Source organism: Aquimarina celericrescens (genome assembly GCF_042682765.1).
Classification (GTDB): Bacteria; Bacteroidota; Bacteroidia; order Flavobacteriales; family Flavobacteriaceae; genus Aquimarina; species Aquimarina celericrescens.
This window is the reverse complement of the sequence record NZ_JBHUHY010000015.1, coordinates 173,015-230,685: the sequence shown is the minus strand read 5'-3', so window position 1 is coordinate 230,685 and position 57,671 is coordinate 173,015. Positions and strand designations below refer to the sequence as shown.

General features: G+C 35.6%; 47 protein-coding genes (2 of these 47 running past the window's edge). 5 read left to right on the top strand and 42 right to left on the bottom strand.

Features of this window, described 5'->3' with window-relative positions:
- The 24 genes from ACFSJT_RS13970 to ACFSJT_RS13855 form a co-directional block, all read right to left on the bottom strand.
- Positions 1-820, bottom strand: partial view of a tetratricopeptide repeat protein gene (locus ACFSJT_RS13970; RefSeq protein WP_378320910.1) — the 5' end (the start) only. 851 nt of this gene lie to the left of the window's left edge; 820 of the gene's 1,671 nt are visible here — the first part of the coding sequence; the start codon lies at positions 818-820; its stop codon lies off the left edge, out of view.
- 170 nt (positions 821-990) lie between these two features.
- On the bottom strand, positions 991-1,761 hold the full coding sequence (locus tag ACFSJT_RS13965) for an N-acetylmuramoyl-L-alanine amidase (protein WP_378320909.1): 771 nt from the start codon (positions 1,759-1,761) through the stop codon (positions 991-993).
- A 130-nt stretch (positions 1,762-1,891) separates the two neighbouring features.
- The gene (locus ACFSJT_RS13960; RefSeq protein ID WP_378320908.1) at positions 1,892-2,596 is read right to left on the bottom strand and encodes a hypothetical protein; all 705 of its coding nucleotides are present in this window, start codon (positions 2,594-2,596) and stop codon (positions 1,892-1,894) included.
- A gap of 261 nt (positions 2,597-2,857) precedes the next feature.
- Positions 2,858-4,915, bottom strand: a complete 2,058-nt coding sequence (locus tag ACFSJT_RS13955; RefSeq protein WP_378320907.1) for an eCIS core domain-containing protein — start codon at positions 4,913-4,915, stop codon at positions 2,858-2,860.
- Between the two features lie 244 nt (positions 4,916-5,159).
- A complete protein-coding gene (locus ACFSJT_RS13950) occupies positions 5,160-6,527 on the bottom strand; it encodes an eCIS core domain-containing protein (RefSeq protein WP_378320906.1) in 1,368 nt (455 codons plus the stop codon).
- A gap of 66 nt (positions 6,528-6,593) precedes the next feature.
- Positions 6,594-7,997, bottom strand: coding sequence for an ATP-binding protein (locus ACFSJT_RS13945; protein ID WP_378320905.1), 1,404 nt, complete (start codon positions 7,995-7,997; stop codon positions 6,594-6,596).
- A 10-nt stretch (positions 7,998-8,007) separates the two neighbouring features.
- Positions 8,008-9,600, bottom strand: a complete 1,593-nt coding sequence (locus ACFSJT_RS13940; protein WP_378320904.1) for a contractile injection system tape measure protein — start codon at positions 9,598-9,600, stop codon at positions 8,008-8,010.
- An 18-nt stretch (positions 9,601-9,618) separates the two neighbouring features.
- On the bottom strand, positions 9,619-12,111 hold the full coding sequence (locus ACFSJT_RS13935) for a hypothetical protein (RefSeq protein WP_378320903.1): 2,493 nt from the start codon (positions 12,109-12,111) through the stop codon (positions 9,619-9,621).
- 63 nt (positions 12,112-12,174) lie between these two features.
- A complete protein-coding gene (locus tag ACFSJT_RS13930; RefSeq protein ID WP_378320902.1) occupies positions 12,175-13,242 on the bottom strand; it encodes a phage baseplate protein in 1,068 nt (355 codons plus the stop codon).
- Between the two features lie 22 nt (positions 13,243-13,264).
- Positions 13,265-14,746, bottom strand: coding sequence for a C1q-like domain-containing protein (locus ACFSJT_RS13925; protein ID WP_378320901.1), 1,482 nt, complete (start codon positions 14,744-14,746; stop codon positions 13,265-13,267).
- A 46-nt stretch (positions 14,747-14,792) separates the two neighbouring features.
- On the bottom strand, positions 14,793-19,010 hold the full coding sequence (locus ACFSJT_RS13920) for a baseplate J/gp47 family protein (protein ID WP_378320900.1): 4,218 nt from the start codon (positions 19,008-19,010) through the stop codon (positions 14,793-14,795).
- A gap of 22 nt (positions 19,011-19,032) precedes the next feature.
- Positions 19,033-19,461 carry a hypothetical protein gene (locus ACFSJT_RS13915; protein ID WP_378320899.1) on the bottom strand — a complete coding sequence of 143 codons (429 nt, stop codon included), beginning with the start codon at positions 19,459-19,461 and terminating at the stop codon, positions 19,033-19,035.
- Between the two features lie 18 nt (positions 19,462-19,479).
- Positions 19,480-19,896, bottom strand: a complete 417-nt coding sequence (locus ACFSJT_RS13910; protein WP_378320898.1) for a GPW/gp25 family protein — start codon at positions 19,894-19,896, stop codon at positions 19,480-19,482.
- 1 nt (position 19,897) lies between these two features.
- Positions 19,898-20,092 (bottom strand): hypothetical protein, encoded by a 195-nt coding sequence (locus ACFSJT_RS13905; RefSeq protein ID WP_378320897.1) that lies wholly within the window; start codon positions 20,090-20,092, stop codon positions 19,898-19,900.
- Between the two features lie 12 nt (positions 20,093-20,104).
- Positions 20,105-21,778: a type VI secretion system tip protein VgrG gene (gene vgrG / locus ACFSJT_RS13900; protein ID WP_378320896.1), complete on the bottom strand. Its 1,674-nt coding sequence runs from the start codon at positions 21,776-21,778 to the stop codon at positions 20,105-20,107.
- Between the two features lie 3 nt (positions 21,779-21,781).
- Positions 21,782-22,486 carry a CIS tube protein gene (locus tag ACFSJT_RS13895; RefSeq protein WP_378320895.1) on the bottom strand — a complete coding sequence of 235 codons (705 nt, stop codon included), beginning with the start codon at positions 22,484-22,486 and terminating at the stop codon, positions 21,782-21,784.
- A 2-nt stretch (positions 22,487-22,488) separates the two neighbouring features.
- Positions 22,489-22,647, bottom strand: a complete 159-nt coding sequence (locus ACFSJT_RS13890) for a DUF5908 family protein (protein WP_378320894.1) — start codon at positions 22,645-22,647, stop codon at positions 22,489-22,491.
- A 2-nt stretch (positions 22,648-22,649) separates the two neighbouring features.
- A complete protein-coding gene (locus tag ACFSJT_RS13885; RefSeq protein ID WP_378320893.1) occupies positions 22,650-23,156 on the bottom strand; it encodes a phage tail protein in 507 nt (168 codons plus the stop codon).
- An 8-nt stretch (positions 23,157-23,164) separates the two neighbouring features.
- A complete protein-coding gene (locus ACFSJT_RS13880; RefSeq protein ID WP_378320892.1) occupies positions 23,165-23,614 on the bottom strand; it encodes a phage tail protein in 450 nt (149 codons plus the stop codon).
- 69 nt (positions 23,615-23,683) lie between these two features.
- On the bottom strand, positions 23,684-24,157 hold the full coding sequence (locus ACFSJT_RS13875) for a phage tail protein (protein WP_298310738.1): 474 nt from the start codon (positions 24,155-24,157) through the stop codon (positions 23,684-23,686).
- Positions 24,158-24,255: 98 nt separating this feature from the next.
- Complete coding sequence (locus ACFSJT_RS13870; RefSeq protein WP_378320891.1) at positions 24,256-25,902, bottom strand: phage tail sheath family protein; 1,647 nt, start codon at positions 25,900-25,902, stop codon at positions 24,256-24,258.
- A gap of 89 nt (positions 25,903-25,991) precedes the next feature.
- Complete coding sequence (locus ACFSJT_RS13865) at positions 25,992-26,768, bottom strand: hypothetical protein (protein ID WP_378320890.1); 777 nt, start codon at positions 26,766-26,768, stop codon at positions 25,992-25,994.
- 76 nt (positions 26,769-26,844) lie between these two features.
- A complete protein-coding gene (locus ACFSJT_RS13860; protein WP_378320889.1) occupies positions 26,845-27,456 on the bottom strand; it encodes a Pvc16 family protein in 612 nt (203 codons plus the stop codon).
- 1,129 nt (positions 27,457-28,585) lie between these two features.
- The gene (locus ACFSJT_RS13855; RefSeq protein ID WP_378320888.1) at positions 28,586-29,095 is read right to left on the bottom strand and encodes a hypothetical protein; all 510 of its coding nucleotides are present in this window, start codon (positions 29,093-29,095) and stop codon (positions 28,586-28,588) included.
- Positions 29,096-29,356: 261 nt separating this feature from the next.
- On the opposite strand from ACFSJT_RS13855, the gene ACFSJT_RS13850 reads away from it, so the two are divergent.
- Entirely contained in the window at positions 29,357-29,743 is a 387-nt protein-coding gene (locus ACFSJT_RS13850) for a Fur family transcriptional regulator (RefSeq protein WP_378320886.1), read from the top strand.
- A gap of 72 nt (positions 29,744-29,815) precedes the next feature.
- Here the strand turns inward: ACFSJT_RS13850 and ACFSJT_RS13845 are convergent, their stop codons facing one another.
- From ACFSJT_RS13845 to ACFSJT_RS13820, 6 genes are all read right to left on the bottom strand, one after another.
- Positions 29,816-31,084 (bottom strand): S8 family serine peptidase, encoded by a 1,269-nt coding sequence (locus tag ACFSJT_RS13845; RefSeq protein WP_378320885.1) that lies wholly within the window; start codon positions 31,082-31,084, stop codon positions 29,816-29,818.
- Between the two features lie 562 nt (positions 31,085-31,646).
- Positions 31,647-32,558, bottom strand: a complete 912-nt coding sequence (locus ACFSJT_RS13840) for a bifunctional metallophosphatase/5'-nucleotidase (RefSeq protein WP_378320884.1) — start codon at positions 32,556-32,558, stop codon at positions 31,647-31,649.
- Between the two features lie 12 nt (positions 32,559-32,570).
- Complete coding sequence (locus tag ACFSJT_RS13835; protein ID WP_378320883.1) at positions 32,571-33,335, bottom strand: 5'-nucleotidase C-terminal domain-containing protein; 765 nt, start codon at positions 33,333-33,335, stop codon at positions 32,571-32,573.
- Positions 33,336-33,411: 76 nt separating this feature from the next.
- Positions 33,412-33,855, bottom strand: coding sequence for a hypothetical protein (locus ACFSJT_RS13830; protein ID WP_378320882.1), 444 nt, complete (start codon positions 33,853-33,855; stop codon positions 33,412-33,414).
- On the bottom strand, positions 33,848-35,041 hold the full coding sequence (locus ACFSJT_RS13825) for an ABC transporter permease (protein WP_378320881.1): 1,194 nt from the start codon (positions 35,039-35,041) through the stop codon (positions 33,848-33,850). The genes ACFSJT_RS13830 and ACFSJT_RS13825 overlap by 8 nt, the downstream gene beginning before the upstream one ends.
- 51 nt (positions 35,042-35,092) lie before the next feature.
- Entirely contained in the window at positions 35,093-35,725 is a 633-nt protein-coding gene (locus tag ACFSJT_RS13820; RefSeq protein WP_378320880.1) for an ATP-binding cassette domain-containing protein, read from the bottom strand.
- Between the two features lie 100 nt (positions 35,726-35,825).
- Between ACFSJT_RS13820 and ACFSJT_RS13815 the strand changes: the two genes are divergently transcribed.
- Positions 35,826-36,227, top strand: a complete 402-nt coding sequence (locus ACFSJT_RS13815) for a MerC domain-containing protein (protein ID WP_378320879.1) — start codon at positions 35,826-35,828, stop codon at positions 36,225-36,227.
- A gap of 8 nt (positions 36,228-36,235) precedes the next feature.
- On the top strand, positions 36,236-36,904 hold the full coding sequence (folE, locus tag ACFSJT_RS13810) for a GTP cyclohydrolase I FolE (RefSeq protein ID WP_378320878.1): 669 nt from the start codon (positions 36,236-36,238) through the stop codon (positions 36,902-36,904).
- A 217-nt stretch (positions 36,905-37,121) separates the two neighbouring features.
- Here folE and ACFSJT_RS13805 read toward each other — a convergent pair whose 3' ends face one another.
- From ACFSJT_RS13805 to ACFSJT_RS13785, 5 genes are all read right to left on the bottom strand, one after another.
- Entirely contained in the window at positions 37,122-38,258 is a 1,137-nt protein-coding gene (locus ACFSJT_RS13805; protein ID WP_378320877.1) for an efflux RND transporter periplasmic adaptor subunit, read from the bottom strand.
- A 10-nt stretch (positions 38,259-38,268) separates the two neighbouring features.
- The gene (locus ACFSJT_RS13800; protein WP_378320876.1) at positions 38,269-42,606 is read right to left on the bottom strand and encodes a CusA/CzcA family heavy metal efflux RND transporter; all 4,338 of its coding nucleotides are present in this window, start codon (positions 42,604-42,606) and stop codon (positions 38,269-38,271) included.
- 73 nt (positions 42,607-42,679) lie between these two features.
- On the bottom strand, positions 42,680-43,084 hold the full coding sequence (locus ACFSJT_RS13795; RefSeq protein ID WP_378320875.1) for a hypothetical protein: 405 nt from the start codon (positions 43,082-43,084) through the stop codon (positions 42,680-42,682).
- A gap of 199 nt (positions 43,085-43,283) precedes the next feature.
- Positions 43,284-43,913: an NADPH-dependent F420 reductase gene (locus ACFSJT_RS13790; RefSeq protein ID WP_378320874.1), complete on the bottom strand. Its 630-nt coding sequence runs from the start codon at positions 43,911-43,913 to the stop codon at positions 43,284-43,286.
- Between the two features lie 42 nt (positions 43,914-43,955).
- The gene (locus tag ACFSJT_RS13785; protein ID WP_378320873.1) at positions 43,956-44,267 is read right to left on the bottom strand and encodes an antibiotic biosynthesis monooxygenase family protein; all 312 of its coding nucleotides are present in this window, start codon (positions 44,265-44,267) and stop codon (positions 43,956-43,958) included.
- 273 nt (positions 44,268-44,540) lie between these two features.
- On the opposite strand from ACFSJT_RS13785, the gene ACFSJT_RS13780 reads away from it, so the two are divergent.
- Positions 44,541-44,906: a winged helix-turn-helix transcriptional regulator gene (locus ACFSJT_RS13780; RefSeq protein ID WP_465252810.1), complete on the top strand. Its 366-nt coding sequence runs from the start codon at positions 44,541-44,543 to the stop codon at positions 44,904-44,906.
- Between the two features lie 33 nt (positions 44,907-44,939).
- Here the strand turns inward: ACFSJT_RS13780 and ACFSJT_RS13775 are convergent, their stop codons facing one another.
- The 3 genes from ACFSJT_RS13775 to ACFSJT_RS13765 form a co-directional block, all read right to left on the bottom strand.
- A complete protein-coding gene (locus tag ACFSJT_RS13775) occupies positions 44,940-45,137 on the bottom strand; it encodes a hypothetical protein (protein WP_378320872.1) in 198 nt (65 codons plus the stop codon).
- 112 nt (positions 45,138-45,249) lie between these two features.
- Positions 45,250-46,770, bottom strand: a complete 1,521-nt coding sequence (locus tag ACFSJT_RS13770) for a family 16 glycosylhydrolase (protein ID WP_378320871.1) — start codon at positions 46,768-46,770, stop codon at positions 45,250-45,252.
- Between the two features lie 3 nt (positions 46,771-46,773).
- Positions 46,774-48,207 (bottom strand): sulfatase, encoded by a 1,434-nt coding sequence (locus ACFSJT_RS13765; protein ID WP_378320870.1) that lies wholly within the window; start codon positions 48,205-48,207, stop codon positions 46,774-46,776.
- 179 nt (positions 48,208-48,386) lie between these two features.
- Between ACFSJT_RS13765 and ACFSJT_RS13760 the strand changes: the two genes are divergently transcribed.
- Positions 48,387-49,814 (top strand): family 43 glycosylhydrolase, encoded by a 1,428-nt coding sequence (locus ACFSJT_RS13760; RefSeq protein WP_378320869.1) that lies wholly within the window; start codon positions 48,387-48,389, stop codon positions 49,812-49,814.
- 20 nt (positions 49,815-49,834) lie between these two features.
- On the opposite strand, the gene ACFSJT_RS13755 is transcribed toward ACFSJT_RS13760, so the two are convergent.
- From ACFSJT_RS13755 to ACFSJT_RS13740, 4 genes are all read right to left on the bottom strand, one after another.
- Entirely contained in the window at positions 49,835-52,135 is a 2,301-nt protein-coding gene (locus tag ACFSJT_RS13755) for an alpha-L-rhamnosidase-related protein (protein WP_378320868.1), read from the bottom strand.
- A gap of 79 nt (positions 52,136-52,214) precedes the next feature.
- Entirely contained in the window at positions 52,215-55,391 is a 3,177-nt protein-coding gene (gene lacZ, locus ACFSJT_RS13750; RefSeq protein WP_378320867.1) for a beta-galactosidase, LacZ type, read from the bottom strand.
- Positions 55,392-55,396: 5 nt separating this feature from the next.
- Complete coding sequence (locus ACFSJT_RS13745; protein ID WP_378320866.1) at positions 55,397-56,812, bottom strand: sulfatase family protein; 1,416 nt, start codon at positions 56,810-56,812, stop codon at positions 55,397-55,399.
- Positions 56,813-57,002: 190 nt separating this feature from the next.
- Positions 57,003-57,671 carry the end of a RagB/SusD family nutrient uptake outer membrane protein gene (locus ACFSJT_RS13740; RefSeq protein WP_378320865.1) on the bottom strand. The gene runs 822 nt beyond the window's last position, so only the last 669 of its 1,491 coding nucleotides appear in the window; its start codon lies beyond the right edge, outside the window — the gene reads right to left on this strand; its stop codon occupies positions 57,003-57,005.

Sequence of the window (57,671 nt, the reverse complement as noted above, 5' to 3'; positions counted from 1 at the left end):
CTATATGTGCATGTGCTTTGCTATACTCTTTTTGTTTGTCGTATACTTTTGCTAGATTAGAATGATTATGCGCCCTGACGTTATAAGCAGTTGGATCTAACAATCTAAGGTTTTCTTTATAAATATTGGCAGCTAGGTCGTATCTATCATTATTTGCATAGATACTGGCTAAATTTCCCTTTATTTGTAGCCTTAGTGTCTTAGCGGTATCAACTTCTATAGCCTTTTTCAAATAATATGTTGCAGAATCAATCTTTTCCTGTTTACTAAAGACTAGTCCTATTCGATTTAACGTAAGTGCTTGTCCTCTACCCGACTTCGCCTTTTCATGAAATACTAATGAACGTTTATGAAATTGTTTTGCTTTCTCAAAATCCATTTGTCTCGAGTATGTATTCCCTAGATTACTTAGCGCCCGACCCACGATCATATCATATCCAATCTCTGTCGCAATATCTAAGGACTCATTGGCATATTGCAATGCTGCTGCAGTATCTTGTAAATTCAAGGATACGCTTGACAAACTATATAATAATTCTGCTTCCATTTTTTGATAATGATAGCTATTATATCCTTTGTCCTTAATTGTTTTATGAACATCGAGATAGATTTCTTTGGCAATATTACCATCAAAATAGGCCAATTGACCCGCTAGTTTCAATCTAAGTGATAACCGTAAAGAATCTGAATCTGCCTTTTCTATTTCTAGTTTGGTGGCTTCAATCTTTTGAGTTCGTGTATCTGTAAACTTATTTTCTGCTTGTGAATAAGAGAAAAGAGAGAGTAAACATAACAGGGGAAATAAAAATTTAGGTTTCAAGGTAGAGTATTTTAAATAAAATTAGTAGTAAAACTTTAATTTTAGTAAAAATACAACTTCACGCTAAATTTTCTAACACCTTTGTGTTTTCTAAATCAAAAATTATAGAAAATTACCCCTCATAGTAGCACAAAACGACAAATGAAGGTAGTTTCCTGAAGACGATCTGGTTACTGTAAGCCTTTCATAACCCGACCCCAATCAAAGGCAGGGCCGATATCCCATTTTCCAGAAGGTCTATAATTTACATGAGAAGTAATCCCTAGAAAATTAATCAACTCTTCTTCTGCAACGATTCCATATCGTTTATCTTCTGGCAAAAATGTAGCAGGAATATCATATTCGGCAGTTAAGTAACGAAGTAACAACTGCAAACTATGGTATTGTCGCCTTGTAAATTTGGCATAGTATACTTCTCCACGATAAGGCAACTCCAACTTTGTATAAAACTGTTTTTCCCTAATATCACAATACACATCGGTATCACTATACACCGTAACCAATTTGTTATCTATTCTCTTTAAAAAACCAATATTAGAAAGTTCTATTGCAATGGTTCGCTTGCCACCCCTGGTATTGCCACCTATGGCTCCTGAGCCCAGATGATATGACCAAAAGGCAGAAGACCATAAGTTAAGTATCTTACCATTTCTTGCGATGATAAACGGAGTTGATACATGATTATTAGGTCTAGATAATGCAGCTACATCCCCTTTTAAGTACCCAGCAGTATAATGTAGTACAATTTGTGTTTTTGCATTTTTCTCCTGATAATAAAAAGAAGCATCTCCATTTTTGGGCCTACAATTTATATAAGGCATCACCTCACTAGTTCCCTTAATTGGTACAGTCATTTCTGTTAACACAAATTCTTTTCCGTCTGAGTCTCTTCCTGTTTCAAAAAAGGTTTTTTCGTGATTGGGTATACTTGTGGCTTTCATGAAATACTTGAATTAGATAATCGTTTGTCCAAAAGTATCTCGAAACAGGTGTTTTGACTATCACAAAACCGCCAAATGCAAGAAATTTTAAGACAGGTTATTGACTTGAAATATTTTTTCAAAAAACAACCTAATGCTTCTTCAAACTTTTTTCTGTTTGAAAGGTTTTGATCATTTTTTCAAAATCTTTATGAATTTTCCCTTTTACTAACCAGGCTACTGCAAAGGCATATACCGCTACCCACTCTAACCAAAAGGTATAGGCAGGAAACACCTCATCCATGTTTATTTTTAGTATTTTCTCGATCGCAAAAATTATAATAAGAGCCCCCACAGAAGCCCAAACGATTATACCACTCCTGCGAAATAATCTATTCTTGGAGGCTGATGCATCGTGATTTAAAACAAATTTGTAAAAACTCATATATCCCAACAGAAAGAAAAATGAAGCTGCACTTAATAAGTGAATAGCTCCCAGGAATCCGTTAGATTCGTGACCAAATAAATACGGATAGTCTGTAAAAAATAAGGTTCCTAAAGGGTTTTCTGATTTGGTAGGAATCAGCACGGTAACCAAAATACATATTCCCGCTACCGTAGTGATCAAACGATCGCTAAACGACTCACCTTCTTGTTTTGGATATCCTCTATAGTTTAGTAAGATCAAGCCAAAAGCCGACAGTATTAAAATAAAAAATACGCCTCCTGCTGTATAATAATAATGGCTCATACTAGAGAGTAAATCCTGATGGGTTACTAAAAGTAGTATGGGTAGTGCTAATCCTAAAATTCCAATTGTTTTTCTTAGTGAATACAATGTTGTTTTATCCTGCATAGTGTACTGATTTATGTTACTTCAAATGTAGTACAGCAATACACTTAACAGTTATCAAAAAACCGGTAAATAGAGGGAAAATTGCGACATTTTTGGCATCAAGACCTGTAGGACTTCGGAAATCTGACAGGTCTGAGTTTTTACTTTTTTAAAATCTATAGTTTATAAAGCCCCGAAGTTGTAAACTTCGGAGAGAAAGGATTAATATTTTATTATTTATTCTGTTTCCAGGCTTATTCCTAATCTTTATGGCGTTAACGACTAAATGGGAGGAAAGTTCCAGAACCAATTGACGGGAGTATCTGTCAGCTTAGTGTCCGGCCTTGCTCTTTCGTAGTACGAAACACGCAATCCTGTATCTTCAACTGCATTTGTATAATTAGCCTTATAAGCCCAGTGTTTCAGAAACAATTTCCTAGTAGGCGTCTTTTCCTCACCAAGCCAATGAAAAACCAGTTCTCCAGCCCCATAACCTACTCGTGACTTACCCGGTTGGGCTGCAAACTCTGGGAGCAATGCCGATGCTTCCATATTGGTATCACGGCGATCACCAAATTTGGCAGCTACAAAGTGAGATTGATTGGTCACTTCACTGCCCTCAAAGACGATGGTACCGCCAAATTTCTGTACCCCTTCACGGATGATACGAGAAATCTCCATTGTGGCACTGATATCGGGATCCCATCCTTCGAGATAAAGATATTTGAAAAAATTCTCATCCGGATGGTCTTTTTTGCCGTCGAGTAGAAAGTTTCTCGGTCTAGAATTTGCCGACCAACCCTGATTTTCCCAGTTACCTCCACCGAGTGGGTAATTCTTGCGGAAGGTGGTATCCATGCTCTCTGTATGGTCATAGTCTCCTGCATAGCCCATCATCTTGTGTATATATTCGCCAATGATCGGGTTCGCCATCATATGCCAGGTTTCAAATTCTTGCCCTCCGTAATACATATCCATCATCTGAGCACTCTCACCATTATCTGCGGCGTTTGCCTGTGCTCTGAGGAATCCTGCGTTCCTCATACCCGCGGAATAAGAACCTACGTTAGGACCCAAACGCTTCGTCTTGGCAGCTTTAACTTGTGCAAAAAAGTTCCCGAATCTGTATACATTGTTTTGCATTTCGCCTGTTGTGCCATAGAAAAACGTTGTGTTTTTGAAAGTCTCTGCCAATAGCCTGACATCTGCGTTATCAGGCCTTACTGGGACATTACCTCGTGCATCCGTACCCGCAGATTTTGCAGCGTATTTTTCACGGTTTTTCTTCATTCTTCTCAATGCATCTATAGGCTCACCGACCGGCGTGACCACATCATTAGCACCTTTAATATCATTCGCAGATAATCTCGAAAGGCCTGGTACCTTTTGACCATCAAGGTAATCTTTCACATCTTTAATGGTGAAGAACATTGGATTGTCTGATTTTAGGGCCTCGCGCAGTGGATTATAGTATTCTTTTGGATATTCTTTGGCTCTCGCTTTCTTTAAAGTTTTTTCGAGTTCACGCAGTCGCTCATTGTTTGCTTTACGAACATTTATATCGATGCCTCTTCGTTTGTTTTCATTTTTAAGTTTTTGGATCGTTCTTTCCAATTTTGGGATGCTAAAACGGTTGACTCTGTGCGTAATCTCTTTGTCTTTGGCTCTAAGTAATTTATAGTAGCGCGATCCTTTTTCAAATTTATCATATAAATCTGTTATAGTTATTATTTTATAGCCATCATTTTCATCGACAAGTTTGGTTTGAATTACTGACGTGTTTTGTGTTTCAGCTCCAGATACCCGCTCACCAAAAGTCTTACCGCTTGGTGAACCACTAGCTTGAATCGATTTAGCACCCATCACATCTGCTTCTTTCTCTAACCCTGCATCATCGTTTATATTTACTTTACTTTTTAGCTGTTTAGTAGGCTTCACCCGTCCTTGTTTTTGCTGTACTACATGCCAGGCTTCGTGCGGCAAATGTTTTTCCTGTCCGGGCGCCAGATGGATATCGGTACCTTGTGCGTAGGCGTGTGCTTGTAGTTGAGCTGGTTTACTGGAGTTATAATGTACTTTTACGTCATCCATACTGTAACCAGATAAATTTTCGATACCGGATTTTAGGTTGTCAGGTAATCCTGTGTTGTTTTTCCGCTGGATCAGATTTGTACTATCTTCAGAACCAGAACCTCCCATGGCTGATCTTAACTTGCGTTGTACCGCTATAACAGAACGATTGTCTACAATTGTAGCTTCACCTCCCGAACTGGATTCTTGTTCTACACGTTGTATGGCTTCTTGTTGTGGTTCTTGGGTATTTTCTTGTGATGCTTTCATTATATTTACTATGTTTTTATTCAACCAAAAGTCAAGTATATCTAGCACGGATTGCAAATCCGCGCCATCGGGGGTGTAAACTGCAGAGATTGCAAATCCATGCCATTGGATTTAGAACTCGAACCCTTTTCTTCTCACTGTTGACGCCACTAGTTACAAACTAGCGGGAGCGAGGGATTCTACAGGTAAATAAATTTATAGCAAGGATTGCAAATCTGCCTCATCGGATAAGAGTATATAACTTTTAGTTATGTACTCCGTTTAGTATAGTAACAAACTCCATACAGTCTTTCTTATTTGGTTGAACCTTTTCTAAGATTTTCATTAGTACCTCTAACTTTTCAACTGATAAATAATCTCTCAAAGAACGCCTCAAATCATTCATACCTGTATTATTTATTATTGTATCTGAGTGAGCATCTCCTGTATTACCTAATAAAACATTGTACGCAGTTTTAATAAATGATTTATAGTCGTCTTCAGTGAATTCTGTCTCAAAAACATTATCTCGATGATCAACAACAGCGGCTCCAAAGTCTGTAATCTTTACGTCACCATTTTTACTTAAAACATTTTTCTGTGAAATATCATTATGAGTAATCTTATTAAAATGCAACTTCGAAAGTCCATTCCATAAACCTCTAACCAAAGATATCCTTTCAACTAACTCATCTGGTAACTCCTTATTTAATGAGTGGTCTGCTTTCTCTAAAACTATAATCTCTTTTTCTTCATTATAGCCGATCCCAGATATCCAGTTTTTACTCTTTATGACAGACTCTTCCATCTTCTCTAGTGCGTCCTTCTCAGCATCAAAACTATTATCTCTGATCACTTTCACTATTACGTCTCTACCGTTAAAAGAACCAATGTAGATGTCTCCATTAGCCCCTGCACTTATCTTTTCGAAATAAAAAAAAGACACATCCCCTATATTAGTATTATTATGGAAAGATTTTATTGACACTTTATTTGGGGTATTGTCTTTTACAAATTTCTTTGCGTCTGCCCAAGTGTGATTCCCTTCCCCCATAGTATCCATTATTCCTCCTATACCAATACATTGGGCAACTGATGAATTCTTTTTTATTTTTGTCTTAGTCGTTCTTTTTTTTTGACAATTCTTATTTTGTAACGCCTTAACACCCATTACATCTGCTTCCCTTTCTAACCCAACATCATCATTGATATTCACTTTACTTTTTAGCTGTCTGGTTGGTTTTACCCGTCCCTGCTTTTGTTGTACCACATGCCAGGCTTCGTGGGGTAAATGTTTTTCTTGGCCGGGTGCCAGATGAATATCGGTGCCTTGTGCATAGGCATGCGCTTGTAGTTGTGCCGGTTTGCTAGAGTTGTAATGTACTTTTACATCGTCCATACTGTAACCGGATAGGTTTTCTATTCCCGATTTTAGATTATCAGGTAAGCCAGTATTATTCTTTTTTTGTATGGGTTTTTCATTACTACCCATAGATTGTTGTAGTTGTCGTTGATCGATAGTAGAGGTACGGTTATCCTTTAATTGAGCCGTACCTCCGTTGCCAGGTTCCTGAGAAACCCTTGGGGTAATCGAGCTCTGAGACTCTAGAGTTTTATCTACTTGTGTTTTCATAGTTTTTTGTTTGTGTCCTAAATTTTACTATGCTCATATCGTCACATTGAGCTTATCGAAATGCAATCAACTTAAAATCACACCTTCTTTTTGTAATTCCTGCTGTATAGCAGTTTCCAAACATGGTTTAGATATCGAAGGCTGTGCATTCGCAACAGCTTGTAACGTACATTTACGCACTACATTCATCATCAATCCTCCTGATAATTCATATTTTTCTGCTATTTGCCAGAGATCTATACCAGGATCTAACGGTAATTTATCAGAAAAAGATTGGTCCCAGAGTGTATACCGCTGTTCTACTCCTGGCATCGTAAACTCTACCATAGATTGAAAACGCCTGGTAAAAGCTTCGTCTATATTGTCTTTTAGATTCGATGCTAAAATGACTATGCCCGGGAAATCTTCAATCCGCTGTAATAAATATCCAATTTCCTGATTTCCGTAACGATCATTGGCACTACTTACCTGCGTACGTTGCCCAAAAAGAGAATCGGCCTCATCAAAAAATAAGATCCAATCATGGTGCTCTGCCTGATCAAACACCTTAGCCAGATTTTTTTCGGTTTCACCAATATACTTAGAGACGGTCATACTTAGATCTATACGATACACTGGTTTCCCTGTACTTTTTCCCAACAAAGCTGCAGCCATACTTTTACCGGTTCCCGGAGGCCCATAAAACAGACTTTTATACCCTGGCTTTAATCGTTTGCCTAGATCTAAGTCTTGCAATACTACTTGTCCATGCATAACCCAATCCCTGATTTCCTGCAAACTATGGGCTGTGGATCTAGAGACAATGAGATCCTCCCACGATAGCTTAGTCTGAATTTGTTGCGCAGGAAAATCAGGGCTATAGGCTGCTTGATATGATTTTCCGTTTAATAGTAACTCTACATATTCTGGAGCAACCATCCAGATACTACTTAATAAAGGTGTATTATTTTTAATGGTGTTTATGGTTATAATTCCTCTGCGAATGATCATAAAATCATTGGTAAAGAGATAATGATATTGCAATCGTTTTCTTAAATGATCTCCAGCCAATAGAAACATAGCGGTTGCTGCCGTGGGAATCAATCCCGTATGTCCTTCTAAAAACAATCCTCCAAACTCACTAAATCGACGATCATAGTCCTTGTTTTTGCTAGATAAAATATCTAACAACTCAGGTTTTATATGAGGTGCTAGTGCTAAAATCAACACTAATCTTTCTTCAAAATTGAGCGCATTGTTTTTTACAAAAGAAGCATACGGTGTATTGTACGCTGAAATATCCGGCAAAGGAATATCGCGTATAGATGTATACGAGGTTTCGTGTTCAAAATATAACGCAATACGCGTTGTTATCACTTCATAAAGCCATAGTAGTTCTGCTTCTAATATCGCAGCATTTTGTTGCAATTCAGGTCGTAAAACTTGTTTTAGCATCGTTGTTTGCGCTATCGTTTCTGTTTGTATCATCATCTGTTATTTTTTATAACCATTCTACCATCATCGGTCGTGTCATCCAGGGGAGTTTAATCGTACTACAACCCCAAGGAAGTTTTTGTAAGGTGATATCATGGGTTTCTTTTTGTACTTGTAACAGCCAATGGCTGTCTTGTATTCTTAGGGATCCTTGTCTACGCAGATAGGAGGCTCTTAATCCTTCTAAAGATAAATTCTTCCAATGAGGGCCTTGTTTGATGACGGCATGTAGTAAACCATTGGCAATTTCTTTTTCCTCTTCGGAAAGCATTACAAAGGTTATGGGTTCTTCTAACGGAATGTCACATAACACTTTGTTAAGTGGTAATACTCCTTCGAAAAGCTCAGACTCATCAGCATCGCAGAGATACTGTAGTGCACATACCGCTTTATGTTCTGCATTTTCGTCTATAAAAGTCTTCTCCTCCATCAATCCAAGGTTCTCAAAAAAGCGTGGTAAAAAAGGCCATAATAATAGCAATCCAGCATTTTCTATCGATATAAAGTCAGTGTCCTCAAATTGTGATTGTAGCTTTTCGATTACTGTTGGCCGTCCAGTTGATTGCATTTGTTTCAACATCACTTCTAAACGATTCAGGTATGCTTGATTTTTCGTTTTATCAAGCCCCTTTAATGTTTCTAATAGTTGCCTTAGCTCTTTATGAATAGCATTGCTTGCTTGATAAAAAGTAACGTGATTAACCACTCCTGATAACTTTTCAAAAACGTATTGCCAATTCCTATCTGCTGAGTATTGTTCTTTATATCCTCTGGTTAACTTTCGAATAACAGATACATCATTATCTGTACTCTTGGTATTCTTTGTATGAATATTTAGTGTTGCTAAAGTTTTCTGAATACAATGATCCTTCAAGCTTTTATAATTCTCTGCCATAGACACTTGATCAAAGGCAATTGCCCAAAAAGTGTTTGTAATCTTAGCTTTATTGTGTTTTACTATATTTCGCCGTGGGTTTCGATTGATTTCAGCTATCAGTTCTTCTTTAATTTTTAATACATCCTTTACGGAATAGTTCGCCAATACCTGTAATGACTGTGCTAGTTGAGTCGAAGTACATATGCTTGTATATCGATCAATGTAGCTACTCTTTGCGGTAAGTTCGGACAGCAATTTTTTGAAAGTAGGATCCGGATGTGCCAGCAATTGATCTAGTTGCTCGAGCACATAAGATTTTGTCTGTTGATCCGCCCACCAAGGTAATCTACCGGTTTGCAAATAATAGGATACTGCTTTTAACGGTGTTTTTTTAGGTAGCCTTTCTTCTTTTAATTTTACTCCTCTATTACTATCTGAATCATTTCCTGCATCCATCTCGGATAAAACCTCCTTTAATTTTTCATGAAATAGCTTCGACATATCTTTTAGGTTGACTTTGCCCAGATCGATTGTTAGACGATCGATCTGGTAGTGTTTTTCCTGATCGTAACCACAATACGCATTCAATTGAGCATCGAGAACAGGCACCAACTGATCTTGATAGAGCTTACTCAGTTTTTGCTGCATGGCAAAAGTGTCTCCTTCTTTAGGTAGCTGTACCTCTATAATTTGCGTATTGACAATATGCCGTTGCGGTCTCATTTCTTTGATGTCTTACGATTAATTGATTTGTGATAGAAATGTGTGAAATGCCTGATCAAAATGCTGCATCTCTTCCTTCTGAAGCCACTTAATACTCGGTCTAAGATGTACTGGAGTTTCTTCTTGTATCGTATGTTCTACAAACTTTTTAAAAGATGCATCCTGGTAACGTTGTAACCACGCAGGAAGTACAAAAGTGAGTTGAAAAGAATATGGATCGGTGGGCGCCGTAACCTGCATCCATCGACCTGTACCTATTGTCTCTGGTTCCTGCGTTACAAAGGGAACAGGTATTTCAAAACCATCTTCATGCACTGCTACCACTTCATGAATCCCATCATACGGCTGTGCTCCTGTAATTTCTACCTGATCTCCTACTTGAAGCTTTTTAACATCCGCCTTACAAAAAGTATGTCCTGCTTCGTTAGCTACTTCTGTAAAATCATAAACACTCGACGTTCTAACATAATATCGAATATCAAATACACGTTGCCAGGTAGCGCCAGCTACTGACTCGTCAAAAGGGATTGCTATCTCAAAACCATCCTCGCTTACAGAAAGTATGGCATGCTCACCGTCATACTTTTCGGTTCCTTGAATCCGAATCTGCTCTCCTTTTTTCAGGTCATGTCCATTGGAAATGCATTGGGTGTTTTCTGTATTCTCTATGGCTTCAAAGCTACTGATTGCATTTTTGCTGTAATTTCCTTCTAACGGAAACGGATATGCGGTACGTGGACGCAATAAGATATGTTCTATCATATGAAACCCTTCTTTATCAGCTTCTCCAAGATTTCTTCGGGTATAATCTTTTATTCCTAATTTAAGAGCGATGCGCTTTTCTAAGCCTGAAATATTAGCAGTATCCCAAAACGATTGTGTGTAATTATATGCATTGCCACGTGCTGCACTTATCGATGGATATTCTTGTAAAAACTTAGCTTTGTCTAGTATTAATTTTTTTGATATCGCATATGCATCATCATTTTCAGTATCGGTAACATCATTCTGAAGTAGCATTCCATACCCTGTAAACTGTTCACTAAATCTGGCCAATAAATGATTCAGAAATTTATTTTTTCGTTGTAAACTTGCGGTCGTATCCACATTAATTTCTTGTAAATACTTCTCATAATTTTCTTTGCTCACTAATACGTCTTCTAATCCAGGTATCGTATCCAATAATGACTGATTGAAATACGTTTTAGTGTCCTGTCCATCAAAACTCATTAGCTTTTTAAAATTAGCTGTCTGCGAAAAATAGTTGGCCAGAAGCTGTTCAAAAAACACCAGATAAGAGGTGAGCTGTTTTCCTTGTGCTTTTCTTGTTTCGGATACAGAATCCGGCAATCCCATATTTCCTATACCATAGTTAGCAGGAAACTGATTTTGAATAGAATAATAGTTTTCTATATTTCTGTCTGAAGTTTCCGGGATACTAATGTCACGTTTCTCTAATGGTACTATACTTCGTAATCCTTCTGTTCGCTTCTGGTTGTATAAAGCTTTCACTAGTGCTTTATCAATGTTTACTGTAAGACCTTGCGAAATAAAAGTAAGTTGCTGTAATGTTCCATCGATATCCAGCGAAGGGGTTTTGCTAAGATCTAATGGCAATAACCAGCTTTTTATGGTATTCGCACCTGTAGCAACTGAAAGCTCATCAATGGCCAAAATTCCGGTTTCATCCATAATCTCCCGAATAATATCAGACGTCTGGATTTCTTTTTTTCGGCTATGTTGTAATAACTCTTCATCATCAATAAAACCGTGTCTAAGCCTTGGCCCATCAAAAATTTCATCCGTTCTTTTGCCTTGTGCTAGGAATTGCTGTAGGGTGTAAAAGTAAATACGAGGAGAAAAATGTGTATTCACCCTATGTAATATATTAGCGACCATTTGATTCATATTATCTACGGTATGCGTAATCTCGATGGTTCCCTGAAGACGGATAGGCTGCGCATCTAACATTCGTATTTCTTCAAAATCTTCGCAAACTCCGCGACACGATTGCAACCTGGACTTTACTTCTGCCAGAATATTGGATCCAGTAATATGAACCAATTCATCTCTTTCTATAAATACACGATATAATCCTTTGGGCGATACGGTATCTTGCCCGTTATTTCCTGTATTGATCGAATTGTTTTGTGATACTTTCTCTACCCAGGCATTTTTCACTCCTTCTACATCTATTACGATTTTGCGTAGATCTAATAAGGTAACTGGATTTACCGTTAAGATAGTAGCGGCACTATATAGATCCTTATAGGAGCTGCTATCATCACTACCTACTACATCTTTGATATCGTAATCCATACGATATGCCAAATCCGTAATAGCGTAACACAGTTGTTCCAGGATAGTAATACCAGGATCGTGGATGTTATGATCTGTCCAGGTATTTCCTGCCATTTTTTGTATCAGTTCGATTCCTTCCTTACGGAGAAAGTCATAACTTAATGCGGTATCTTGAGGTATTTCTTTCGGTATGGTGATAGGATCTGTCATCGTAAACGTGTATTTTAAAATTTGTATTAATCGTAGTGTTAATGCAGGTATGAATTTTGATTTTTAAAGTTTCATGATATATGCCAATACGTAGTAGGGCGGTCGGTTTTCGTGTGGTTGATCACCACCTATTTTGTTCGTTGTAAAAGTATGTCTGTGTTTACCTGCAGGTTTGGTATTAATATTAAATGTGCCGTGGGTCTCTCCGTCCATGGTAAGTGTCGAAAGAGCATTACCACTATCATTTCCTGATGCCGGATGTTTTATATTATGTGAATGATCACCATCTTGTGAGGTATTTCCAGTATGATTGTGAGATGGTATTTGTGTGGTTGTTAATTTTACCTGTTCTAACCCACCTGATTTTCCTATCTCATTATAGTCGGTAGTATCTTTATCAAATCCCACAATAAATTTTCCTGATAGATCTGGTGTATTATCTTTACCATTACATAATGCCCATCCTGAAGGGATATCTTTTCCTGACCACATAGAGATCAATCCTTTGGGCAAACGCGTGTCGATATAGGTTTTTATTGCTTTTTGTGTAGCAATTTTAGTATTACTAGCACCTTCACTGCCAAGATCAGCACTATCAGAAATGTTATTGGCTGTAAGATCTCCATCCACTTGCAATCCTCCTTTTATAGCCACTCCTTCTTTTTTAGTAACTTCTAGAATTTTGGTACGTTCTTGACTCGTATCAATAACCGATAATAACGAAGGGTTATTTTTACCCTCGATCGTTAGTTTAGACACCGGATCCAGTGTACCGATTCCTACATTACCTTGTCCTGATTTGATAAACAACCGACTTTGTCCGGTAGCGTCTTTAATGTTTAATCCGGATTGACTACTACTGGGTTCTTGTATATCCACTCTAGGGTTCAGATTCAACGACCATTGGGGATTGTCGTCATTAAAGCTGGTAAATAGATCTAATACTTCTTGCGTCCCGATACTCTCTCCTTCTGCTTGTATTGCTAACGGATTTCCTTGTACTTTGGCGATCCCATCATCTGCCTGATTAATTCCTGCATCAATTAATTCTCCAAATTGCTCCTCGGTAGGTTGATCTCCTTGCTCAAAAAACTGTTTTAGTTCTGTTCGATTTCTTTTATTTATGTCCATTTCTTTATCTTTTTAAATCGTTTTATGTTAGCGCCTGTAACAAAATCCCTTCAAAACCTGATGCATAATTATCCGGGCTAGATGATCCTGTTTGCCTTATACGTATTTTATCGCCTGCATTCAATTGAGTTATTACCGTTCTTGAACAAGAATGAGTGGCGAACCTTGCGCGTAATACTGCTATTTCTCCCACTTCAGCAGGCGCATTATCTTCATCGTTTTCATTTACAAAGCCGGTATCATTTAACTTTAACTGCCAAACGCAGAAAGAACTAGAAGAAGAATTATTGGGTGGAGATATAGTCATTGTAAATTGGTAAAACCCCTTAACAGGTGCTATGAAGAACCTATTATTATTAAAGTGATTTCCGTGATTATAGTTCACGTGATCAAATACCACAGGTTCCCTGACGCCTGACAGGTTGTTATCTTTAATCGAAACAGAAAACGCTACTATCTGATCGATTGGGATTTTAATACGCTTTTCTACAGTCATAGCTCCTTTTACAGTCAGCTTTTGTTGAATTTCCATATCTGTTTTTGCGTTTACCAGACCTTCAACATCTAATCGGTTTTTCGCAGTAATATTTCCGTTTATTGTCAAATTTTGTTGCACCTGCATATTCGTTTTTGCAGTTAACATGCCATCAACATCTAATCGGTTTTTTGCGGTCATATTCCCTTTTACGCTCATCCCGCCTTCTGAAAAAATATCTACTTTTCTGGTTGAGGAACTCTCATCCGAAGACATTCCCATAATTCGTAGTGTATTACTATCGTGAGCTATAATTTTTGCTGACGCTTCTGATCTCCCGACATTGGGACCTCCAAATAAAATACTCCTATTGGTAATGTGTAGTGCATCATCAGGATCTGATTCTTTTCCTGTACCCAAAATTGACAATGCCGCTTTTGGGGTATTCGTACCTACCCCTAATCTGGTTAATAAAAAGCTTGTTGCATCTTTTTTACCATTTAATCGAACTACTTCTTCATTTTCCCCGCTTCTTAAGGATACTATTCCGTTGCCTTGGTTTTGTGTAACTTCAAAAACTTTAGCGTGCTGTTGCGTAGTATCAATTACGGATAATAAGGAGGTGTCATTTTTGCCTTGTATCGTTAGTTTGGACGTCGGCTCGATGGTTCCTATACCCACATCCCCTTTTCCTGATTTGATAAACAATCGGCTTTGTCCTGTAGCATCTTTTATATTTAAACCTTCTTGATTGCTATCAGGTTCTTGCGGATCCACCGTAGGATTCAGGTTTAGTGACCATTTTGGATTATCATCGGTAAATTTTGAAAATAAATCCAGTACTTCTTGTGATCCTGCACTATCTCCTTCGGCCTGTATAGATAAAGGAGCTCCCTGTATCTTCGCAATTCCATCTTCTGCCTGATTGATCCCAGCATCGATAAATTCTGAAAATTGCTGCTCTGTAGGCTGATCTCCTTGTTCAAAATATTGTTTTAATTCTGTCCGGTTTCTTTTATTGATGTCCATACCGTTTCTTTTTGCTTCTTAATCCTTTAAAAATTCTTTTCAGTGTTTATATGAGGCTTTGGGGAATTATGAAATCTTTTCCGATGATCATATAATTAATCCCTTCGAAGTTCTCTTCGTCATAGCCATTCTCGTCTACAACGTCTATATCGTGCAATTGGGCAGAAACCATGACCATATCCGGTCGTGATGGAATTACCATTGATTTTCCATCATTAATTCTGCGAACATCTGTAAAAACTTCTCCATCCTCACTTTGAAACAATTTTAGATTTGCTACATAATCGATATAGGGTCTTTCGGCAATGAAATTTATCACCACACTGGCGTGCAGGGTTCCGCCTATTTTGATATCACTATCATCACCATATGCCCAAGGAGACATAAAGCGTTTGATTTCTTCAATTAATTTTGCTTTATGAAAATTCACGTCAAATCCTTCGTGAAACTTTACTACGCATCGAGTAGATACTTGTAAATAGAAAGGATTCGACACAGCTATCTCTGCATATGCCGGTGTATGATAGTCCAAATACTCATGAATCTGAAAAAGTGTATCGGCAGCTACTTTTGGCGCAAACGGATTAAAAGGCAGACGTCCTTTTATATCAGGTACTACGATAACGTTGACCTTACCTAATTCTTCTGTAGAAGGAAGACATTTTGCTTTATACACCTGCGGAAAACGATCCAATATCATGTGCTCATAATCCCACATGGTCAATCCTCTGTTTTTATGTCTGAGGCGCTCACTAAGGCGTTTATATAAACTTTCTCCTTGCTCTGCTGGTTTTCCTTTCGAAGAAGTGAAGGGTTGTGTAATGGTATCTATTTCTGACAAAGAGATCAAGGTTTCAGCGATCGAGTTTGCCGGAAGTAACTTCTCAAAATGTGAAGGAGCTACATTATCACTGCTAAAAGTAGCACTAACCACCTGCGCTCTAATGTCGATCGTATCCGAAATACCCGATATATTATTTGCTGCGTTTACCCTAAGCCAATGCAATGATTCACCAGACATTAAGGTATCACCAGTAGTAGCATCTCCTGGAATTGCGATCTTTATAATCCCTGTATTTAGTAGACCATTTGTCGTATCCGATAGAATAGCAGAAGTTTTTAATGAAATCCATTCATTATCTCTAAGATAACACCAATCCAATACGGGTTTTTCTACATCAGGATTCGCACTGCCTTCTGCCATTTGAAATAAAACCGAAAGTATCTGTGGTGTTATACATTGAGAAATACCTATGAAAAGTGTCCCCTCATCATTATAGATGGGTAACAGGCTAGGTATTTTGTCTCTATGTAGTTCTTTATATCCAAAAGGATTGATATGATACATCGTATCCTTATCCGTTGCTTTGGATGTTGCTATATTCATATCTGAATAGGCAGTATATCCTATTCTGAAATTTTTTAGCTTCGGTTGATACGGAGGGTTTATGATCAGTTTTTTAATTTCATCATGAGCGGATAATGCTTGTCTTGTAAATAAGGTATTGTGTATTGAATTTTGAAAATCCACAGGATCTAATTCTAATCTAAAATATCGATCCCAATCCAGCACTTCATCTTCTCCTACTGCTCCTCTTACATCCTGAGTATATTGGTATTCGGGAGCTTCTTTTTGCATATGATTAGAAAGTGCATCTATACGAACTTTCTCTTCATCGCTAAATAATTCTATAGTAGTCACTGGAATTTCCGCATTGCGGTCATGAAAAAATAATCGGGATTTAAAATCGTCATTACTTTTAATCACATAATCACTATCCAAAAAATCTTCTTCTTTTTTATCCGTCTGAATACGCCAATAATTTTCATAATATTCTTTAAAATCTACTGGCGATTTTAACCATTGCAAATCAATATCTAAATGATGTAGTTTTTTTTGGGATATTTCTTCGTTTGCAAAATAAAAGTTACTTCCTACCTCTGGTTCGAAACCAAAAGGCTCGAAAGGTTTCTTACTGTCTATACTATTTTGGTCATTTTGTAAGGTAAGCTTCTGAATACCTGTATCACCAGCAGACAGTCCTCCAACCTTTACTTCTAGATGCACTTTATTCATCACTAGTTGCATCAGTTTTTGATAACTGCTTCGAAACCTGTTTTGATCAAGCGCTGATTCCGTATGGTTCAATGAAAATACAACTGACGGAAACTCTGATTGAACATATCCTAAAGTATCAGCTACGCCTAATGGAGTAATTGGTGCATCATTTTCAGTTAATCGAATGTTTACTTTCAGCGAATTGAGGTACACTTGATCGGTGATGAATTTTCTAACACCATCAAAACGATCATCAGTACTACCTACGTTCACTACTGTTACCTCTGTCGTTGATATCATTTTTATAATCTTACAGATATCACCATTAGGGTACACCAAATATTTACCTATGTCTAAAAGATTAAAATCTTCTCCCTGACTAATGGTTATTACTTGCTCATCGCCGATATTTAAAGGTGTTGTATCTTCATTATTACCAGGTATACCGTATGTGCCTTCGGTTTCTAATCCAAGGTAATCCCCAATGGTATACGAAACATCTTTAGGTTGTAACCATCCCTCTTCACCGCTCAGATGAGTTAAAAAGGGTTTTGAAATATCCTGATCAAAAAGTGAACTCAATACTTCTTTATCACTATCGATTGCTCCCAAATCAATCAACACCGTAATCTGCCTTTTACCTTCATTAAGTAACAGTGTCGGTGAGCTAATACCAAAACCTATATTTGCTGGCTGTAAAGGTTTGTTTACTAAAGGTGGTCTACTGCCAAAAGTCTTAAAACGCTCACTTTCTTCTTCGTCACCATACTGGCTAAATGTGTTAGCCTTAGCGTCTACAGCGGCATAAATATCTGATATTTCTTCGGTAACAGGAGATGGGAGTAGTACTCTTCGTACTTGACGATCTGCTAATTCTAATATTTTATATGCTTTTTTCCTGTTTTCTTTTTGTAATGCTGCAGCTTCCGAATTCGCTTCCGGAATACTTTGATCCTTACTCGTTTGAACGATATGAATAAAATCCTGTTTGGAGATTTTAAGTTCTTCTTCGATGTAATCAGATGCTTCTTTATTTTTATTTGCATCGTTACTCTGAAGATCATCAAAGATTAGAGAAAAAGAAGCCTCACTACCTTTATATATGGGTAATTTATCTCCGGGTGATGGACTACCATACACGTGCTGTAGTAATAGATCAAACCCTTTGCTTTCGTGAAGCTTTTTTAGTTCTTGTTGTCTTTTATTTTTAAGTTTTTCTTTAAAAGCCTGATCCAATATATTGTATACATCTTGCCAATCCGTAGCAACTCCATCTTTTTGCTTTTGATTCTTCTGGAAGATTAGGTTGAAATCTTCTTCTCTAAGAAATAACTCTTCCGTTATATAGCGAACGGCGGCTTCATTTCCTTTTTGAACCTCATCGTGTAACTCAAAAATATCTTTTATCTCATCATTAGGAAATACGGGAAGGGAATCTCCCGGATTTGGATTTCCTAATGCTAGCTGCATCGTATGTGTAAGCGCTTCATCGGGGATTGCAATCTTTTTGCGATGTATATGCTTTATGGTCGCTATTTCCTTCTCAACAAAAACATTTTTAAGTTGCGCTATACTCGCTTTACTGATCGTAGCGTCTTTATCAACAGTGTAGTGTAATTCGTTTCCTTCTTCATCTTCTCCTGCAAGTAATACGGTACCTTTTTTGATTTCTATTTGATCTATATTTTCCGCTAGTTCTAATAATACATTCACTACATCCGGGACAGCGGCTTTTGGAGTTAGGCCTAAACGTTCGCGAAAATAAAAGTCGAGATGTCTTTCGGTTAAGCCATTTATTTGTGCCTTTAGATGATTCAATAATTTTAAAAACGAAAGAAAAAGCACTGAATGTGGATTGGATAGCTTAGCACTTCTTTTGGAATCATTTATAAAATGATCTGGATTTTCTATATAGCTTGCCAGTTGACGAGCCCATTGCTTTTGTTGTATTTGTCGTGCTACAGGCGAATTTTGACCAAATACTACCGGATCATCAATTAAAAATGATTCCCAAGTAGTTGTGGCTTGATTATCTTCATTAAAAAACTGAAGTTCTTTGGCCAATCGTTGTGATTCTACAATCATTTCTTCTATGCTTCGGTCTTCTACCTTTGCATAATCAGGGTTTAATGCCTGCTGATATCTATCTTGCTGACTGCTTCCATCTCTGAGAAGAAGTTCGTGAGTTTTTTGAGTATTGATCATCTTTACTGCTGCTATATTTTAATTACGTCCCTTTTATTTTCGTATTATTTGGTATTAACATCCCTTGACCGATATGCATAGGCATAGGATCTGAAGTGTTCGCTGGAGGTGGTTGCTTGGCAGGAGATTTAACTTCAAAAACGGCAATGAAGAATTTTCCTTTTAGGATGATATTTTTATTCCCACTTTTCGTTTTTTGTGTTAACTGATCGGGAGCTAATTGTTTTATTTTTAATGTACCAGATCCTGGTATTACAAATGGTGGCATGATATAAGAACAATTGGCAATCTCCACTTTTTTCTCATCTCCTTCAATACATACTTTTTTACCTTTAATAGTTGTTTTACCAGAAGCTTTTATTCTACCTGCTTGTACACTAACAATAGCACTACCAAATACAGGAATAAATTTAACCTCGTCACCGTCCGTAATAATACTATCTAATGCCATTTGCTATTTTGTTTTATTTTAAATTTCGAAAGCTATTGCTGAAGCTTCATTAACATAAAATGGATAAACCAAATTGAATCGATTGTTGGTCATACGAACTGTATACGCTATGGAGAGTGTTATCAAACCATTCTCTGTATCAGCATTCTCAACTATTACTTCATCAAGCTTTACTCTTGGTTCGTGATTCAGGATGGCATCAGAAACTACATTTTTTATATTGCTACTAAATCCTTGATCGATCTGTTCAAATAAAAACTGATTCAGATCACAACCAAACGCTGCATTCATCAATCGTTCGTTAAATGTGGTAGACAAAAGTATCTGAAGGCTTTCCTTAATATCTTCTTCTCCTGAAACTTTTTTTACTTCTGCTCCTCCTTCAAAAAACTCTGGAGGAAAAGCCCATCCAACCCCTAAAAATTTATTTTCCATCTTATTGTTGTATTGTTTCTTCTATATATTTTTCTTCTTCCATTGTATCTCCTTTGTCTATATCCTTCAATTGGAATGCTCCTTGCTGCTGAATTTTTTGGATCAGATCAACCACTTTTATATAGGATAGTTGTCCTAAAGCATTGAGAATTACATTGGTCTCGTCTATTGTTAACTCTAATTTTATGTGTCCCATGTTTGTAAAATATTATATCATATCGACTTTCTTTCCTTTGATCTTTACAGCACCCTTTGCATCAATGCTCAAGTCTCCTTTGGCATTAATTTCGAGATCTCCTGCACTATTAATTACCATTCCATTTTTACCTAATTCAATCTGATTCCCGTTGGGATCTTCGAGATGTATGCTTTTTTGCTTTTCATCAATGCAAATACGATTATTCTCAGAGGTAGCAAGCGTGATTATTTTTTCATCCTCATCAAAAAGTAATTTATATCCGGATTCGGTAAAAATTCCTTTTGATGTATTGTTCTCATCAAAAGATAAAGGAGGTTGATTTTTTGGGTTGTATAAAGAACCTAAGATAATAGCGTGTCTTGGGTCGTCATTTAAAAATCCAACCACTACCTCGTCTTCTAACTGTGGTGTAAAAAAAGTTCCATGTTTTTTACCCGCGTCCATTGTTGCCAGACGTGCCCAAACTGTATTTTTTTTCGTACCAAACGCTGGAATACATACTTTGATACGAAACTGGTTGGTATCAGGTTTTAATTCTTTTACAATGCCAATCTGTAATCCATTGATTCCTGGTAATAATCCCGCTGCCGGAGTTTCTATAATATCAGGTTTTGAAGTAAACCAGCTAGCATCCATACCGATCTGAAGATGCGTTACCCAACCTTCATTTGTTACTTCATGCCGAACTCCTGATATAATATTCCTTCCTGTAAAATTTGTTCCTACTTCTTTAATTTCAATTGTTTTTCCGACCTCAAAATCTATCGTGCCTGGTATTTTGATCCAGCCTCTTACCATTGATAATCTCGATTTCAATAGCTGTGCATCTGACCACGATTGAAGCTCATCAATATCCATTGGTGTTGCCTGGACTAATGTATTTGTTTCTGTTCCTACTGCTTTCGTTAGTTCATCTATATGCTTTTTTTCATTTTTATTAAATGAAATATGATCTTCACCTATGACTGTTTTGGTTACATTTTGTGCATTCACATCCCAAGCCATAGCCGAAACTTCGGCATATTGGTTATATCCATTTATTTGTAAATCAAAATCATAAATTTCGTGTTTCCCCAATTCTAGTTCCACCACAGAGGTATCCATATTCGGTTGGATAACCGATATTGTACCATCACTTACACGAACCAATTGTCCATTAGCTTCTGCTCTCGACACTATAAAATCCCAATCTGTAGCATAATACTGAATCATTTGTGTGTGCTTTACACTTGTCTGATCAACAGTGTATTTCAGTTTATATTGGTTCTTTATGATATCTTCAATGATAGTATTATCTGTTATATTTTCCTCTTTATTGCTATACACAGCATTTTTACGAACCTTGGTCATTTTAATAGTCTCATCACACAGTTCTAAGGTTAAGGTTGGTCCTACACTATTTAATTCTAGTGATTGATTGACTACAATCCCTACAAAGATGGTTGCCTTGTCTTTAGACTTTCCTTCATATTTAAGAGTGATCTCAATTTTTTTACCCGGTTCGAAAAACTCACTATCCAAGATCTTAAACTTCTTTTTGGTCACATCGCCATCTATCAATTTTAGCTCCGCTGTAGGTACCTTATTAAACTCTTTACTGACATCAATAGATAATAAATCAAAATCTGAATTCATCATCTGGTTATCATCTAAGTTTTTAATTTCTGCTGTAACGATTGCCATGGCTTATTGTGCTATAGGTGGGAAATAGATTTCCTGTCCTGGTTTAAGGTTTCTAAAATCGTCTAGGTTATTCGCTTTTGCTACCAATGTATAATACTGTGCGGATCCATAGATTTTTTCGCACATCATAGGTAATCTATCATGAGCTCCTACTATTCTGTAATGTGTTAGATCCGGAGAGCTTTTATTTTCTTCTTTTAACCGTTCTGATGTTTCTAAGTCTCCAAAAAACTCTGTATTTAGTTCTGCCCGTATAGGAATCCCATGTCTATTAAACAAAGAATAGTTTACTTGCACTGAAGCTAACCGACACTTAAATAATAGATCTCCCCATTTTAGGGTGAGATATTTGGGTTCGTGGATTTCTCCATCCATCTTACCCGTAATTTCTAAGAAATCCTGCACTCGTTTATAAACATCTTTATATCCTTTGCCGATCAGATTGATGCTATTGGAAGTGCTTACACCACTACCATCTAAAATTAGTTTTATGCTTAACTTTTCAGGTTTTGTAAGCGCATACTTAGCTTTGCGACCACTGGTATTAATCCCTTGTTTTGGATCGTATACATTTTGATAGGTCAAAGAGTACGTCTCTGGATTAAACATCGCCTCAAACGTATTTTCTGGAGTAGAAGTATCCGTTCGTTTTGCGGTTGTATGTCCTACGATGGTCAGCTTTTCTAGCTTAAAAAAATTAGACAACATAATTATCTTCGATTTTGCTTTTTAATTACTTTCAATACCTGAGTAACACATTCCTGTATTAACTCCTCTTTTCCTGGCTGGTGGGTTTCTAATGAGTTATCCGATGTGCTATCTCCTGATAGTATTGCTCGGATTACAATTTCTTTTACTTCTACTGGCATCGTTATATACTTACGGATTGAATTCTTGTATATGCCATCTCCAGCGTATCAATAACCACTGAATTCGCCTGCGCATCAAAATCTGAAACTGACCACTTAACAGGATATGCTTTCATAAAAAGCCACGCTGCTATAGGCACAGGAGTATCTATAATACCGCCTACTTCTTCAAACAAAGTGACCAATACATTAGAGGGTTGGAATTTAAATCTAGAAAAAGCCACATTAAACTCTATGCCTAAAGGAGATGGAATAACACTTGTGCTATATCCTCGTTCTAACACCAAATTATTATAGTTTATCCTACCCGGTAATCGGTGAGCATGTAAATTTTGTCCTCCTTCATTAATGGTTTCTGTCTGTATATCGGCACTAAGTCCACTTACCCGCTGAAATCGAAAATCTATTGGATTTGGAATAAAACCTCCGGCAAAAAAGAAGACTCCAAATCTATGTGACAATGCAGGATTAGGATCTGCTATATTCTTAAATGTTTCTAATGCTTCCATACTATAAATTATTCGTGATGTGTAATTTTTAAATCATGAGCTATCAAATCCAGACTTTCAATAGCAATATCATTAGTACCCGCACTAAATGAAGGAGCATCTAGTTTAAAAGGTAGCGCTCTATGCACGTCCCAGCTCACTAATGCCAGACTATTTTCGTCACATAGTTCTATCCTGATATCTTTCTTTTCTCCTGATCGCAACCAATCATATAAAAAGCTTCTGTTTTTTAGCATTCCCCTTTTCAGACTGATATTGATAGGTTTCTGTTGAGCACGGATCAGATGGGACCCCATTACCCAACTGAATCCGTGCTTATACAGTACATGATCATGTTCTATCTCTAATCCTGAGACATCAGAAAAAGACATATCCTGTGATACACCATCAATAATTACCCTATAGTTATACACCGGTAAAGGATAACTTTCTACAATTGTTTGTTTATCTGTTGCCATAAAAGTTTTTTAACTATTGGATTCTCCCAAAACTGTTGTGCAGCTTGGAATTTGATTGTATATCGTGAATTAAGCTTCTTCCATGGTTACTCTAGACGCCATAAGCTCCATAGATTCTATGGCTACTTCACTAGAACTGGCATCAAAAGAAGGACCTGTAAGTTTGGTAGGAAAGGCATCGATCACTTTCCAGCTTACTACGGTACCTCCGGTCTCATCTAAAAGGTGGACAATGATATCTTTTTTATCCACACGATTGAGCTCTATACTATTGATCCAATCATAGAATACTGCAATGCTTTTTCCTTTTACATAACCTTTTTCTAAGCTAATATTGACTGCTTGGATTTGTCCCGGCATATACATAATATTAGGACCTACTTTACCACTAGCCGCATGACTCTCTTTGTAGGTAATAGCCTCGAATCCCAGATCTAATCCAGATACTTTGGAGAAACTAAAGGATACACCATCTATATCGACTCTATAATTATAAATCGGTAATGGGTAATCCGTTGCGATTTGTTCTTTTGTTAACGCCATTTTTACTTTTTTTAATAGTTTACTACTGTATGATGTATTAGCTCTCTTTTTTAAGGAACTGGTATCATCATATTATTTTTTATATATGTTCAAAAACACTACACTTCTTGTAGTTTATGAGAGAATTTTAATACGATAAACTCAGCAGGTCTTGCCGCGGCAATACCAATTTCTACAATCATTCTTCCTTCTAGAATATCTTGCTGTGTCATTGTTTTACCCAGCCCAATATTTACAAAATAGGCTTGCTCTTCTGTAGATCCTGCCAAGCCACCTTGCTGCCAGATACCATACAGAAAACTCTCAATCATTGCTTTTACTTTTAACCATGTAGCTACATCATTAGACTCAAAAACGGCAAAGTGAGATGCTTTTTTAGTAGACTCTTCGATCATATTGAATAATCTACGTACCGGAACATATCTCCATTCGTTATCGTTACCGGCCAGTGTACGTGCTCCCCAAACCATAGTACCTTTACCCACAAAGCTTCGAATAGCATTGACTGATTTTCCTGCGGTAGCATCTACGTTAAGATTTTCTTGATCAGCAGAAGAGATTTTTTCTACAGGTCCTATTACTGAATTTAAACTCACATTCGCCGGAGCTTTCCATACACCTCTTTGTCTATCAATGGTAGCATATACTCCTGCAATAGCTGCACTTGGAGGTAAAATGATCTTCTCTTTTGTAAGTTCACTTACAATTTTGCTGTAAAGTGCCGTTCCTTTTTTAGTATCTAGTGTAAAGGATCCTTCTGTAATTGCTGTACTTTCAAAACTCTGACCCCCTGTTCCCTCAGTTCTTTTGATGTCACCGCTTTCTCCTACAGCAACGATATCAAAACCTTTTTTATCATTAAATCCTTCCCAGGCGGTAATAATATCAATCGCAGAAGTACCATCTTCAGGAACATTGAAAATAGTCAATAAATTATTGTCTGATGTCGTAAAGTCTATATCAGTTCCATTCCCACCATTTACTCTAAATTTTGGAATATCAGACTCGCTTCCTTCAAAAGAGATTTTAATCCCTTGATATATTACTTCGAATACACCACCTTCTTGTGTAGAAGACAATTTTGAAATACTTACATCACTATCCTCATAAATGTAGTTAAGAGAAGTTTGTAAATAAGGGGTATAAGCAGCACCGTACTTTAAGTTATTGGTACCTATACCATTTCTGAATCCTTCAGCATCTTTATCGTTCCTCTTAATATCAAAAATGCAAAACCTATCTTTTAGTTCTTCACACTGAGCTAATGCTTGTTGACAAATCTCGAAGTAATCATCACTAGATAATTTAGCAGCTTCCCCAAGCATGATAAGGGTAGGCTCATCTTCTTTTCTTAAGATGTCAAGACCTGCTAAAAACCCATCTTTGTTTGCAGTATCCGTGTACGACCCAACAGAAACAATATAGCAATCGCCTCCACCATTTTTAAAATAATGATCTATTGCATAGTATAAGGTACTTTTTGGAGCCTCTGCAGTCACACTCTTTACAGTTTCATCTTCGTTGATTTCTACCGAAAACGAAGTAGATTGTGCTTTTCCAAATATTTCTTTGAACTCTAAAAACGTAGAAATTCTCACGGCCATATTAGCCACATTTTTGCCTTCTTTTATCGCTTTTTTAGTATAACCAATAAATGCAGGTACGGCTGTAGATACGGCTGCTACTGATTGCGGTAATAGTGGCACCTCTTCTGTATATACACCAGGTGTTAAAAAATTTGACATATTCTATTAATTTTAAATGATTACAATTTTGGACATTTCTTAAAATTCACTATTCCTATGAAAGTTGTATTTTTAAAAATGTTATTTATTTACTTGATTTTAATTATTTGAATGCCATTTTGTTCCTTTTGGGGATTGGGTAAATGACTAATCAGGATATCCCCATTTTGCAGTAGTTTTATATTTTTTACAGGTTTACTACTATAAGGCACTAAATCTTTGGACTCAAAAACCTTTATTTGGGTATTGGGAAAATTTAGTTGAATAGAATTTACGATCTGGTCTGTAGTATTTTCGTCTACAACAATTTCATTAAAACTAATTTGATTATCTCTGGACTCTATAGTGATATCCGGATCTTCAACATTGGAGACGAAATAGTACTTCCATTGTATAGATTTTGCCTTAAATATTGCCTTAAACTTGACTGATTCAACTACAGTCTCTGTATTGATTTTATTTCCAACGATTACAACGTTTGCTAATGCAGAAAAACCTTTAAAAACACCTTTTTTTTCTATCTGTGAGCTAATTAATTCTGTGCTATCTAAGGTTTGTCCTAGATTTATAAAAGAAATCATGTTTCCTTTCTCTACAGTAGAAAGATCTGTGATTTCCTGAATACGTGCTGACGTTGGATATATGTAAAAAGTGAATACATCATTTTCTCCTAAAACTGGAAAGGCATCATCTTCCGGATGAAGAGGCGCTAAAACTTTTATTCTATCAGCCTCTTTCTTTAGGATACAACCCAGGCTATTTAAGCGGTTTTTCGTTTCATTATCCGCAAGCATTACCAAATCCAGGGGTATACCCGAAAAATATTGGTGTATCATTTCAATATGAAAGAATTCACGATATTTCATCTTCCTACTTGTGTTTTAATTTAATGTGTTATGTTTTCATTGCTATAATCTCTTCAGTTATAAGAGAATCCAAATCCTATTTTTGACCGGTGTTCAGCGCCATATTTGATAATGGTTCTCCTACAAATTCTATACTCTGTTCATCTATAAATGACAGTAAGCGTACTCTATACAAAACAGAAGGTAAATAGGATGTATTTAAAGAATGCCATACCTGATTTTGTTCTTCTAAGGGGAGAGAAATTAACTCTACAACGAGTTTTTCTATGTTCTCTTCAGATAATTGGGGAGTATTAAGAGGATTAAAAACTCTGTTTACCTGAAAAAACTTGATCACATGAGATAAAAACTTTAATGCCTGATCATACTTATTGAACTTGGATACAAAAAGAATTAAAAGCTCTATTCTGATTTCAGGATTGGTTTGTGTTCTGATTCCGTTTCTTACAATACCAGAATATTGATCTGCATTTCTAAATTTTCTATCCTCAGAAATATTGATTAAAAAAGGCGTAATTTTATCATTAGTAAAAGAAACAGGATCATTATTATTAGTACTAATAAATTCAATAATATTTGACTCTGTAGCTTCTACTATATTTTTAAAATACTCATTGAGTTTATCCTTTAAAACATTTAATACAACATCGACCATTATATACGATTGGTTTATTAATTCTTGATGCATCAAAAGTAATTCGGGAAGAGACACTAGTAATAGTACAAGTCCGGCAAATCCATAAAGATTTCCGACAGGAGAATAGTATTAAATCGACATGCTATAACATTTACGACATTAAGCATTTACTTATAAATATTGTTGCATAACAGAATATAGATTGGAACGAAAAGTTGCTCTTAAAAAGTTAAATAATACTACAATGATGTAATATTATTTATGACTTATTAGAAAAATGATTTATTAAGCTTGTGCCCTCTGTTATAAGTTATTCTTTATTTGAAAATATTTTCCCTTGTACATTACAACTAAAAATTCTTTAATTGTACTAATGCGAAAAGCTAGATTAGAATACTTAAATAGGTTCTAGTGCACAAATCGGCAACATAAAATATAGAACTTAGCATAATCCTTATGAATACCGGCATACCCGCTACAGGCTTGAATCCTGCCGAGGTCACAAATTTTTTAAAAACCTGTAATGTAAATACCCACAAGTTTTTTTATTCTTAACTCAAGAGGATATTTTTTAATTTGCTAATTTTCAGTCATTTGTTGATTTGAACTACTTCAAAAAATCTGATAATTTCAAAATTTATTGCCACTACACTCTAATCAAAACTATCACTAATATAGCACCAAGAAAACTTACTATTGAAGAATTAAGAGGTTTTAAAATTTAGAATCTTTAAGTGAAAAAACAGGAGACGTAATCAAAACATTGTCTAAATCTTGAATGATAAGCTATAAAAAAATGAACTAATTAGGGAAAATGAAGAAGAAGGTTAAAATACCTAATTGTTGTTAATATTTTTAATCGGAAATTAAAAATTAATTACTTTAAATACAGTTAGTTACCCAAAACAAGACTCAAACCTGTAAACTTCGGGTTGTGAGAATAATTCTTTGGTGAAATAAATCTCTAAAAACAAGTGTTTTGTAAATTTTGGCATATGCAAATTCCTACATTTTATAGTATATGAACACAAATCGTACTAAAATTTAAAGGATATACTTTACTTCAAGTTTATTTAATGTATGTAAGCTAAAAAACTAAGAAAGCTTTATAACTTGAAAAAGTCAAATTATACGATATGGTACAATTTGACTTTTCAAAACTAAAATTTATTACAACTTTCTATTCTTGATCAGGCTTTACTTCTGCTGCTTTCTCTTCGTCTTCTTTCATCATTTTTTGATCTTCTTCAGTAATGCGTTGATGTTCAGAAGCTATCTCTTGATGCTCTTTCTCCATGTTTTCGTGTTCACTTGTCATAGATTCATGCTCGGTTTTCATTTGTTCTAAGGTGATTTCTCCCGAAGCATGTTTTGTTTCTAATTCGGCATGTTTTTCTATTAGTGCTTTGTGTGCCTCAATAAGTTCACCATGTTTGGCTAATATTGCGGTGTGATTCTTCTCGGTTAATAAGTGGATAGAATCGTTCTCAATATTTTTATGAGCTGATACCATTTGCTGATGATCATCTTTCATGGTATTGTGTTCTTTTACCATGGCTTCATGAGAAGCTTCCATTTCTTGATGCTTTTCTACCATAGCTTTATGCTCGGGAGCTTCTGCTGGGTTTTGTTTACAGGAAACAAAGAAAAGAATTGTAGCAATTGCTGTTAATTTACTAAGTGTTTTCATGATTTTGGTTAATTGGTTTACGTTTCAAATGTATATAAAACTAATATTTTGATAGATTATTTTAAATATCTCTTTATAAAATTAAAAAAACTCTGCCTTCACTAGTAATCGAATTTAAAAAGATTTCTATTTATAGCAAAAAATAAATTTTTTAAACCACAAAGTATTGAAGCCTGACTTTTTTCGATTTTATAGAAAAAAATCTCTAATGACTAAAAAATTATTACTTTCGATAAAGTAATGGAGTTTGAATGCTGTACCATGGAAATCAAAAAATCAAGAAATACTGAAAAGCAAAATCTTGTTAAGAAAACCCTTTCTGAAACAGAACATGCTATGTCTGCTGAAGATATTATGGATGCAATACCTATAAAAGTAAACAAAACAACTATTTACAGGATTTTAGATCGATTTGTTGAGAAAGGAGATGTTCATTTCGTAACTGGCAAAAATGGTAAAGCGTATTATGCTCTTTGTAATAGCTGTGGGACATCTCATGAAATTCATAATCACATCCATTTTGAATGTCAAGTATGTAAAGAGGTAACCTGTCAACCCAATACACTACATATCCCAAGCTTAGAAGGATTTACTATACAAGAAACACAGTTTTTAGTTATTGGTATTTGTAATAAATGTAAAAAGTAAGAGAAACCACCTGTTCTTCAACAAGTGGTTTCGTAACTACACGTTCCCAACGTAAGTAAAAATGATATATCTTTATCTTACAGCTATAGGATAGTTTTCTCCTCGGTTACTTACTGTACCAGACGTTCTAGGTCCATTTCCTCTGGCATGCATAATTCCTGCAACGTGAGGTGATGCCATTGAAGTCCCGCTTAGTGTTGCATATCCACCATTTAAATACGTGCTTGTTACACTACTACCAGTAGCAATAACATCAATCGGATTCATATTGAAATTGGAAAAGGATGAAAACCCACGGTTACAAGTCATCGAAGCTACTGTATATATATTTGTACCATTAATACAAGCAGGTTGGTAACTCGAAGCATTAGCACTACTATTACCTGCGGCAATAGCAATACGAGTTCCTGTGCTAGCTAAATTTAATAAAGCACTACGGTAAGAAGAATTATTAGCACATTCAGATCCAAAGAAACCGCCTAAACTTAGATTAGCTACGTCTCCCGTAATAGCATTAGCAGCTACATGATTAATTCCATTTAAAATAGTAGATGTAGAACTACTACCACTACAGCCAAAAACTCTAACTGAAACAACGGGAGCACCAGCAGAAACACCTACAACGCCAACACTGTTATTGATTGCTCCAGCAGTTCCCGCAACGTGAGTTCCGTGGCCGTTACAATCGTCAGGAGAACCTCCAACAAAAGTTCTTGAATATCTTGAATCAGTAACTACATTAAGATCAGGGTGATCTAAGTCAATCCCACTATCGATTACCCAAATCCATTCGTTTTTACCTGCACCATTAGCCGCACCTCCAGCTCTTGTGATACCACAAGGAGTTTGTTGAGCCATTTTTGAAGAAGGATTACTTTGAATTACTTCTTCGACCTCAAACTTTGGTAATGTTACTATTCTATCATATTCAATAGATGCAACATTAGGATCCTTAGAAAGTTTCAGAAATTCATCATCTTCCAACTTTAAAGCCATTCCAGAAATAGCAGTCGTGTAATAGTTTAAAACTTTTGATTGATCAACAGCATGATCTAATAAAATGCTATTCATTTTTTGAATAGACACTTCAGAAATATCTCTCACCGATTTGGCTTTTGCAGCTCTGCTGGTAAAGGCAGATTTCGCAAGAGCTTTCGAAGTGGGTTGTATCTCTGAATCTTTGAAAACCACAATATACTGTCCTGGAATTATTTTACCTTCTGTACTAGTTGGTTGTACGATTGATTCATTAACTTCTTCTGAGACTTTATCATCCTGACATGATGCGATAATAAATCCCGAAAGCAATGCCCCTAAAGCAATTTTACTTAATCCTTTCATAATTATTTAAATTTGTGTTAGAATCCAAATGTATAAATTCAAATGAAAAAGGCATTATGGTAAAACCGCAGGTTAAATCACTAATAAACAAGAATTAAGAAGGAAATTAGATGATATAAAATTTATTATTGCAATTTTGTTGCTTTAGCAAATGCAATATATTATTACGTATTTAACCAGAAAAATCCTTCAATACAAATTCATAAGAAATTTCAGTAATTAAACACGTTTATTATTAACATATTTTAACTTTAATTAACCTTAATTTAACAAAAACTTGATTGCGATTTGACTGTCCGAATACAACCAACCCACCTAAGCTAGTAATTTATTCAATCTAAACTTTACGCACTATACCTTTTTCTTTCTTTAACTTATAAAATATATAAATACTAATCTAAGTAGTAGACCAAAGTAAGGACTGTACTGGAGCTAGGCTCGTATCTGAAAAATTCAAGTGTATTCGGCATAATTTTCTACTGAAAATCACTCAGACTAGCCTGATTTTTCTTATTATGAAATCACCTTAAACATATAAGTTTAAAATAAAATTTTGAGAATTTTAAATAATACTAGAACTGCCCTCCGAAGTTTTTCTTTTCTCGCTATCAAAATAAAAATCTATTCTTCCTAAATACAGACCATAGCATCCAACCTGGTTCACAAGTACATTTTTATCTTTCCTATTCTTTACAATAGTTGGTTTTTTAAGAAAAGTGTGGGTATGTCCTCCAATAATGAGATCGATGTCTTCAGTAGCTTTAGCAAGACTAAGGTCACCAACTTGATTAGGCTCGTTTTTATAATCATACCCCAAATGTGACAAACATATAACCAGATCGCACTTTTCTTCTTTCTTTAATATTCTGCTCATATCTTGAGCAACCTCTATAGGATTTAGGTACTTGGTTTCTTTATATAGTTCTTTTAGCACGAGTCCTTGCAATTGTATTCCTAAACCAAATATTCCGATTTTAATACCGTCCTTGATTAATATTTCGTAAGGTTTTACAAAGGTGTCCATAACTGTATTAGTGAAATCATAATTGGCAGAAACAAATTTAAATTTGGCATGCGGAAGTTGCGCATATAACCCTTCAATACCATTATCAAAATCATGATTTCCAATAGTTGCTACATCATACTTAAGCATGCTCATAAGCTTGAATTCTAGTTCTCCTCCATAAAAATTAAAATAAGGTGTCCCCTGAAAAATATCTCCGGCATCAAGCAGTAACGTATTGGGATTCTCTTGTCTTATCTTTTCAATAACTGCAGCTCTTCTAGCGACACCTCCCCTGTTTGAATTTCTACCCTCTTCGGGACCAAAGGGATCTATATGACTATGCACATCGTTGGTATGTAAAATTGTTATTTTTTTTGTTTTTCCGGAAAAGGATGATAAGCCTAGCCCTCCTAAACTAACTAATGCCGTTGATGCTGCGGTTTGTTTTATAAATTCTCTTCGTTTCATTTCGATATTTAGTTAGTTAATTTGTGTAAATCGATCATCTACTATTGGTGCAATAGTGTCGACCTTTTTAAAATAATCAATCATAGCATTTCGGATCTTGTAGTTTAATGTATATGATTTCCCTGCTTGTTTAAAAAAATACATCTGGCTGCCACCGTCGTATAAATAATCGTTTGTTGCCACAAAATATGTCTCTTCATCTTTAATTTCTTTATTATTGATTAAGGCTTTGGCTATATCAAAATTGGTATCAACAGTTAGTTTTAATCCCGAAATAGGATGCGCTTGTTGGGATTTTTGCAAATATTCAATTAGTTTCTTGATATGATTACCTTTCATTTCGACCACTACAATACTGTTTTCAAAAGGCATAATCTGATAAGCGGTGCGTGCAGTAACATTTCCTTTTGGAATGGATGCTCGAATTCCTCCATAGTTAAGCAGCACCATATTGATCGTATTTTCTGTTCTAGATCTAAAAATTGGATTGGCTTGTTCTAAAACAATGTCAGCCATTAAATTCCCAATAGCAGTATTTAATTTTCCATCTCTTTTCGAATATGTTTCGGGTGCATAAGCCAAAACACTGTCTAAATTTTTTCTTATATTTTCTCTATATGGCTTAATAAAACTCTCAATATCAGAATTACCAGAGATACTTTCGTTTATTTCAATTCTTGTACCTTCAATCTTTACAAGATGCTTCTCTTTTTTGCAAGATGAAAGAAGCATTAGAAATATGAGTAAAGAGAAAAATGTATCAATTCTTTTTTTCATATAGGTTAATATGATTTGTTAGACAATATCTTCAGCCTTAAATGTATTACAAAAGTTACTCAAATAATATTATACTTTACTGTACCAATCTACCTGTAGCCTCTTTTAGTATATAATTACAGTGATCTACATCATCTACGTTAAGCTCCAGAACACCTGTAATCTCTAAAATTTGATCCATTTTAAACTTTGGCCTTTGTTTAAAAACAACTTCAACAACACTTTCTGGACCCGCTCCTCCACAAAAAAAGCAGGAAGATCTAGGATTTTGAGAAATCAAATAAAATTCGTCTTCTTCAATCGAAAAATCTAAAAAGTAACCTTTAATACGAATCCGAGCACCTTGATATGATTGTATAATTGGCCCAAATTTAGGTTTTAAAAAGATGTCATCATACTTTGCACTATACACATTATAAAATTTTACATCGGCTAAATCATTCCATGTCAATTTTTCTTGAGAAAACAGACCTAATGAGTTCAGTATAAAAAACAAGACTAAGAAAACTATTTTATGCATCAGATATTGTTTTAGAAACGTTTAACTTAAATAAAGACAATGAGGCCAAAATTGCTGCCAATAAGGTTGTTAGAATCACTAATACCAATATGATTAACTCCTTAGTAGTAGGAAGGCTAAATACAAAATGATAACCGTATACATCTTCAGTAAAAATTGAAAAGAACCATATACTTATTCTTCCTAGAAACCACCCCACGGTAGCTCCTAATAAGGATAAGAAAAGTGCCTCCAAAAAAACCAATTTTATCAACTGAAAAGTATTGGCACCATAGGTACGTAAAAGAGCCAGCTCTTGTTTTCTTTCTCTTACGGTTTTTATTAAGTTTATAAATATACTTAGCCCCGCTACCAGTAATATTGCAATGGCAATACCATTTATTGTTTGAAATCCTATTCCTAAAAATCCCATTAATCGCTCGATTTCAAATTTTGGGAGTGCTGCTTGCATAGTAGTTTCGTCATTAATAAATCTTGACATTTGCAAAGTTCCTAAGGGGTTTCTAAATTTTACTAACAAAGAAGTTATTTCGCGTTCTTCTCCGGATTCATCTTTATGATTACTATGCTCATCAACATGTTCTCCTTTATGCTCTTCTTCATGGTGGTGTGGCTCATCATTATGTTCGTGTACTTCCCAAATACTTTCAAGATTAGTAATAATAAGGTGATCAATAATTGTACTTGTTGGTTTTAATATTCCCGTAATGATAAAAGGTTTTTCATTATGGGTTTCTAATCCCTTTTCGGCTAAGCCGTGGGAGCTTAAAAAGGTATCCCCGACTTGTAGATTATCTTTTTTTGATACACCACTTCCAATAACTACTTCGAATGGTTTTTCATATAACCTTCCTTCTTGTAAACTTGCTTCGTATTTAGTCAAATACTCATTGGTTGTGCCTAAAATCCGAATTCCTTTATAATTATCTCCATAAGAAACAGGTATCATTTCTTTAACCATAGGATTTTTAGCAATATTTATGGCTTTTTTTAATGATATATTACCAGTAGGGTTATCGATATGCAAAACCGAAGATAATACAAGTTGCAAAGGGCTTCCTTTTGCACCAATAACCATATCAAATGGCTTAACATTACTTTCTAAATGATGGTTAAGCTGATTTCTTACTTGCAAGACAAAAGTCGCCAACGAAATACTAAGCATTAACAACAAAATGCTCAGCAAAGTATTTAAAGGTTTAGAAATCAAATTCTTGTATGCCAGGTATAACAATTTCTATAAAATTATGTGATTATTAAAATGTGATTTAACTCTTTGATCATGAGTTATGATCACCAAATTACTTTTGCAGATCTGAGCCTCTTTTTTCAATAGAGAAATTACCTTTATACAATTACCATCATCCAAGTTTGATGTAGGTTCATCTGCTAATATAACTTTAGGTTTATGTATAACTCCTAAGGCGATAGAAAGTCGCTGTTGTTGTCCCTCGCTTAGCTGATACACCTTTTTGTTTTGAAGATCTGAGAGTCCTAGATGCATGATTAATTCTTCTCTGCGATAACGATCAATTTTCTTTTTGGAAAATCGCTCACGTAGGGTTAAATTCTCGAGCAAGGTCAAAGATTTAATGAAATATGTTTTTTGAAATATTAATCCTATATGTTGTCCTCTAAAATAATCAAGTTGTCTTCTTGTAAGTCTGTTCAGGCAATTATTTGCAATAAAAATGTCTCCTGCTTTGGGTGGTAAAAGCCCAGCCAAAAGATGTAACAGTGTAGTTTTGCCCACACCCGAAGGCCCTAAGATTAATATATCTTTTTTTGAAGGTAAATCAATATCCGGAAAGCTAAAGATATTATTTTTTGTATTCTGATATGTAAACCGCAGGGATGTCGTTCGGATCATAAAATTATTTTGGTCAAAAATAAAGAAATATTATTAACGCTACAAAGTTGCATTAATAAAATAATACTATCTTTGTAGACTTAAACAAATACATTTTCTTGTGAACATACCTCTCGTACGTAATAACTCGGATACTTTGGGAATAATAGCCAGTAGTTTATGTTTAGTACATTGCTTAGCAACTCCTTTTTTGTTTTTAGCTCATACAGGATTGATAATTTCTGAGGGAACACATCCTATTTGGTGGAAATCTTTAGATTTTATTTTTTTAGGACTATCTTTTATGGCAATTCGAAGATCTTCTAAAACCACCTCAAAACCAAAAATGAAATATGCTTTTTGGATAAGTTGGTTGCTATTATTCGTTATTGTGATTAATGAAAAACTATCCATGTTTCCTATACCCGAAGAGACAATTTACTTAGCATCTTCTTTATTGGTGGTTTTACATGTCTACAATCTGAAATATTGCCAATGCGAACAAGAATGTTGCAAACACTAAATGTAACTATGAAAACAACCAAAGAAGAAATAGAATTTATCGGAGACGAACATATTTCTAATACTGTAGAGACTCCTTTACGAAGTGACGCTTTCGAAAAATCAGATGGTGATAAAATCAAAAATATACAGTATCATTTTTCAGAAATCATGAAAGAGCTAGGGCTTGATCTAACAGATGATAGTCTCTCTGGAACTCCCTATAGAGTAGCTAAAATGTATGTAAAGGAACTTTTTTATGGTTTAAATCCTAAAAACCGTCCGAAAACTTCCGTTTTTGAGAATAAATATGGCTATAAGAAGATAGTAGTAGAGCAAAATATAAATATTGATTCTTCCTGTGAGCATCATTTTCTACCTATTGTAGGTACTGCACATGTGGGGTATATTCCTAACGAAAAAGTAATTGGACTGTCCAAAATTAATAGATTAGTAGATTATTATGCGCATCGCCCACAAGTACAAGAAAGACTTTGTTTACAAGTATTAAAAGACCTACAGCAAACTTTAAACACGGAAGATGTAATTGTAGTAGTACATGCAAAACATTTATGTGTTTCTTCTAGAGGGATTCAAGATAAAACTAGTTTTACTACTACACTAGAATATGGAGGCAAATTTACTATAGCCACTTTTCGTAATGAGTTTTTAAGAATCATTGAAAAAAACCAAAGATAACCCCTTCTGCATTCTTATTTCTACCATATAGTCTTGATCATTAAACCTTAAAATTTTTACACAAAAGATTCAAAATTCTATTAAAATACAAAATTACAAATCATTATTTCCGAAATTCATTTAATACATCAACTCATACTTACACTTATATCATTACTCTGTTGTTTGCAGCGACATTCATTGTTCCCAGGGTAGCAAACTTGTATGCTTTGAGCTATCATTCACCAATTAAATTGAATGCTCCTTTAGTCAAAAACTGTACATTTGACCCGAAAATATCTGGATTTTCAATTCTAGAATATCCATCATAAGTTGCCTGTACATTTACTTCTTGTTGCTTAAAGTAATAGATATCTTCTTCTTTTGTATCTAAAATCAGTACTGAAGAAACATCATCTACTGTTACCAATGCTTCACTAGGCAATGCTTTGGCTAAAGTGGAATCTGTAATAATTGAAGCCTCAACAAACATACCCGTTAAGAAATTATTATGGGATTCATCCTCCAAATGAGCATGAACTTTGATCGTTCTATTATTTTCAATTGCTGTTCCAACAAGATATACTTGAGCCTTATAGGTTTCTAAAGAAGCTTCAGGAATTTTGAAGCTAATTTTTTGACCTTTTTTCACGTTCATGATATCTTTCTCAAAAACAGAAAGTTCTAAATGAATATGTTTATTATCAACAATTTCTAATATGGCCGTTGCTGGCGAAACATAAGATCCCTTAGTAACGTTGACCTTTGTGATGCTACCAGATATAGGCGCATAAATAGTTGTTACTGAACTGAAATTACCTGCCTCAACTTTAGCGGGTGATATATTGAGCATTCTCAATTGTTTAGCTAAACTAGTTTGTTTTGCAATTGCCATTTTATATGCGCTTTCTGCTTTTAGAAAACTTTTTTGCGAAGTGATATTTTCCGCTTGCATTGTCTGCTGTCTATCGTATTCAGCCTTCAGGTAAGCAAGTTGTTCTTTTACTTCCAAATACTCTTGCTGCATGATAACAAACTCAGGATTTTCAATCGTTATTAAAACTTGTCCCTTGTATACTTTATCACCTATAAGCAATGGTAATTTTTTGATGTATCCTCCTACTTGAGCACTAACAAGCGCTCTATTCTCTGGTGGGACGTCTATCATTCCGTTTACATTAATGACTGTAGGAAATAGTTTTTCTTCCAAACTTCCTAACGTCATATTACTTTGCTCGAATTGTGCTTCAGTAACCTGAATTCGATCATCAATTACCTCTGTTACAGTCTCTTTTGATTGATTATTCTTCTCCCCACAATTCCATAGTGAGAGCAGAATACCAAGAATGAATATGATATGTATAGTACGTTTCATAACGATGTATTTATAGCGTTAGGTAATTAATGGAAATAATGGTTTGATTGTACTCATTGAGTTTATCCAGATAATCAAGTTTTATCTCATAAGCACTCTCAAGACTTTGAATATATTGATAAAAATTGATCTCACCATTTCTGAAACTACCGTTTGCTGTTTTTAAAATTTCTTCAGAAAGGATTGTGCCTTCTTGCTCATAATAGTTTAAAGCTTTTTGAAGTTGAGCTAACTGTATAGTAAGCCTATTGAGTTTTGCATTTAACTGAATTTTGTATTCATCAGATTCGGCTACCGCAATATCTTCGGCAATTCTGGCAGCTTTGATTCGCGAAGACTGACCTCCAAATAAAATAGGGATTTTTAATCCTAATTGATACCCGTAAAGGTTTTCATTAAGTTGAGCGTTGGTACCTCGAAAATACTCCAAACTTATATCTGGGAGTAACTGCTGTTTTTCAAACCCCCGTTCCGATTGCAGTAAAGAAATCTTATTTTGATAGCGCTTTATCTCAGGACTCTCACTCACATTCAATGCCTGTAAGGGCAGCTTAACCATATTAGAATCTCTAATCTGGATACTATCTTGAGTTTGGACTACTTTCTTTAGATTACTATAGGTCATTGCAACCTCATTTTTGGCTTGGCCGTATTTCAATTGAATCTGTTTTTGCTTAGAAGCTGCTGTAATTTTCTCCAGATAATTGGTTTCTCCTAGCTCAAATCTTCTTGCTGCAATTTTAGCGAAGTCTGAATATAAACTATCTAACTTCTTGTAGACAACCTCCTTCCCTCTGGCAATCTTATATTCATAGTAACTGGCAGTTACTTGTCTCTGTATTTCTTTTTTCTGAACTTCATAAGAACTCAAAACAACCCTAGAACGCTGTTTATTTAATTTCTTCTGAGAGAAATATACGGTTGGAAAACGGAAATCTTGTTGAACTCCAAAGACACGTATAGGTCTATCGTTCAAGGCCAGATTATTCTCATCAAAATGATAATATATTTGTGTCTTGTCAAAATTAAAAGCACTATTTACTAAAACATCTGATTGTTCGACCTGCAAATCATTTACCTTAAGACCAGCATTGTTTTCTATAGCTTGAGAAATGAGTTCATTTAATTGCAGGTCAGTTGTTTGTTGACCAAAACCATTGAACGAACATAAAAACAAAAGAATTGTTATTACTTTTCCAGAGTTAGTTTGAGTACGAACTCGTTTTGAATCATGTTGCCTATTAAAAATGATGTACAATACTGGTAAAACTACTAATGTTAAAAGTGTAGCCGTAACCAATCCACCAATAACTACCGTTGCTAATGGTCTTTGTACTTCTGCACCTGCGTTGGTAGAAATTGCCATAGGCAAAAAGCCTAAAGCTGCTGCAGACGCGGTGAGTATCACAGCTCTTAGCCTATCTTTAGTACCTTGTTTGATTAAAGCTTCCATACTTTCAAATCCCTGATGTTTCAGCTCTTTAAAATGTTCTATAAGTACAATACCGTTTAATACAGCAATTCCGAAAAGTGCAATAAAACCAATCCCTGCAGAAATACTGAAAGGCATGTCACGAATCCAAAGTAATAATACACCTCCTACTGCAGCTAAAGGAATTGCAGAATAAATTAATAATGCTTCTTTCACTGATTTAAATGCGAAGTACAATAAAATAAATATCATAATTAATGCAATCGGTACTGCTATCATTAATCTTGACTTGGCACTTTGTAAATTTTCAAACTGACCACCATAAGTAATAGAATAACCTACTGGTAGTTTAACATTTTCATTGATAATACGTTGTACATCGTTTACTACCGATTGTAAGTCACGATTACGAACGTTAATACCCACAACGATTCTTCTTCTAGTATTATCGCGAGATATTTTGGCCGCTCCTTTTTGATAGGTGATATCAGCCAGTTCACTTAATGGAATTTTTTCACCTACAGGTGAATCAACATATAGATTTTTAAGGTTTTCTATATCCTGACGTTTTTCTTTATCCAATCGAACCACAAGATCAAAACGTTTTTCTCCTTCAAAAACACTACCTACCGTTCGACCGGCAAATCCCATAGAGATCATATCATTCAACTCCTGAATATTGAGTCCATAGCGCGCAACTTTTGTTCTGTTATACTGTACATTCATCTCTGGCAGTCCAACTATTTTTTCTACAGAAATATCTGCTGCGCCGGGAACCTTTTCGATAAGTTTACCTATTTCGTTTCCTTTCTTGGCAAGAATATCCAGATCTTCACCAAAAACCTTGATAGCGATATCGGCACGCACCCCTGTAATCAACTCATTAAATCGCATCTCTATAGGTTGGGTAAACTCAACTTCCATTCCCGGAATAACAGTTAATGCTTCTTTAAACTTATCTGCCAGTTCATCTTTCGACGAAGCAGATATCCACTCACTCTTAGGTTTCAAGATGATAATGACATCACTTTCTTCCATAGACATAGGGTCTGTGGGAACTTCAGCAGCGCCTATACGGGTAACCACTTGTTTAACTTCCGGAAATTCTTTTAAGAGTATTTTTTCGATTTCAGTAGTGATCTCGACTGTATTACTCAATGAGGTTCCCGTTTTTAAAATGGGTTGGATTACGAAATCACCTTCATCTAATGTTGGAACGAATTCTGCACCCATAGAAGCATATACATAGGCAGATACAGCTAAAAGTCCAACAGCGATTCCCAGGACCAACTTCTTTCTTCGTAAAGCCCAATTAATGGTTGGTTCGTATATCTTATTGAGCCATTTCATTAATACTACTGAAATATTCTTATCTCCAGATTTAGATGGTTTAAGGTACAGAGAAGCAACTACCGGAACGTAGGTAAAACAAAGAAGCATTGCTCCAATAAGAGCAAAACTGAAGGTTAGTGCCATAGGTTTAAACATTTTTCCTTCAACACCACTTAAAGATAAAATGGGTATGAATACGATAAGGATTATAAGCTGTCCAAAGATGGCAGAGTTCATCATTTTTGAAGCTCCAGTAAACGTGATTTTGTCCTTTAACTTTTGCCTTTCCTCTTTCGTAAAAGCTTCAATCTGATCTTTCTTCTGCGTAATCTGAAAAGCGATAAATTCAACTATAATCACAGCACCGTCGATAATAATTCCGAAGTCAATAGCGCCCAAACTCATTAGGTTGGCATCAACTCCAAAGATGTACATTAAAGATAGTGCAAACAACAAACATAGTGGAATAACCGAAGCGACAACCAAACCTGAACGGAAGTTGCCCAGAAGTAATACTACCACAAAAATAACGATAAGACACCCTAAGACCAAGTTTTCTGTTACTGTGAATGTAGTTTTTGCGATGAGTTCACTTCGGTCTAAGAAAGGATTGATATAAACTCCCTCAGGCAGTGATTTTGAGATAGAGGCAACACGCTCTTTTACAGCTTCGATTACTTTTTTGGAGTTTGCATTTTTGAGCATCATTACCTGACCCAAAACTTTTTCACCTTCACCATTTCCTGTAATCGCACCAAACCGGGTGGCATTTCCGAAACCCACATTAGCGATATCTTTTATATATATAGGGATGCCATTATCGTTTTTAACAACGATATTTTTGATATCTTCTAAAGATGACACCAACCCCTCGCCTCTTATAAAAAAGGCTTGATCTACTTTTTCAATATAGCCACCTCCTGAAACACTGTTATTCATTTCTAATGCATGAAAAACATCATGAGCCATGATGTTCATTGCGTTGAGTTTTTCGGTACTAATAGCTACTTCGTATTGTTTTAGAAAACCACCCCAGGTATTTACTTCGACTACACCAGGTATCCCTGATAGCTGTCGTTTCACAATCCAGTCTTGTATCGTTCGTAAGTCTTCTGCAGTATACTTTTCTCTATACTCAGGTTTAACATCGAGAATGTATTGATAAATTTCACCCAATCCTGTGGTAATTGGTCCCATTTCTGGTGCCCCAAATCCTTTGGGAATTTTATCGGAAGCAGATTTGATCTTTTCTGCAATTAACTGTCTGGGTAAAAAAGTACCCATATCGTCATCAAAAACAATGGTCACTACAGATAATCCAAATTTAGAAACAGAACGAATCTCTTGTACCCCTGGTAAATTTGCCATCTCCAATTCTACAGGATAGGTAATGAATTGCTCCATGTCCCGAGTTGATAGATTACGAGAGGTAGTAATCACTTGTACCTGGTTATTAGTTACATCGGGCACGGCACCAAGAGGAATTTGTGATAATGAGTACAACCCAAACCCTATAATAAAGACGATAAATAATAGAACAATAAATTTGTTCTTAATACTAAAATTGATAATATATGATAACATAATCCATAGTAAGATAAATTAGATTACATCAGCGAATAAACGAGGATGTTACAGATAAAATTTGTGAAATGAATTATGCCTGCCACGGTGGCTGAAATATTCCTGATAAATAACAATTATAATCGGGAGACTGATAAAAGAAGGTATTGGTAGCGCGTTTCTGTTCTTCTATGTTGTGATAATCTCGGCTTTGGTGATTGTCAATCAAAGCTAAAAAAGAACTTGCATGTCCTCCTTGATGTTGAAACGGAAGCTGTTCATGCTCTTCTTTTTCCTCTTGATGTTCTTTTTGGTGATCTTCTTTCAACTCTCCGTAATGTTTAGAAATGAAAACAAAAAAGTTATCTCCATATTTTTGTGCGTGATATTTGGCGTGTTCCATCAACTCATCCAATTGTACAACATCATCTAAACCAACGTTGAAGCTTTGGGCGAGCACTAAACCAGAGATTAATATAGATATTAGCTTTGAAATCATCTTATTAGTATAAAGATAATTTATTTAATTTATATTCTGCTGGAGTTTGATTAATTCTTAATTATTCTAAATTGAAGAAACCCTATTTATTAAATATGGACAATCAGGAATTAATATGCTCGATAGATGAAATTATCAAGGTTAAGTGTGTAGGATAATACACTAAATAATTTTGCCGAGGTCGCAGCAAAGTCAAAAACTACTTCTCCAAATACGCCCATGTAAAATTAGGGTGATGCCCATTTGCACGAACTATATTGATCCAAAGTAATGTCATATGCTCTAGATGCAATGATTGAGATAAATCACCAACATCCAAGGTTTCAAAACCTAAGTCGGTATTAAGAGTAGCAACTCGATCCTTACTTCTGGAATCATTGCCTGCAATAAGCATGACTGGTTTAACATTATAATCTGAAAAGTTAGAATCCTCAAGGTTCTCAAAACCATATATGGTATAGGCCTTAACTACCTCGGCATCTTTTGCCCATTCTTGTACTTTTTCTGCTCCGGATATTTTACTTTCTAAACCATGAGTTATACCGGACCCAACCGGATTTGTACAATCTATCAAGGTTTTACCCGTAAATTGTAAAGTTTGTAATGCTTCTTCGTTTGCATTAAAAGGAACCGCCAAAAATACAATATCTGATGCGTCAACCGCCTGTTGCGGAAGCATCACTTTGAAATGATTATTTTTTTGCAAAGCATTAACTATGCTATTGCTCTCGGGATCACTATGAGCGATAATGATGTCATGACCCTTTTTCTGTAAGTTATTTGCTAAGGAAAAGCCTACGTTACCAATTCCAATAAAAGCTAATTTCATATGTATAATATATTTGTATTTGGTCTTTTTTTATTTCTTTGATTACAGTTGTTTCTTTAATGCAACTGCAGTCACTTGATAATGATTCATCTCTTGAATATCATTAAAAAAAGGTTTTACATGTTTCAAAAACTTCATGAAATCAGAGGATTTTCTGAATCCATTAAGATGGTCGTCTGTTGATGTCCATTCAATTCTAAGAATGAAATTATCGGGATCTTCTTCGCAATGTGATAATTCATATCCGAGACAAAATTCGGAGGTATGTAGCTGTTCTGAAGCTTTTGTATAAGCATTTATGAAATTATTCTGCCTGCTTTTTTCAATTTTATATCTTATATATTCTACTACCATAAGTATTGATTTTCTTTATAAGTTCTTGATACATTGCCCTACACACTTGCGGGATTAGTTAATCTGTAGACATTTTATGTAGTTTCATTGAAGCTGATTACAATATTTTATATATGTCTATCAAATGACTTATGTATTTTATTGTTATATTTCAACATCTAAAATACACTATAACAGCATAATAAAGAAGTACTTACCAAAAAGTAAGTTACGTACTTAAAAGAAAAAATAATTGATTTTTAAGAGGTTACAAATAGTTAAATTTTTCAAAAAATGTTAAAAGGAGAGAAAAGCATTATGCTCGAATATAAAGACAAACACTATTACTGTCCAGTTGAGCTTACCATGGATTTGGTGGGAGGTAAATGGAAAGGTGTTATTATTTGGTACTTGAAGGATTCGACTATGAGGTATAACGAATTGAAAAAAAAGATTACTACCATTTCAGAAAAAGTATTGATAAAAGAATTAAGATCCTTGGAATCTGATGGTATTGTATCTAGAAAAGTCTATCCCGAGGTTCCGCCCAAAGTAGAATATTCTTTAACGCCCTATGGTAAAACATTGATTCCTATATTCGAATTAATCAGTAAGTGGGGAAATAAGCATGTAGAACTTTACGGTACTTTGAAGGAATAACAAGGTTGTTTTTAATCCTAACAATTATTATTTTTAGATCAAATTGACTTTTTTATTTCCTTTTTCATTTACTCTTTTACCAAATCGATACACTGTTGAATACCTATAGATATTTTCTTCTTCCAAAGTATTAAATCCAAGGACAATATCCTTAAAAATCCCATTTTTATCAGGAACAAATAGTGACGCCAATCGCTGGGCAAAAACAGGTAAAAGTTGCCTCCAGACCATTCTTTGATAGAAAGCACAAATAATCCAACTGTTTGTTGTTAATTTCTTTTTCGAAATCAATGAAGCTGATGCCAGATTTAGTTTTTGATACTTTCACCTTAACAAATATTGATTATTGTTTTTGGTAGACTCGAATATAATCGACTTCTAATGTTTGTGGAAGCTTTTTATCATCAATATCAAATCCAGGCCAGTTACCTCCTATCGCAAAATTGATAATAAAGAAAAAAGGTTGATTAAACGGCCAATTTTCATATGTTTTATGCTCAGGAGCATAACTATAATAATTCAGGTCATCTATGAAGAACTGAATTTTTTCTTCATCCCATTCAACTGTGTACCGATGAAAATCTGTTGAAGCTGTATTTACTTTCAAACCTCCAGAGTAATTGTGATTTCCGCTAGCCATTTTTGTGTGCACTGTTCCATGCACAATATTTTGCATTTTACCTACGTGTTCCATAACATCAATCTCTCCACAAGCCGGCCAAACTTCTTCTTCTATATTACTTCCTAGCATCCAAAGTGCTGGCCAAGTACCATTACCACTTGGTAATTTTGCTCTAAATTCTATCTTTCCATACTGAAACTCACGTTTTCCCATAGAATTGATCCTTCCTGATATGTATTTATCACCTTCCTTTCTTGCGGTAATTACTAAATTTCCGTTTTTAACCTCAATCGTTCCTTCTTTTACATATTCTTGCAATTCATTATTTACCCATCCTGGTTTCGCTTCTTTTATGTTCCAATTTAAGGTATCAAGAGAACTCCCGTTGAATTCATCCGACCAAACCAGTTTCCATGAACTTTCAACCGATTTCTTTATTCGCTCCTTTACAAATTGAGCAAGTAATGGATATCCTGCTTCGGTCACATCATGCCCATATCCCTGCAATTCGAATAGGTCAATATCTTTATGACCGGTATTCTTCATCATTGTTTCAAAATAGAGATTCTCTTCATATCTACCCGGCAATTCAAGATCTCGATCACCTGTGATTAAAAGAAACGGTGGGGCTTCCTTTCGTACATGATACAAAGGTGCAAACTCATCTACAATGGGCTGGTTTCTTGGTATGTTATTTTCAGCTCTCACTGTAAAATGGGTTATGGTATGTCCGCTAAAAGGGATTACTCCAGCAATTTTATCCGCATCAATGTCATAAGCGCCAAGCCATTTTTTATCTAAAGAAACCATACTTGTCAAATATCCACCCGCAGAATGCCCCGAGACGAAAATCTGATCAGGATCTCCTCCATAACGTTGAATATTCTTAAACACCCAAGATACTGCTGCCGCTGTATCTTCAATGTATTGGGGTTTTTTGGCTTTGGGATACAAACGATACTCTACAGAAACAACAGCAAATCCTTGATTCATTAGGCGTTGTGGAATATATTTTTCTCCTCCCACTAATCCTCCACCGTGAATCCAAATAATAGTAGAAAAATTTTTTATTTGAGTTGGATAGTATAAATCCAACACGCATCTTTCTTTTGTATAATTATCCCACTTTTTCTTTATGCCATCATAATATTGGATATTATTTTCAAATTGATATAATGTTTCTTGCGAAAACAGTAACCGAAAAAAGAGGATACTAAAAATTGTTAACTGAATGGTTTTCATTAATTAGTTTTCTACATAATTTGGATTAGCCTCGGGAAACTTAGCTTCTAATTCTAAAAGCATTTTCTTCATATTGCCCTTTAGCGCTTCAAGTTTTTCTGTCGAGACTTCTGATAAATCATTACTTTCGGATATATCTTTTTTCAAATGATATAACTCATAACGATCATCCTCATAAAAGTGAATTACCTTCCAATCCCCTTCTCGATAAGCCGTTGAAGGTTTTCCATGTTGTGGACTATAATGAGGCAGATGCCATAACAAACCTCTTGGTGAAATTGAATCGTTCTTAAATAACGGAAGCAAACTTAGCCCGTCCTGAGTCCTTTCCTCAATTCCTGTAATATTCATAAATGTATTATAGAAGTCTTGTGCTATTACAGGAGTATTATTTATCTGATTAGGTAAGATCATTTTTGGCCAACGGATTATTAGGGGTTCTCTGATTCCACCTTCGTATACATATCCTTTACCTTCTCGAAGCATTCCATTGTCTGTAGGCGGTGTATGTTGTGCAAAAGCAGGAACTTCACGAACTGATAATCCACCATTGTCAGAAGTAAAAAGTACTAATGTATTTTCAGCTAAATTGAGTTCTTTAAGTTTCTCCAGGATTCTGCCAATATTTTGATCGATGGACTCTACCATAGCAGCATAGTGAATATTGGGCATTGTGGTTTCTGAAGTATCTACTCCTCTTTTCTTCCTATATTTTTCTACTAAATCCGGTTTCGCTTCTATAGGTACATGTGGTGAATAATAATTGAGACTTATAAAGAATGTAGAATCTTTCTGCTGGTTGATATATTCAATTGCCTTATCCGTAAGCACATCGGTAAGATAATCTCCTTCCTTTGAAGAATTCTGAAGCTCAGGTTTTTCTCCTTTATTAAAAAACGGATAAAAGAAACTTTTAGGTAGACCATTCCAAGCTCCCGCGATATTGATATCAAATCCTCGGTGATCCGGAGTGAACTTCCCCCCTCCCAAATGCCATTTACCTATAAACGCAGTTTTATAATCCTTGGCTTTTAATGCTTCGGCAATAGTTTTGTATTCTAAATTTAATCGTTGAGCGATCGGGGGTGTTTTTAGTTTTTGGTTTGGACCAGGAGGATGATTTCCGTGTATATGCTCTGTAATATTTACCTTAATTGGATGTAATCCTGTCATTAGACTTGCCCTTGAGGGACTACACAGAGGTGCAGCAGCATAAGCATCTGTAAATTTAATCCCTTCTTTAGCCAGTTGATCCAAATTGGGTGTTTCGATAAAATTATTGCCATAACTACTTAGATCATACCATCCCAAATCATCGGCTACAATCATAATGATGTTAGGGTTTGCACCTTTTTGTTCATCTTCTTTGAAAGTCTTATCTAATTTGCAGGATCCTACAAAAAGTGCTACTAAAATGAACCAAAAGATTGTATTCAAAAAGTTTCTATTTATTATCATAACGCTCTATTTGTTTTCTAAAAATAAATGTATCTATAATAAAGTTTATGATCATCATGCACTTACCTGCAATTTCACTAACCAGCAAGGTACAGGACACTTTTGATTCTAAAAAACTTCAATTTTATACAGGTTAAAATCAAATTATACTAAATATCATGAATTATAGGCTCGTTATATTTTCATTATGCTCCTTTATTTCCTTTTCACAAACCATCTACATTGATAATACAGTACCTCGAGTAGATGAAAAAGGACAAATTGTTGATGCTCACGATGGACGTCTTATCCAGTTTGGTGATACTTTTTATTGGTACGGTACTTCTTATGGAACCACTAATGGGTTTACTACGCAAAATCATTATAGATGTTATAGTTCTAAAGACATGACCAACTGGAAATATGAAGGTAAATTACTGGATACACCCCCTGAAGGAGTCTATTACAGGCCACATGTTATCTACAATAAAAAAAACAAAAAATATATACTCTGGTATAATTGGTACCCAAAGCTTTGGGAAGGACAGTTTGGAGTGGCAACCAGTGATACGCCGCAAGGACCTTTTAAAATTGTAAATGATAATGTTAAGATGTACCGATCTGATGTTGGTTTAGGCGATTTTGGTCTTTTTGTAGATGATGATGGAACGGGTTATATAAGCTATAACACTATACAAAATCATCAAGTATCTGTAGAAAAATTGAGCGATGACTATTTGTCTTCTACTTTGAAAAATGGAGGCATTATTGCGGAACATATGGAAGCCGGAACCATGTTCAAAAAAGAAGGGAAATATTATCTACTCACAGATTATACTTGCTGTTTTTGTAATTATGGATCAGGTGCCCGAGTATACATTTCTGAAAACCCTCTTGATGGATATCAACTTACGACAAATATCAATAGACACCCCGGAAACCCCTCTTTGATACTCAATGATGGAATAAAAAGAGGTACACTACATGAAACTCTTTCAAAAAAGAAGGATGAATATGATGCTGTTGAAATCCTTTTTGATGAAAAACTAGAGGTTAACAAACTGTCCCTACATATTTTTACCGGAAATCGTCCTGAAAATTGTGGAGACGTTAATAAAACCAAAGTACATCCTGATATTAGAACTCCTGAATTCGAGATTTTTGAATGGGAATATAACAATTGGAAAAAGATTTCTATTAAAAACAAAAAAGCTGAAAAATCTGCTTTAAAAGAGGAAATCGTGCTTGAATTCTCTACCAGTATATCTGACCGTTTCAAAATTATTCCTATTGAAAGTGACGATAATATTTATATCAATGAAATTGAAACGTTTAATGAAGAAACCCCTAACAATTCGAGAAGTAGTTTTTTTATTAAGGGACCCAAAATCCCAAGGAAGCCCATAATTCCTGCTCAGCAGTCCTATGTAATGAAACTTACTACAACCGAGGGAGAAAAGTATATATGGATCGGAGATCTTTGGGGTTCTGCCTCTGATAATATTAAAGGACACGACTATCAATATTGGAGTGCTCCTTTAGAATTTAATAAAGATGGAACCATTAAACCTATGAAATGGATAGATAAATGGTCTATCAAATTATAAAGTTGATTTCTATGCTCGCATTATTGGCGTGCCTCTATTTGATAGGCTCCAGATGAGACTTCAAAAAGTTTATAACCTTCCTCTTCAGTATAAATTACCTTTTCGCCATTCATCTTTATCTTATTATATTTTGAAGGAATGTAGACTAATGCTTTTGAATTTTCAGGCACATTGATATCCAGCATATATGTTTCTTCATTTTTCAATTCTACTTTGATATCTCCTTTAATACTGGGCACCGTAGCTTTGATATGCTTTAAAAATCCAGGTTGTGGTTTTACCTGAAAGGTTTCATACCCACGTGACGTAGGAGCTATTCCTGCTGCATATTGGTACAATAGTGTTAATCCACCACCACTCCAGGCATGGTTGGTGGTTCCTCCCCCAAAGCCTTCTGCCCCAATGCCCCAACCTTCCCACAAAGTGGTGTATGTTGTATCGCGCACCATTTTTGAAAAACGCTCTTTCATACGTTCTAAAGCATAATCAGGGTACCCCATTTGATATAGTGCCTCTAACACATATTTTTCCATATAGGGACTAGCGTATTTTTGGGTTTGTAATACTTTATAAATTGCGTCATATTTATCGGGATCAGCTAAACCAGCCACTACGGCTAATCCTTGTGAACGATCATCAGTTTTTCCCTTATATTTATATGAACGGTAGTAATCTCCCTTCCAAAATACTCTATTAAATGCTTTTTTAAAGCTTACCATTTGTTTTCGTACACTATCGGCCTCTTTCTGTTGCTCTAATGCTTCCGCCATATTTGCGTATCCTTTTAGAGCTAGATAATACTGGGTATTTATCAAGATAGGGACATCCCGATTAGTTCCCCAATCCCCCCAGGTCCAACCACCTTTACGTACTGTTAATGTACCATCTTCCTTAATTTTCCATAACGAAAGATATTTTTTTACAGGATCGTAAACTTTTTTAATGGTTTCAAGATCACCTGTGTTCAAATAATAATTCCAAAAACCATAATAACCAACGCTCATAAGCATCTGCCCAGGAAGCTCCTTATCCCAATTTCCTGTGGGGATAGGAGAAAAAATCGTGCTATCCTTACGTTGCCAGTTCATTAATTCTAACATCCCCTTTTTCATTAAAGCGTCAGCCGATCGATCCAAAGCATAAAATGCTTCACCACTTTCCAGCACCACATCACCCCACCATTGGGCACGCTCACGGCCGGGTGTATCCATATAATTATCCCGCATCGTTACATACAAAGTACGAACTGCTTTTTTGCACATTCGATTGTAGAAATCATCATCCACATGAATACTACCAGAAAATTCAGTATCATAACCGGTTTCACGATATTTCAAATCAAGGACTTCAACTCCTTCCGGAATTATATAATACATTACATGCCCGTTGATCCAACCTAGAGATTCGTATTGCTGCTCTCCATCTTTTGTGATATATTCTGCCCGCATATTATATTCAGAACCCCCTTTGTAATTATCGGTGAGCATAGTAATTTTTCTACCAGCTTTGGTCTTGACTTTTAAGTAAGGTGTAACTTGGGTGTTGTACGTAAGTTTACATTTTATAGTATCACCTTTACTAAGAAAAGGAAAACTGATTGCATTCTCATAGCTTTTTAATCCATAATCTTTCCAAAAAGGAATAGGCCTTTTTACCAATTGATTCCACGGAGGGCACTCGCCTTGGCAAATGATATTGGCTGAAGGCCACTTGGAGTCATCAAAATCTGATCGTATCCAGTTGGGTATATCTTTTATCGCATTAAAAACAATATTGGATTCTGGCAATCGCCAATTAGGTTGCGGATTTTCACTTTCGGGAATGTACGCTGGATGTATTATTGCTTTCCAGGAATCATTAGTTTGCAGTATTAAGCTTTCTCCCTGATACAGTTCTGCAATCAATCCGGCTTTGCCACTTGATTTGTGGCTCATTCCTTCTTTACCGAAATACCACACCAGTATGGAAATCGTATTTTCTCCATCCTGCAAGGCTTGAGTCAGTTCTACTTTATCGTAATAGGTGTCGTTGGCAGTTGGACCTCGTTTTAAACCGCCTTCAAACACAACTAGTTCCCCATTAATCCATAACCAATATTTGGAATCTACAGCCAACCTTAGAACCGTTGAAATAGTATCTTTTTTATGCTGAAATGATTTTCTGAAAGCAAGCCATGCGTTTTTTTTGGGCAACGGACTTTGAGTAGTAATCCAGTTAGCTTGCCAGTCATCCTCAACTATTGTTTGAGAAATATCTAACTGAGTATTTTCTCCCTTACACGATGCTATAAGCAAAAACAGAAATATGGAATACCATTTCATGAAGTACTAAAATTACAAGATCTTAATGCAATTTATACAATTAAGAATATAAAACTGTCTTGTTCTATCCTGACAGCGTCTATTTTATGATTTGTAAACGAAAAGAATATTGGTACTCTTTTGCCGAAACTCTAAAAGGCTCATGAGGTCTCGCATCAATGCTCCAGGTATTATCACCTCCTACTCCCATTTGCTTGTGATCAATATTTAACGTAATCGTATTACCGAATTCGAGTTCTTCAATGCGATTAGCTTTTTCGATCTGTACTTGCGTAAACGGCCAGGCACTGAAGCTTAGTGGTTGTCGAATACTTTCGATTTGAAGTCCCTTACCTTCAGAATTAGTTAGCTTAGCCCAATATACATCTGTTTTATTACTACTTTCTTGTGGACGCACATAATAGGTAAAATCATTTTTTACAGATTCTGAATATCTTCCTAAAAGTGCCCCGGTTTTCTTATCGGCATAATTTTCCAGAGGACCTCTACCAAACCATTGTAATTGATCATATTGAGCAGGTACCTGAAGCTGCCACCCTACCCTTGGAATATCGAGAAGATTCGATGATGGTTCTAATTGATAATCTAGTTGCATCGAACCATCTGCATAAATTGTATATTTTTGAGTAACCAACGATTCTGTTTCTCCTAATTTGTGTTTTGTTTTCACTCCAACAGTATTCTCTTTTTTCTGGGAAGAAATACTAATTAGCGCCTGTTTTTCCGAGGCATCCTTCCAGATTTTTTGGCGTTTCATAATCCCTGAAGCCAAGTCATTATCCGTTGGAGCTCTCCAAAAGTTAGGTTTTGGGGGGATACTGATAAAATTTTCTCCTTTCGAAGCATATTTGATGAGTGTTCCATTTTTTTTATCAAAAACAACCTCAACATCTTTGACAGTTACTTTAATTTCAGAATTTGTTTCTTTTAACTGAGGAATCGATCCGTTTACAGCAGTATTCTTTTGGGGTATATGATACAACAAAAATTGTTCTGTTCCTATTTCAAAACCTTTTTGAGCCCATGGCTTATCTTTTTTTAGCACAAAGGCTATTTTAATATGATATCGAAGTCCTGGTTTTGTTTCGATTTCAGGAAGAGATATCTGAAATGTACCTTTCGTTTGTGGAAGAATATCAAGAGGTGCTATTGTTCCTGTATGAATAACCTTTCCATCTTCGGTAATTTCCCAGTTGATATCATATTCATTCAAATTAGTACGAAAATGACGATTAAGGACTTTAAATTTTCCTTTACTGATACTATCTTTTTGAATTTTTATTCGTTGCCAAACATATTTGGCTTGCCATCCTCCTGATTTGATCTTTCCATCGGCAGAGATTAATCCTTTTTGTACTGGATTTAAATCTGCCTGTTCCTGTTTAAAATCCAATCCATGCTTCCATAACCTTTTTCCATCTTTGCTGTGCTTGGTTATCAATTGGTCTCTCCAATCCCAAACAAAACCTCCAACAAACCGTGGATATTTTCGAATGGCTTTCCAGTAGGTTTCCATGTCTCCTGTAGAATTTCCTTGAGAATGGGCATATTCACACCAGATTACTGGTCTGTTGTCATCAGGTTTGGTGGCTAGGTCAATCATATCATCCGTCAATCTGTACATACGACTAATAATGTCGGTATATATTCGATCCTTGGGTTCAGGTTTTGGCCAATTGTATCCATAAATATTTTGTGCTCCTTCTGCATGGATAGGTCTTGTAGGATCAAATTCTTTGATCCAGGCAGAAAGAGCAGCATGATTAGGGCCAAAACCTGATTCATTCCCTAATGACCAACTAATAATGCTAGGATAGTTTTTGTTTCGCTCTGCCATCCGGATTCCTCGTTCTAAAAAAGCAGTATGCCACTCAGGAAGATTACTAAATAAGGACCCATGGCCATGGCTCTCGATATTAGCCTCATCCATTACATAAATCCCATACTCATCACAGAGCTCATACCAATAAGGAGGGTTAGGGTAATGAGAGGATCGTGATGCATTCACGTTTAACTGTTTCATTAATTTTGCATCTTGATGCATCGCCTCTTTGGTAACTGCCTTTCCGGTATTGGCATCCCAATCATGTCGATTGACCCCGTATAACAAAACCGGCACTCCATTCACCTTAAATTGCCCATCACTAATATCTATTTCCCTAAATCCAATTTTAGTGCTTCGAGCTTCTACAAGCTTGCCTTTTTGATCTTTTAAAGAAAGTACAAGGGTATACAGATTGGGGTATTCTGCAGACCACTTTTTAGGACTTACAATTTTGGCTTGCATCAAGTTTTCAAAAGGCCGGTTTCCTATTTGGGGATGGTATTCGTTTACTATTTGATCTACCGTAATCTCCAGAGGCTTTTCTAAAATCGAATTAGCATCTATATCAAAAAGCTCAGCTTCTACTTTCCAACCTTTTGTATCAACTTTTTCAAAAAGTTTAATTTCAGGGCGAATTTGTAGGAAGGCATCCTTATAATCCTTATCCAAATCAGTTCGCACTGCGAAATCATAAATCTGAATCTTAGGAGCAGCCTCCAGATAAACTTCTCTGGTGATACCACTCATGCGCCAATGATCTTGGTCTTCAATATAACTACCATCACTCCATTGTGATACCTGAAAAGTAATCAAATTATTTTTTGGTTTTAGAAAAGGAGTAATATCAAACTCTGCCGGTAGCCTATTATCTTCACTATATCCTACAAATTGGCCATTCACCCAAACCGAAAGACATGAAGAAGCAGCACCCACATGTAAGGTGATCTGCATGTCTTTCCAGTCTTTTGGTATTTCTATATTTCTTCTATACAGTCCTGTAGGATTATAATCTTTGGGTATATGAGGTTGTTTTACTCCTTTCTTTTCCCATATTTGATGTGTAAGTCTATGCCAAGGCTTTCCGTAGCCTTCTAACTCCCAATTGGAAGGCACCGGAATAGTTTTCCACTGACTATCTGAAAAAGAAGATTCATAAAACTTTTGTGGAACCTTTGAAGGATTTTCTAGGAATTGAAATTTCCAGTTTCCGTTCACTATTTTTTTTCTTGGAGACTGATCGCGATCAGCTTGAATGGCAAGTTTTTTATTAGGATAGGAAATCGAAGTTGCCCGAGCTGGTAATTTATTGACCTGAACTACTGATGGATTTTGCCAATACGGAAGTTGTTGTGTATAAATTTTTAATGCAGTAGCATTGAGTATAAAAATGAACCCCATGACCGGGGTGATGATGCTTTTATTAATTATCATTAGGTTTAATGAGCTTCTTTTTTAAGTATTTCGTATTGTTCTTTCATTTGAAATTTTAAGGTTTCTTGTCCCTTTACATTAATTAGATTTTTGATTTCATCAGGATCTTCAGAAATATCGTACAATTCTTCAAAGATGACCTCCTCTGTATTTTCATTCCTAAAATATTTCATATACTTTTTATCGTTACAAACCACTCCTTCTGTACTTGGGATATAATATCTGTTTGAGGATTGCCAGAGATGTTCATAGAAAAAGGCATCCCGCCAATCTGTTTTAGGATTATCTATAAGTTTTGTCAGATCTTTTCCCTGAATAATTTTTGGTATGTCGACATTAGCAATTGATAATATTGTAGGAGCAAGATCAATGTTAAGTGCTATTTTTTCTATAACTATCCCTTTATGTTTTTTTCTCGGATCGTAAATGATCATAGGAATTCTTATAGAAGGATTACTGCCATACCATTTTCCCGCGAAACCATATTCTCCCAGATAAAAGCCATTATCGCTAGTAAAGATGATCACCGTATTTTTATCTTGCCCAGTATCTTTTAGCTTTTCAACTATATCACCTACTACGACATCAACCCCATGGATTAATCGATAATATTTTTTTATAGATTCTTGTTGCATTACGGGAGTTGCAAAACGATCTTTCCATCGATTTCTAGCCACGTTGTTCTCTGTAAACTCTTTGGGAAAATGATCAAAATATGCCGAATTTGAAGTTTTAGGAACTTTTACATTCGTATTCCTATATAAACTATCAAAAATCTTATTCGGTAAAAAATATCCAGGATCTCCTTCTACGTGGGGAGCCTTAAAACTAACAGACAAACAAAAAGGTTTATCAGAACTCTTTTGAAGTTCCAGAAATTCACTAGCCTGCTGTCCAATTTTTTGAGTAAGATAAATAGCGTTTCCTGCTGAATCTTTTTGTGTGAAGGTTCCTTGTCCGGGAAAACCTTTCCAATAATCAAATTTAGCCTTTGGGAGTTGATGACCCACACCATATTTACCTATAAACCCTGTTCTGTATCCTGATTTACGCAAAAGTAACGGATAAGTATTATTTAGCTGTTTTTCTGAAAAATCTTTACTAAAACCCCATATTTGATGCCGTCTGGCATACTGCCCGGTAAGTATACTGGCCCGGCTTACGGCACATATCGAAGTGGTGACATACGCGTTTTTAAAATAAACCCCGTTCTTCGCAAGAGCATCAATATTTGGAGTTTGTAGTGTTTGGTTTCCAGCATATCCTAAAGCATCCCATCGTTGATCATCTGTCAATAAAAAAATGATATTGGGGTGTTGTAATCCTTCCTGTTTTTGATTTTCGGAATCTTCTTTACAATTAGAAAGTAATAATACGATTATTGTAAATAGCAATATTCTTCTTACGTATAAGGTTGACATCCTCACCAATCTATCTTTTTCTTTGTATAATGAAACTCAACGTGATTAAACCTATCTTCTTATCCATTCTCTTGTGGTGGTTAGCATGGGGCTTATTTAATGGACTAACTCCAAACTTAAAGATAGGTTTAACCTACATTGAAATCTACTAAAAACAATTCAAACTAAAATCAAACTTTTTGCTTATATGTTATTCCCATCCAGGAGTTTGTATAAAATCAAATGCTAGGACTTGATTAAATGGAATTCCTATTACTGTGCGAATATTTTGATAGGCGTCTGGAGTAACCGTGAAACCATTGGCTATTTGATCAGCTCCGTGTGCTCTCATTACCTCTTCTAACTTACCGGTTCTAAGCAAATCAAAATATCGATGAGCTTCAAAGGCCAATTCTCTTCTTCTTTCATCTGCTATAGTCTGTTCTAAATCAGCTAACTCTCCTGCGCTAAGTGCTGGATCTGGTAACCCTGCTCTCGTTCTAATTTGTTCAATTATTGGTACTGGATCTCCTCCGCCCGCTTGTTCATAACATTCTGCGAGCATTAATAATGCATCAGCATACCGGTACATTTGCCAATTAATCTCTTGTTGATTAGGTTGATTTTGATCAAAAGGAAAAGCAAATTTACTAGTCCAATAATAATCGACAATCTCGTTGACATTTCCATTAGCATCCAAAATTGTATCTCGGTAGATTGAAATATTATGTTGAAATCGCTCATCTTGTGTCTCATACAAATCTATTAAGCTCTGTGTGGGTTGAAATTGATTACCTCTACTATTAGGACTACTAGCATCTCCTAAAATATCTTGTCCACTCACAAATGGAACATAATTTCTAAAAAAATCGGCACCTTG

What these genes read in the sequence shown, in the direction of transcription:
- ACFSJT_RS13965 (WP_378320909.1), bottom strand. Translation starts at nt 1,761, where the DNA reads ATGAAAGCCACAAGTATACCCAATCACGAAAAAACCTTTTTTGAAACA.
- ACFSJT_RS13960 (WP_378320908.1), bottom strand. Translation starts at nt 2,596, where the DNA reads ATGCAGGATAAAACAACATTGTATTCACTAAGAAAAACAATTGGAATT.
- ACFSJT_RS13955 (WP_378320907.1), bottom strand. Translation starts at nt 4,915, where the DNA reads ATGAAAGCATCACAAGAAAATACCCAAGAACCACAACAAGAAGCCATA.
- ACFSJT_RS13950 (WP_378320906.1), bottom strand. Translation starts at nt 6,527, where the DNA reads ATGAAAACACAAGTAGATAAAACTCTAGAGTCTCAGAGCTCGATTACC.
- ACFSJT_RS13945 (WP_378320905.1), bottom strand. Translation starts at nt 7,997, where the DNA reads ATGATGATACAAACAGAAACGATAGCGCAAACAACGATGCTAAAACAA.
- ACFSJT_RS13940 (WP_378320904.1), bottom strand. Translation starts at nt 9,600, where the DNA reads ATGAGACCGCAACGGCATATTGTCAATACGCAAATTATAGAGGTACAG.
- ACFSJT_RS13935 (WP_378320903.1), bottom strand. Translation starts at nt 12,111, where the DNA reads ATGACAGATCCTATCACCATACCGAAAGAAATACCTCAAGATACCGCA.
- ACFSJT_RS13930 (WP_378320902.1), bottom strand. Translation starts at nt 13,242, where the DNA reads ATGGACATAAATAAAAGAAATCGAACAGAACTAAAACAGTTTTTTGAG.
- ACFSJT_RS13925 (WP_378320901.1), bottom strand. Translation starts at nt 14,746, where the DNA reads ATGGACATCAATAAAAGAAACCGGACAGAATTAAAACAATATTTTGAA.
- ACFSJT_RS13920 (WP_378320900.1), bottom strand. Translation starts at nt 19,010, where the DNA reads ATGATCAATACTCAAAAAACTCACGAACTTCTTCTCAGAGATGGAAGC.
- ACFSJT_RS13915 (WP_378320899.1), bottom strand. Translation starts at nt 19,461, where the DNA reads ATGGCATTAGATAGTATTATTACGGACGGTGACGAGGTTAAATTTATT.
- ACFSJT_RS13910 (WP_378320898.1), bottom strand. Translation starts at nt 19,896, where the DNA reads ATGGAAAATAAATTTTTAGGGGTTGGATGGGCTTTTCCTCCAGAGTTT.
- ACFSJT_RS13905 (WP_378320897.1), bottom strand. Translation starts at nt 20,092, where the DNA reads ATGGGACACATAAAATTAGAGTTAACAATAGACGAGACCAATGTAATT.
- vgrG (WP_378320896.1), bottom strand. Translation starts at nt 21,778, where the DNA reads ATGGCAATCGTTACAGCAGAAATTAAAAACTTAGATGATAACCAGATG.
- ACFSJT_RS13895 (WP_378320895.1), bottom strand. Translation starts at nt 22,486, where the DNA reads ATGTTGTCTAATTTTTTTAAGCTAGAAAAGCTGACCATCGTAGGACAT.
- ACFSJT_RS13890 (WP_378320894.1), bottom strand. Translation starts at nt 22,647, where the DNA reads ATGCCAGTAGAAGTAAAAGAAATTGTAATCCGAGCAATACTATCAGGA.
- ACFSJT_RS13885 (WP_378320893.1), bottom strand. Translation starts at nt 23,156, where the DNA reads ATGGAAGCATTAGAAACATTTAAGAATATAGCAGATCCTAATCCTGCA.
- ACFSJT_RS13880 (WP_378320892.1), bottom strand. Translation starts at nt 23,614, where the DNA reads ATGGCAACAGATAAACAAACAATTGTAGAAAGTTATCCTTTACCGGTG.
- ACFSJT_RS13875 (WP_298310738.1), bottom strand. Translation starts at nt 24,157, where the DNA reads ATGGCGTTAACAAAAGAACAAATCGCAACGGATTACCCATTACCGATT.
- ACFSJT_RS13870 (WP_378320891.1), bottom strand. Translation starts at nt 25,902, where the DNA reads ATGTCAAATTTTTTAACACCTGGTGTATATACAGAAGAGGTGCCACTA.
- ACFSJT_RS13865 (WP_378320890.1), bottom strand. Translation starts at nt 26,768, where the DNA reads ATGAAATATCGTGAATTCTTTCATATTGAAATGATACACCAATATTTT.
- ACFSJT_RS13860 (WP_378320889.1), bottom strand. Translation starts at nt 27,456, where the DNA reads ATGCATCAAGAATTAATAAACCAATCGTATATAATGGTCGATGTTGTA.
- ACFSJT_RS13855 (WP_378320888.1), bottom strand. Translation starts at nt 29,095, where the DNA reads ATGAAAACACTTAGTAAATTAACAGCAATTGCTACAATTCTTTTCTTT.
- ACFSJT_RS13850 (WP_378320886.1), top strand. Translation starts at nt 29,357, where the DNA reads ATGGAAATCAAAAAATCAAGAAATACTGAAAAGCAAAATCTTGTTAAG.
- ACFSJT_RS13845 (WP_378320885.1), bottom strand. Translation starts at nt 31,084, where the DNA reads ATGAAAGGATTAAGTAAAATTGCTTTAGGGGCATTGCTTTCGGGATTT.
- ACFSJT_RS13840 (WP_378320884.1), bottom strand. Translation starts at nt 32,558, where the DNA reads ATGAAACGAAGAGAATTTATAAAACAAACCGCAGCATCAACGGCATTA.
- ACFSJT_RS13835 (WP_378320883.1), bottom strand. Translation starts at nt 33,335, where the DNA reads ATGAAAAAAAGAATTGATACATTTTTCTCTTTACTCATATTTCTAATG.
- ACFSJT_RS13830 (WP_378320882.1), bottom strand. Translation starts at nt 33,855, where the DNA reads ATGCATAAAATAGTTTTCTTAGTCTTGTTTTTTATACTGAACTCATTA.
- ACFSJT_RS13820 (WP_378320880.1), bottom strand. Translation starts at nt 35,725, where the DNA reads ATGATCCGAACGACATCCCTGCGGTTTACATATCAGAATACAAAAAAT.
- folE (WP_378320878.1), top strand. Translation starts at nt 36,236, where the DNA reads ATGAAAACAACCAAAGAAGAAATAGAATTTATCGGAGACGAACATATT.
- ACFSJT_RS13805 (WP_378320877.1), bottom strand. Translation starts at nt 38,258, where the DNA reads ATGAAACGTACTATACATATCATATTCATTCTTGGTATTCTGCTCTCA.
- ACFSJT_RS13800 (WP_378320876.1), bottom strand. Translation starts at nt 42,606, where the DNA reads ATGTTATCATATATTATCAATTTTAGTATTAAGAACAAATTTATTGTT.
- ACFSJT_RS13795 (WP_378320875.1), bottom strand. Translation starts at nt 43,084, where the DNA reads ATGATTTCAAAGCTAATATCTATATTAATCTCTGGTTTAGTGCTCGCC.
- ACFSJT_RS13790 (WP_378320874.1), bottom strand. Translation starts at nt 43,913, where the DNA reads ATGAAATTAGCTTTTATTGGAATTGGTAACGTAGGCTTTTCCTTAGCA.
- ACFSJT_RS13785 (WP_378320873.1), bottom strand. Translation starts at nt 44,267, where the DNA reads ATGGTAGTAGAATATATAAGATATAAAATTGAAAAAAGCAGGCAGAAT.
- ACFSJT_RS13780 (WP_465252810.1), top strand. Translation starts at nt 44,541, where the DNA reads ATGTTAAAAGGAGAGAAAAGCATTATGCTCGAATATAAAGACAAACAC.
- ACFSJT_RS13775 (WP_378320872.1), bottom strand. Translation starts at nt 45,137, where the DNA reads ATGGTCTGGAGGCAACTTTTACCTGTTTTTGCCCAGCGATTGGCGTCA.
- ACFSJT_RS13770 (WP_378320871.1), bottom strand. Translation starts at nt 46,770, where the DNA reads ATGAAAACCATTCAGTTAACAATTTTTAGTATCCTCTTTTTTCGGTTA.
- ACFSJT_RS13760 (WP_378320869.1), top strand. Translation starts at nt 48,387, where the DNA reads ATGAATTATAGGCTCGTTATATTTTCATTATGCTCCTTTATTTCCTTT.
- ACFSJT_RS13755 (WP_378320868.1), bottom strand. Translation starts at nt 52,135, where the DNA reads ATGAAATGGTATTCCATATTTCTGTTTTTGCTTATAGCATCGTGTAAG.
- lacZ (WP_378320867.1), bottom strand. Translation starts at nt 55,391, where the DNA reads ATGATAATTAATAAAAGCATCATCACCCCGGTCATGGGGTTCATTTTT.
- ACFSJT_RS13745 (WP_378320866.1), bottom strand. Translation starts at nt 56,812, where the DNA reads ATGTCAACCTTATACGTAAGAAGAATATTGCTATTTACAATAATCGTA.